The following is a 57671-nucleotide window of genomic DNA, read 5'->3' on the forward strand; positions in this document are numbered from 1 at the left end:
TATCTCGCGTTACTGCATAATATAGTATAAGATATTGACTGGAGCCCCGGCTCCAGTCTGTCTTTTTGAAGGTCAGTAGTTCAATTGGTAGAGCGTCGGTCTCCAAAACCGAATGTTGGGGGTTCGAGTCCCTCCTGACCTGCCATCATTTTTTCTTAAAAGACGCTTGATGTCGGCAAATCTGGTCATATAATAAGTCGCGAAACCTACGACGAGTACAAAAATGTCGAATGATAAATCACGTGACGCAATGAGCGGCGCGGCAATTCCCCAAAGAAATAATCCTGCTGTAGATGTAAAAACCGGTTCTCCATTGGACATTGTTCTATGGGTTATCGCCTTGATTTTATTGATGGGTGCAATGATGGTAAATCAATATTTGCCAGCGTACTGGGCACCAGCGAATGATATTTGGGTTCGTGTTGGGGTGATTTTGGCTTGTATCGTGGGCGCTTTAGGTTTATTATACGCCACCCATCAAGGCAAAGGCTTTGTTCGACTGCTGAAAGACGCACGAATTGAGCTCCGTCGAGTGACTTGGCCTACCAAACAAGAGACAGTGACCACCTCATGGCATGTTCTTGTTGTTGTTGTCATTGCAGCCGTTGTTTTATGGTGTTTTGACTACGTATTAGGCTGGTTAATGAAGTTTATTATCGGGTAAGAGAGCTATGAAACGTTGGTACATTATTCATGCCTATTCTGGTTATGAAAAACAAGTGATGCGTTCGCTTAATGATCGAATCCAGCGTAGCGCTGTTGCCGATAGCTTTGGTGAAGTCCTGGTCCCTACTGAGGAAGTAGTGGAAATGAAGGATGGCAAGAAACGTAAATCAGAGCGTAAGTTCTTTCCAGGCTATGTATTGGTCGAAATGGAAATGAACGATGAAACCTGGCACATTGTTAAAGAATGTCCAAAAGTATTAGGTTTTATTGGTGGTACGGCAGAAAAGCCGGCACCAATTACACAAAAAGAAGCTGATGCGATTCTTGCGCGTGTACGCAATACTGGTGAAGCACCTCGTCCTAAGACGATGTTTGAACCAGGCGAAGAATTACTCGTGATTGACGGTCCATTCACAGACTTTAAAGGTGTGGTGGAAGAGGTTCAGTACGAAAAGTCACGCTTAACGCTGACAATCAATGTATTTAACCGACCAACTCAGGTTGAATTGGAATTTCGCCAAGTCGAAAAAACAATCTAATCGGTATTGGTTGAAAACGCCCGATTTGTTGAAGGATCGGGCATTGTTGTTGTAACGGTTATCGTTACGTAGAATCATTGGGGAGCCTAGCGGCGTTTGCACCCAGAGGTAATTTGAAATGGCTAAGAAGATTGACGGCTATATCAAGCTGCAAGTTCCAGCTGGTAAAGCGAATCCATCTCCACCGATTGGTCCTGCACTGGGTCAACGTGGTGTTAACATCATGGCGTTCTGTAAAGAATTCAACGCTGCTACTCAAAAGCTTGAAGCTGGTCTGCCAATCCCAGTCGTGATCACTGTGTACAACGACAAGTCGTTCACTTTCATCATGAAAACTCCACCTGCTGCGATTCTTCTTAAGAAAGCTGCTGGTATCCAAAAAGGTTCGGCTGTACCTAACAAAACTAAAGTTGGTAAGTTGACTCGTGCTCAGTTAGAAGAAATTGCGACTACTAAAGAACCAGATCTTACTGGTGCTGATTTAGACGCACGTGTTCGTACCATTGCTGGTTCTGCACGTTCTATGGGCTTGGAAGTGGAGCTATAAGACATGGCAAAGTTAACTAAACGTCAAAAAGCCATTGCTGCTGCTATTGAAGCGCAAAAAGTTTACACTTTAGAAGAAGCTGTAGAAGTTCTTACTAACCTTCCAGCTGCGAAATTCAAAGAATCTTTGGATATCGCTGTTAATCTAGGTGTTGACCCTCGTAAATCTGACCAGGTTGTTCGTGGCGCGACTACTCTTCCTGCAGGTACTGGTAAAACTGTACGTGTAGCTGTATTCGCTCAAGGCGCTGCTGCAGAAGCTGCTAAAGCTGAAGGCGCAGACGTTGTTGGTTTCGACGATCTTGCTGAAAGCATCCAAGCGGGTAACCTTGATTTCGACGTAGTCATTGCTGCTCCAGATGCAATGCGCGTTGTAGGTAAACTTGGTACGATTCTTGGTCCACGTGGCTTAATGCCAAACCCTAAAGTGGGTACTGTAACTCCTGACGTTGCTACTGCAGTTAAAAATGCAAAAGCTGGTCAAGCACGTTACCGTGTAGACAAAGCGGGTATCATCCACGCTGCGATCGGTCAAGTAGGTTTCTCTGCTGAAGCTGTTCGTCAAAACGTTGAAGCTCTTGTAGCTGACCTTAAGAAAGCAAAACCTGCTACTTCTAAAGGTATTTACATCCAAAAGATCACTCTAAGCTCTACTATGGGTCCTGGTCTGATCGTTGATGTTCAAAACGTTTCTAAATAAGTTTAACTTATACAGAATTTTAAAGCCCTGAGTGAAAATCAAAGCGCCGCTTTGATTTTCACGCAAGAAACGCTCCGTCTCTTGTGAACTTAGGCAGACTTTGAATTGATAAATGAGAATTTATCAGCGTCAAAGACCTCAGGCGAGGGGAGTTTTATGCTCTTCTCTTAATAGTCTAGCCTGCGTAGACGCGGTGGTGTGATTTGTTCATCCTCCGCGTGTAGGTCCAGTGATGGACTTGCGAATTGGGAGTGTACTTCTTTGAAGTACATAAATCACCGTTAGGAGGTTTTACAATGGCTCTTCTTATTGAAGGCAAAAAACAGATCGTAGCTGAAGTTGCTGAAGTTGCTTCTACTGCATTTGCCGCTGTTGTTGCTGACTACCAAGGTTTAACAGTTGAGCAATTAACTGCTCTACGTGTTGAAGCTCGTAAACTAGGTGTTCACACACGTATCGTGCGTAACACTTTGGCTAAACGTGCTCTTCAAGATACTCAATTCAATATCTTGAACGACAACCTTGTTGGCCCAACAATCTTAGCTTTCTCGACTTCTGAAGACGACATGGGTGCAGCTGCACGCTTGTTCGAAGAATTCGCAAAAACTAACAAAGCATTTGAACTTAAAGCTGCTGCATTTGATGGCAAGGTTTATCAAGGTGCTGAAGTTAGCGTGATCGCGAATCTTCCGAACCAAGAAAAAGCGCTTACTATGCTTGCAAACGTTCTTCAAGCTCCTATTTCGAAATTGGGTCGCCTTATTACTGCGCTCAAAGAGAAAAACGAGTCAGAAGCTGCTTAAGCTTAAATTTATTTCCACACCATTCAATTTCCATTTGGAGTTATTCTCATGGCTTTAACTAACGAAGAAATCCTAAACGCAGTTGCAGAAAAAACTGTTCTTGAACTTGTTGAACTAATCTCTGCTTTCGAAGAGAAATTCAACGTATCTGCTGCTGCTGTAGCTGTTGCTGCTGCTCCAGGCGCTGCTGCTGCTGCTGAAGAACAATCAGAATTCAATGTTGAGTTGACTTCTTTCGGTGCGAACAAAGTTGCTGTAATTAAAGCGGTTCGTGAAGCTACTGGCCTTGGCTTGAAAGAAGCTAAAGACATGGTTGAAGGCGCACCTGCTGTTCTTAAAGAAGGCGTTTCTAAAGAAGAAGGCGAAGAGCTTAAGAAGAAACTTGAAGAAGCTGGTGCTACAGTTACTCTTAAGTAATTTCTTAAGGGAGTCGGTTTTTTTATAATCGACTCCAAAAATTGGCTGATGGCTCTTGGGTCATCAGCCTTTTTGCGTTACAATAATCGGCTCGATTTTTGTTTGCATGATAGAAATTCATACAAATTTAAAAAACAAACATAATTGATCAAATGCTTACCAATATTTTTGCAGTAAAAAATATTGTTAAGCGTTTTAATACCACTAAAAATTGCAGCATTTGTAAAAGTGGTGGCCATATCGGCCAGCGTAATTCCTTCTGAGCCCGTTCTGCAGGCGGGCTTAGTTTACACTTTCCGAGGACTCCAGATGGCATACTCATATACCGAAAAGAAACGGATCCGTAAGAATTTTGGTAAATTGCCTAGCGTTATGGATGCTCCGTACTTGCTCTCGATTCAAGTCGACTCGTACAGAACATTCTTACAAGATGGCAAATCACCAAAAAACCGCGAAGATATCGGTCTCCAAGCCGCATTTCGTTCAGTTTTTCCTATTGAAAGTTATTCTGGCAATGCTGCTTTAGAATTTGTTGAGTATAGTCTTGGTAAGCCTGAGTTTGATGTACGCGAATGTATTCTTCGTGGCTCAACTTATGCAGCACCAATGCGTGTGAAGATTCGTTTGATCTTAAAAGATCGTGAAACGAAATCGATCAAAGACGTACGTGAACAAGAAGTCTATATGGGCGAAATGCCATTGATGACGGATAACGGTACTTTCGTAATTAACGGTACCGAGCGTGTAATCGTATCTCAATTACACCGTTCACCAGGCGTATTCTTTGACCACGATAAAGGTAAAACTCACTCAAGTGGTAAAGTCCTTTATTCTGCGCGTATCATTCCTTACCGTGGTTCATGGTTAGACTTTGAATTCGATGCCAAAGACCTAGTCTATGTACGTATTGACCGTCGTCGTAAATTGCTTGCGACTGTAGTACTTCGTGCGTTGGGTTATAATAACGAACAAATTCTGAACATGTTCTATGAGAAAGTGCCTGTATATCTTGATATGGGTAGCTATCAGATTGACCTTGTTCCAGAACGCCTGCGTGGTGAAATGGCACAATTTGATATTGCTGACAAAGACGGCAAGATCATTGTTGAGCAAGGTAAACGTATTAACGCACGTCACGTACGTCAAATGGAAGCTTCAGGTCTTGAAAAACTTGCAGTGCCTGATGAATACCTGTACGAACGTATCACTGCTGAAGACATCCAGTTAAAAGATGGCGATGTGATCGCGGCCAATACTGTATTAAGTCATGAAATCATGGTGAAGATTGCAGAAGGCGGCGTGAAGCAGTTCAACTTGCTGTTCACAAATGACATCGACCGTGGTTCATTCATCGCGGATACATTGCGTGCCGATACGACGACAGGTCGTGAAGAAGCACTTGTAGAAATCTACAAAGTAATGCGTCCAGGCGAGCCACCAACAAAAGAAGCTGCTGAAAACCTGTTTAACAACTTGTTCTTCTCTTCTGAGCGTTATGACCTGTCTCCAGTGGGTCGTATGAAGTTCAACCGTCGTTTGGGTCGTCCTTACGAAGTGGGTACAGACCAGAAGTCACGTGAAGTTGAAGGTATTCTCTCGAATGAGGATATCACTGATGTACTGAAAACATTAGTTGAAATCCGTAACGGTAAGGGTGAAGTCGACGATATCGACCACTTGGGTAACCGTCGTGTTCGTTCTGTTGGTGAAATGACAGAAAACCAATTCCGTGTGGGTCTGGTTCGTGTAGAACGTGCTGTTAAAGAGCGTCTGTCACAAGCTGAAACTGATAACCTGTCTCCGCAAGACTTGATCAATGCGAAGCCAGTGGCTGCTGCAATCAAAGAATTCTTTGGTTCAAGCCAGTTGTCCCAGTTCATGGACCAAAACAACCCGTTGTCTGAAATTACACACAAACGTCGTGTATCAGCGCTTGGGCCTGGTGGTTTGACGCGTGAACGTGCTGGCTTCGAAGTACGTGACGTACATCAAACTCACTACGGTCGTGTTTGTCCAATTGAAACGCCTGAAGGTCCAAATATTGGTTTGATCAACTCGCTTTCTGTATATGCAAAATGTAACAACTTTGGTTTCCTGGAAACTCCATACCGTAAAGTTGTTGATGGTCGTGTAACGGATGAAGTTGAATACCTGTCTGCAATCGAAGAAGTAGGTACTGTTATCGCACAGGCCGACTCTGCAATCGATAAAGATGGCAACCTGACTGAAGAATTCGTATCTGTACGTCACCAAGGTGAATTCGTACGTATTCCACCAGAAAAAGTGACGCATATGGATGTATCTGCTCAGCAGGTCGTGTCTGTAGCTGCATCACTGATCCCGTTCCTTGAACACGATGATGCGAACCGTGCATTGATGGGTTCAAACATGCAACGTCAGGCAGTTCCTACGTTAATCGCTGACAAGCCACTGGTTGGTACCGGTATGGAAGCGAACGTAGCACATGACTCTGGTGTATGTGTGATCGCGAAACGTGGTGGCCGTATTGAATATGTAGACGCTTCTCGTGTCGTGATTCGTGTCAACGAAGACGAAATGGTTGCGGGCGAAGCAGGTGTAGATATCTACAACCTGATCAAATACACCCGTTCTAACCAGAACACTTGTATCAACCAGAAAGTTCTTGTGAACATGGGCGATAAAGTGGGTCGCGGTGACGTTCTTGCTGATGGTCCATCGACTGATGGCGGTGAACTGGCACTGGGTCAAAACATGCGCGTAGCATTCATGACCTGGAACGGTTACAACTATGAAGACTCGATCTTGTTATCTGAGCGTGTACTTCAGGAAGACCGTTTAACGTCTATCCACATCCAGGAACTTTCATGTGTTGCACGTGATACCAAACTGGGTGCTGAAGAAATTACTGCCGATATCCCGAACGTGGGTGAAGCTGCTCTGTCTAAACTGGATGAGTCTGGTATCGTTTATATCGGTGCTGAAGTGACTGCTGGTGACATCCTGGTAGGTAAAGTAACGCCTAAAGGTGAAACACAACTTACTCCGGAAGAAAAATTGCTACGTGCAATCTTCGGTGAAAAAGCAGCTGACGTAAAAGACTCTTCTTTACGTGTTCCATCGGGTACTAAAGGTACCGTGATTGACGTTCAAGTGTTTACACGTGATGGTCTTGAAAAAGATGAACGTGCGCAAGCAATTGAAAAAGCTCAGCTTGATGCTTACCGTAAAGACTTGAAAGAAGAATACAAAATCTTTGAAGAAGCAGCACGTGAACGTATTGTTCGTCTGTTGAAAGGTCAGGAATCTAACGGTGGTGGCACAACTAAACGCGGTGACAAACTGTCTGAAGACGTTCTGTCTGGTTTAGAGCTTGTTGATCTGTTAGACATCCAACCAGTAGATGAAGCAATCGCTGAGCGTTTAACGCAAATTCAAGTTTTCTTGAAAGAGAAGAGCCTTGAAATTGATGAGAAATTTGCTGAGAAGAAACGCAAATTATCTACAGGCGATGAACTTACAACTGGCGTACTGAAAGTTGTTAAGGTTTATCTAGCGGTTAAACGTCGTATCCAGCCTGGTGATAAGATGGCGGGTCGTCACGGTAACAAGGGTGTTGTATCTAACATCTTGCCGGTAGAAGACATGCCGCACGATGCAAACGGTGTACCTGTTGATATCGTATTGAACCCGCTAGGCGTACCGTCACGTATGAACGTGGGTCAGATTCTTGAAACTCACTTGGGTATGGCGGCGAAAGGTCTTGGCGACAAAATTGACAAGATGCTTCAAGAGCAACGTACGGTACTTGAGCTTCGTGAATTCTTAGACAAGATTTACAACAAAGTAGGCGGCGAGCAAGAAGATCTTGATAGCCTGACTGATGATGAAATCTTGGCATTGTCTGGTAACTTGCGTAAAGGTGTTCCTTTGGCAACTCCAGTATTCGACGGTGCTGAAGAATCGCAAATCAAAGAATTGTTAGAGCTTGGTGGCATTTCACGTACTGGTCAAACAGTATTGTATGATGGCCGTACTGGTGAACGTTTCGACCGTCCGGTAACTGTAGGTTACATGTACATGCTGAAACTGAACCACTTGGTTGACGACAAGATGCATGCGCGTTCTACTGGTTCTTACTCTCTAGTAACGCAACAGCCGCTTGGTGGTAAAGCACAATTCGGTGGTCAGCGTTTCGGTGAGATGGAAGTATGGGCACTTGAAGCATACGGTGCAGCATATACACTCCAGGAAATGCTTACTGTGAAATCGGATGACGTTGAAGGTCGTACCCGTATCTATAAGAATATTGTAGATGGTAACCATTACATGGACCCAGGTATGCCTGAATCGTTCAACGTATTGACCAAAGAGATCCGTTCTTTAGGTATCAACATTGAACTGAAAAATGGTGACTAAGAAATCTCCCCTGACCCCTCTTTGAGAAAGAGGGGAGAAGTCCCCCCTTTTTTTAAAGGGGGATTTAGGGGGATTCTTAAAATTCCCAAATTTCAGTAAAAAACAATATTTGTGACCCAGTTGTTGAGTGAAAATCTCCACAACACACGGAGAAAAAAATTGAAAGACTTGCTCGATATCATGCGCAAAAAGACGGATTCAGACGGTCATGCTCCAGTAGAGTTTGATCGCATCCGTATTGGTCTTGCGTCACCAGAAATGATTAAGTCGTGGTCTCATGGTGAAGTTAAAAAGCCTGAAACCATCAACTACCGTACATTCAAGCCAGAACGTGATGGTTTATTCTGTGCCAAAATCTTTGGTCCAGTAAAAGATTACGAATGCTTGTGTGGTAAATACAAGCGTATGAAATACAAAGGCGTCATTTGTGAAAAATGTGGCGTTGAAGTAACAACTGCAAAAGTTCGTCGTGAACGTATGGGTCACATCGAGCTGGCTTCTCCAGTTGCACACATCTGGTTCCTGAAATCACTACCTAGCCGTATCGGTCTTTTATTAGACATGACGCTACGTGATATCGAACGCGTATTGTATTTCGAATCTTACGTTGTAACCGATCCTGGTATGACTCCATTTGAGAAATACCAGCTTCTAAATGATGAAGAGTACTTCAATGCCTTAGAAGAACACGGTGACGAATTCACAGCGAAAATGGGCGCGGAAGCAGTTCAGGACTTGTTGAAAGACATCGATCTTGAAGCCGAAATTTCTCGCCTGCGTGAAGAGATTCCTGTAACAACTTCTGAAACTAAGTTGAAAAAAGCGTCTAAGCGTTTGAAACTTATGGAAGCGTTCAAAGAATCGAATAACAAGCCAGAATGGATGGTAATGAACGTACTTCCAGTACTTCCACCAGATCTTCGCCCGCTTGTGCCACTTGAAGGTGGTCGTTTCGCGACTTCTGATTTGAACGACCTTTACCGTCGTGTGATCAACCGTAACAACCGTTTGAAGCGTCTTCTTGACCTTGCAGCGCCAGACATTATCGTACGTAACGAAAAACGTATGCTTCAAGAGTCTGTGGATGCATTGTTAGACAACGGTCGTCGTGGTCGTGCAATTACCGGTTCGAACAAACGTCCTCTTAAATCTTTGGCAGACATGATCAAAGGTAAACAAGGTCGTTTCCGTCAAAACTTACTTGGTAAGCGTGTTGACTACTCGGGTCGTTCGGTAATTACTGTAGGTCCAAACTTACGTCTTCACCAATGTGGTCTTCCGAAGAAAATGGCGCTTGAACTGTTCAAGCCGTTCATCTTTGCGAAATTACAAGCATCTGGCCAAGCGACTACCATTAAAGCTGCGAAGAAAATGGTTGAGCGCGAAACTCCAGAAGTTTGGGACGTACTTGCATCTGTGATCCGTCAGCATCCAGTCATGTTGAACCGTGCGCCAACACTTCACCGTCTAGGTCTTCAAGCGTTTGAACCTATCCTGATTGAAGGTAAAGCGATCCGTCTTCACCCGTTAGTTTGTGCGGCATTTAACGCCGACTTCGACGGTGACCAAATGGCGGTACACGTACCATTAACACTTGAAGCTCAGTTAGAAGCTCGTGCGTTAATGATGTCAACCAACAACATCTTGTCTCCAGCGAACGGTGAACCAATTATCGTACCGTCTCAGGACGTTGTGTTGGGTTTGTATTACATCACACGTGATGCAATCAATGCCAAAGGTGAAGGCATGGTGTTCGCGGATACTCACGAAGTAAACCGTGCACTTGCAACTGGTCAGGTTGATCTACACGCTCGCGTGAAAGCACGTGTACACCAAACTGTGATTGATGAAGATGGCAACCGTCGTCAAGAAACCATCATTGTTGATACAACCCCTGGTCGTTGTCTGCTTTGGGAAGTTGTTCCTGAAGGTATGGACTTCCAGCAAATTAACGTTGAGATGACCAAAAAGAACATCTCGAAGTTAATCAACTCTTGCTACCGTAAATTGGGTCTGAAAGATACTGTTATCTTCGCTGACCAGTTGATGTACCTAGGCTTCCGTCAAGCGACGCGTTCAGGTGTATCGGTTGGTATGGAAGACATGCTGATTCCACCAAACAAACAGGCAATTATTGGTAAAGCTGAAGCTGAAGTTCGTGAAATCGAACAGCAGTTCGAACAAGGTTTCGTAACTGCCGGCGAACGTTATAACAAAGTCGTCGATATCTGGGCACGTACCAACGACCAGGTAGCGAAAGCGATGATGGACAACTTGTCTTACACGACTGTTAAGAACAAACAGGGTGAAGATGAGAAACAGAAATCATTCAACAGCATCTACATGATGTCTGACTCCGGTGCCCGTGGTTCCGCAGCTCAGATTCGTCAGTTGGCTGGTATGCGTGGTCTGATGGCGAAGCCGGATGGCTCGATCATTGAAACGCCAATTAAAGCGAACTTCCGTGAAGGTCTGACAGTACTTCAGTACTTCATTTCAACACACGGTGCGCGTAAAGGTTTGGCCGATACAGCACTAAAAACTGCGAACTCTGGTTACTTGACTCGTCGTCTGGTAGACGTTGCGCAAGACTTGGTCATCACTGAGCCAGATTGTGGTACTTATGATGGTCTTGTAATGACGCCGTTCATTCAAGGCGGTGACGTGATCGAGAACCTGGGTACTCGAGTACTGGGTCGTGTCGTTGCTGAAGACGTTAAGAAAGTGGGTACAGACGAAGTTCTTCTTCCTCGTAACACGTTAATTGACGAGAAACTGGCTACGTTCATTGAAAACGCGGGTATTGACGAAATCAAAGTACGTTCAGTTGTAAACTGTGCCTCTACTTTCGGTGTATGTGCGAAATGTTACGGTCGTGACTTGGCACGTGGTCATCAAGTGAACCCTGGTGAATCTGTGGGTGTAATGGCTGCTCAATCAATTGGTGAGCCAGGTACACAGTTAACCATGCGTACGTTCCACGTGGGTGGTGCTGCGAGCCGAACTTCTGCTGCAAACAGCGTACAAGTTCGTAACAAAGGTACTGTACGTTTCCACAATGTAAAAACTGTACAACACGCGAAAGGTCACTTGGTATCAACTTCACGTTCAGGTGAAATCGGTATTGCAGATGATCTAGGTCGTGAGCGCGAACGTTATAAGATCCCTTACGGTGCATCTATCTTGCTGAAAGATGGCGAATCTGTAGAGGCTGGCGGTATCGTGGCGACTTGGGATCCGCATACACATCCACTGGTAACAGAAGTAGCTGGTAAAGTGCGCTTCAGCCAGATTGCTGATGGTGTAACTGCAACATCGAAAACTGATGATGCAACTGGTATGACGACTGTTGAGATCTTGCCTGTTACAGCGCGTCCTGCTTCTGGTAAAGATTTACGTCCTGCTGTTGTGCTTGACACAGTAGATGGTGGCGAACAGTTCTACTTCTTGCCACAAAACACAATTCTTTCTGTCCGTGATGGCGAAACAATTGGTGTGGGTGATGTAATCGGTCGTGTACCACAAGAATCTTCACGTACGCGTGATATTACCGGTGGTCTGCCGCGTGTAGCTGACTTGTTCGAAGCACGTAAGCCTAAAGAGCATGCGATCCTTGCAGAAGTGTCTGGTATCGTAAGCTTCGGTAAAGAGACCAAAGGTAAGAACCGTCTGGTAATTACTCCGGATGATGGTTCAGAGATCTACGAAGAACTGATTCCGAAATGGCGTACCATTAACGTGTTCGAAGGCGAACATGTGAACCGTGGTGAAACTATTTCTGATGGTCCACAGAACCCGCATGACATCTTACGTCTGAAAGGTGAAGTGGCGTTGACCAATTACATCGTGAATGAAGTTCAGGACGTTTACCGTCTGCAAGGTGTAAAAATCAACGATAAGCACATCGAAGTGATCGTACGTCAAATGTTGCGTAAAGTTGAAATCACTGATGGTGGTGATTCTAGCTTCATCAAAGGCGAACAGGTGGATTACATCCGCGTTGCTCAAGAGAACCAAGCATTGCTTGCTCAGAACAAGTTCCCTGCGAAGTTTGAACGTCAATTGATGGGTATTACCAAAGCGTCACTTTCTACTGACTCGTTCATCTCTGCTGCATCGTTCCAGGAAACAACTCGTGTGTTAACTGAAGCGGCTGTAACAGGTAAAGAAGATGATCTACGCGGTCTGAAAGAAAACGTAGTTGTAGGTCGTCTGATCCCAGCGGGTACAGGTCTGGCTTACCACTTGGAGCGTCGTCGCCAAGAAGCAGAAGCTGCAGAATTTGAACTGCATAATGACTTCTCTGATGTAGACCAAGCGCTTAGCCAAGCATTTAATGATGAGTTTAACGGTCTGTAATCAGACACTTTAAATCAGAAAAAGCCACCTTCGGGTGGCTTTTTTTATTGCTGGATGTTGTCAAGTCAGCGACTTTAAACAATGATTTGAAATCAAACCCTAAAATATGCCAGTATTTCTGAGGAAAACATAAACTTAAAATGGGAACAATAAGATGAAAAATTTAGCAATCTCAGTTGTACTACTGCTAGCACTCGGTTTGACAGCGTGTTCTAAAGATCAAGCAGAAAATACAGCACCTGGCGACACTACAGCTGCGGATGAAACTGAAGTTGTAGATCAAACAGCTGCAAATGAAGAAGCTCAACCTTTGGATGCGGCACCATTAGAAACAGATGACGTTGCAACATCAGAAGCTGTTACTCAATAAAGTAAAACAAGCTTTACATCTATTTAGGCACTGATCATTGCTACTTATTAATCCATACCGATGATCTGTAGTACAAGTGCCGCTTGTTAAGCTCAGGTCTTATTTTTTTTATTGAGAGGGAAAAATGCGTTCTATAAGTAAAAAATTAGCGGTTACCACATTATTCGTAGTCTCAACTGTTTCATTTGCAGCGCCCATGCCCAATACTATTATGGTTGAGGATAAAGCTGTGGTTCCTGTACTAAAAACTGAAGTGCTGCGTCGGGTAGAAGGACAGCAACCTGTACGTCATGTTGAAGCCACGATTCTGGAAATCACCAATAAAGGCAAGGATATTGTTGCTAAAGAAGTGGTATTTGATGACACTCTGGTGCAGTTCTCAGATAAAAAAATGTCAATTCCAGTGATTCAAAAGGGGGGGCGTGATTGTTCCCACCTCTAAAATTGAATTCAATACGACATTGAAGCAGGACGGTGAAATCCTCCAGCAAACCAGAATTATTGATGCTGAAGGTATCGAGTTTAAAAAGATCAGGCTGAACCTGTAAAACGTACTCTACAATTGCAGCAACATACTGGTACGGATAAAACCAAGGTAACGCATACCGTGATGACTGAAGATGGTGCAACCTCTCATGATTTGCTCATGGTAGATACTGCGGAATAAACTTAAAAGATCCAATTTCATGTGCTATTTACAAAATAGCGTAGGGGGAGTTTCAAGATTTAACATCTTGTTATAAATCGCTCCTTAAATTCCGGTTACTCTTAACTCATAAGACAGAGGAATCGAACAGGGAGCTGGATCATGAAAAAGTTAATTGGCGTAGTGGCTGCGGTGACAGTTTCAACCTTTATGTTAGCAGGTTGTGAAAATATGTCTGCCCGTGATCAACGTGTAGGTGCTGCAGCACTCGGTGGCGCAGTCGGTGGTGGTGTGGGTAATAGTGTCGGCGGTGGCTGGGGTTCTGCTATTGGCGGTGGTGCCGGTGCCGCTGTCGGAAGTAAGACTCAAGGCGGCTCTAACCGCAATGCAACCTACAGTGGTGTAGGCGGTGCTGTGGGCTCAGCCGTTGGTAAGAGTATTTTTGGTGGTAACGCTGGTGCAGCAATCGGTGGTGCGATCGGCGGTGGTGCAGGCGCGGCGATTGAGCAACGCCGTTAATCACAGCCCTATCTGGTATTAATATATAAAAGCGCCTGTACAGGCGCTTTTATTTTGTTGATCCAATTTCTATTTATTTTTAAAGAGAGCCTTAGGTTTTTTACGACGGATATATATGGTCTTTTTTACCTCTGCAATACGCACACCTGAATCATCATAAATATCGACCTGATAGTTACGATAGACAGGAGCATGATCAGCCGCCAAATTCATAATAGTTTTCACTTCTTCAGCATCAATGCGTATGTCTGCATACACGGTTCCGCGGCCTGGAGAGAGGAACTGGATGGTCGCTTCTTTATCCCAGACAATATATTTTGGTCCCAAATGATGCATCAGCAGCAACATGTAAAAGGGATCGACCATGGAATACAGGCTACCCCCAAAATGTACGCCGACAATATTCTGGTTTTTACGAGTTAGTGGCATTTTCACGCGAATATGATAATTGGCATAATCCAGTTCATCAATTTCGATACCCGCTCCACGATAGGGTGCATAGCGGTTTAAGATAAATTTAGTGACCAAAGGCAGGCTTTGAATTTTACGTAATAGGCTCATACTGACATTCTTTTTTCTTGTATAGCTATGCATACTAGAACAACAAAATTGTGATGGCATTGATAAATCATGCCGAGTTATAAAATAAACGGTCAATAACAATAAAGGAAGACCAGATGGAAACACAAACTCAATGGGTGGCAACCAGTGATCAGCAGCGTCTTGCAGTAAGAACCTTTGGTGATATCAGCAAGCCTGCTTTGGTTTTGGTGCATGGCTATCCGGATCATCAGGAGGTCTGGAAAAATGTAATTGTCTATCTGCCGGATTATTTTATCGTTACTTATGATGTGCGTGGCGCAGGGGATTCATCCATTCCCAAATATATCCGTGATTATCGTCTGGAGCGTCTGAGTATGGATCTGGAGGAAGTGGTGAATGCCGTTCTTCCAAGACAATCTTTTCATTTGGTTGCCCATGACTGGGGTTCGATTCAATCCTGGGAGTCGGTGACCGACCCAAGATTCGAAGGCCGTATTCTTTCCTTTACCACGATTTCAGGTCCCTGTCTGGATCATGCCGCCTTCTGGATGCGGAATCAGTTCAAGCAAAACCGATCAAGATTTTTTAAACAATTAAGCAAGTCCTGGTATATCGCCATGTTTCAATTACCTTGGCTGGCACCAACTGCATGGAATTTTTTCAATCCCGAGCGCTGGGGCAAAATTATTCGGGAATTGGAAGGCAAAGAAGGACTGCCATTGAACCAGAATATTGTCAAAGATGGAAAATATGGCGTTGGGCTGTATCGGGCCAATTTTATTCCACGGTTGCTTAAACCTCGTGAACGCTATGCCATCTGTCCGGTACAGGCCATTGTGCTAAAGCGGGATAACTTCGTCAGTCCGCAACTAGTTGATGAAATGCTAAAATGGGTGCAAACCTTTTCCAGGGTAGAGCTAGATGCCAATCATTGGGCAATCTTAAGCCAGCCAAAACTTATTGCAGAGTCTATCCGTGAGTTTACTCAACAGCATGCTTAATCCAGTCACAAAGATGGATTTGGATTGATAAAAATGTAGGGGAATTTTTATTCGCATTTTCTGATAAAATACCTCCCTTTCTCTCATTCCCAATTCATTATGTTTGCGATTCTTGCTGCTATCGGAGTCATGTGTGGACTCTCCTTGGCACGTGTACCTGTGGTTTTTGCCCTGGTCATTGGTGCTATTCTTGGTGGTTTGCTGGCGGGTCTAGGCCTGCAGGGAACTTTAGATGCATTTAACAATGGCCTGGGTGGTGGTGCTAAAATTGCTTTGGCTTACGGTATTTTAGGTGCATTTGCTTTAGCTTTGGCACGTTCAGGCCTGCCTGATCTTTTGGCTTATAAGATGATTAGTACCTTAAAAGGTGAGGCTGATATCAAAGCACAAAATCGTGTTAAATATATGATTTTTGCAACTGTTGCAATTGCCGCGGTCTTCTCTCAAAACGTGATTCCTGTGCATATTGCGTTTATACCTGTGTTGATTCCGCCTTTATTGATTGTATTTAATCACTTGCAGTTAGACCGCCGTCTGGTGGCCTGTTTGCTGACATTTGGTCTGGTTGCGACCTATATGCTGATTCCAGTTGGTTTTGGTGCAATCTTCCTGAATGATATTTTGGGTCAGAATATCAATACTTTTGGTAAAGCTTATGGCTTCCAGATCACCTATGACCAGATTCCAGCTGCCATGGCGCTTCCTGTATTTGGCATGTTTATCGGTTTGCTGGTTGCGATCTTTATCAGCTATCGTAAGCCACGTGTGTATAAAGATATCCAGGTCGAACAGCAGCAGAGTATTTCTGCCGAACTGGGCGTAGAACAGCAGGCAGCTCGACCTCAAATTGCCAAGTTCACCATCTGGATGGCAGTGATTGCAGTTGTAGCAACGCTGGCTGTGCAGCTGTATTCAGATTCTATGATTCTTGCAGGTTTGGTGGGCGTAGCAATTCTTAGCTGTGCCGGAATCTTTAAATGGAAAGAAGCAGATGATGTGATCATTACCGGTATGCGTATGATGGCACTGGTTGGTTTCATTATGATCGCTGCCCAGGGTTTCGCCTCAGTCATTGAAGCAACCAATCAGGTGCCAGCGCTGGTTCAGGCCTCTGTAGAATGGATTGGTCAAAGTAAAGCACTTGCAGCCTTCTTAATGCTCTTGATTGGTCTGCTAGTAACTCTTGGGATCGGTTCATCATTCTCGACTGTGCCAATTCTAGCCATCATTTATGTACCGTTATGCATTCAGTTTGGCTTTAGTCCTGAAGCAACTATTGCCATTATTGGTACTGCTGCGGCATTGGGGGATGCAGGTTCGCCAGCGTCAGATTCTACCCTTGGCCCAACGTCTGGCCTGAATATGGATGGTCAACATGACCATATGAAGGACAGTGTGATTCCAACCTTTATCCACTACAACATTCCATTGCTGATTTTTGGCTGGATTGCGGCAATGGTGCTTTGATTGTGTGATGTTTCACACATTTTATTTGAATTAGTGCCTATTAATTCTGACTTGTCTGCTTGGAATAAATAATAATTAAATCAGATTAACTTGGTTGGTGCTTTAATCCAACCGGGTTGGTCAGATTAAAATAAATATATATTAATTACATATACTTAAATAATGCTTATAATTTGATTTTATAATATCTATTGCATATTAATTTTAACCATGTTTATTATTAATTAAGGTATATTTTTCTTAATAATTATTCTTCCTGTGGGGTATTAAAAATGTTAAAGCAAGTTGCTCTAATTGCATTAATGGGTCTTTCAGTATCTGCGATGGCAGGCCAGTGGCAAGTTAAGGTAGGTGGCTCGGTTATTTCTCCGACTGGTGAGTATCAGCTTGGCCCAGATGCTGAGCTAAAAGCTGCGGATGAATTAGCATTTACACCATCGGTTGAATATTTCTTTAATGACAACATCTCTGCAGAATTATTCCTTGCAGCACCTATTAATCATGATGTTGAATTAAATGGTACGGATGTAGTGCGAATTAAACATTTACCACCAACACTGACTGCAAAGTATCATTTTAAAAACTCAACTCGCTTTACTCCATACATTGGTGTAGGTGGTACAGTATTTGTTGCTTGGGATGAACGTACAAAAGGTCTAGGCGATACTGACGTAGATGTAAAAGAAGATTTTGGCTTTGCTGGACAGGTAGGCTTCGGCTATCAACCAGCTGATGCGAAAAACTGGGGTGTTTACTTTGATGCACGTTATGCACAAATTAGCCCTGAAGTTACTTTGACTGGAGATGTACCAGCTAAATTTGATCTAGATATTGATCCTATGGTTTACACCATTGGCTATAGCTACAAATTCTAATTTTTGGAATTATCCAAAAGCCTTATCTACGGATAGGGCTTTTTTTTGCAAAATAACAACGATTTATAACGTGATTTAATTGAGTAGATTCGCCCTGTTCAAATATATTGAATGCAATAAAGTCAAAGATAATCTGAATACAATAAAGAGAATAGGAAGATCAAGAATGAAGTGGTTGCTTAGAAGTGGATTGGTCTTCTTTATGGTCTGGACGACTCAAAGCTATGCGGCAAGTTTCGACTGCCAGAAGGCTCAGTCACAAACTGAAAAGGCGATTTGTCAGCATCGGACACTGAATGATGCCGATGTCAAAATGGCCACCAGTTACAATATTATCCGTCATCTTGTGCCCATGGGTACGCGCTCGGTCATTCAGCGAGATCAGGTCAAGTGGTTACAGTTTCGTGATCAGTGTCAGGAGTCTGTCGACTGTCTGACGCAGGTGTATAAAATGCGCCAGCAACAGATCGACTTGCAATTTGACCGGGTCTATCGTCAAGGACCATTTTAAGTGGTGAATTTTTTTGCATGAAAATCACTAGATACTATTGAAAATTAAATAACTCACTCCATTCATATAGGCATCAGCTTAAGTCTGTTTCCAAGAATGAAAGGAGTAAAGAATGAGCGAGTCAAACGCACAAAAGCATAGTTTCCAGGCCGAGGTGGCGCAGTTACTGCACCTCGTGACACATTCGCTATACTCAAACCCTGAAATTTTCCTGCGTGAATTGATTTCAAATGCTTCAGATGCATGTGATAAGTTACGCTTTGAAGGGATCAATCATCCTGAATATTATGAAAATGAACCTGACCTGCGTGTTCGGGTCAGTCTCGATCAAAACAATAAAACGATTACTATTTCTGATAATGGCATTGGCTTAAGCCAGCAAGAAGCCATTGATAACTTGGGGACGATTGCCAAATCAGGTACCAAAGACTTTATGTCAAAACTGACCGGGGATCAAAAAGCCGATGCCCAGTTGATCGGTCAGTTTGGTGTCGGTTTCTATTCAGGCTTTATTGTCGCCGACAAGATCACTGTAGAGTCCCGTCGTGCAGGTGCGGACAAGTCTGAAGGCGTACGCTGGATCAGTGGTGGTACAGGTGATTTCGAAGTTGAACAGATCACTAAAGACGGCCGTGGTACGGACATTATCCTGCATTTGCGTGAAGATGCTCTGGATTATCTGCAAAGCTATAAAGTGAAGCAGATTATTAATAAATATTCTGACCATATCAGCTTGCCTATCCAGATGCAGAAAGAAGTCTGGCAGGAAGAAGAAGCTGCAGAGGGTGAAACACCAAAAGGTGGTCAATATGTGAAGACGGACGAGTGGGAAGCGATCAACTCTGCCAGTGCTTTATGGACCCGTAATAAATCTGAGATTACTGAAGAACAGTATGTCGAGTTTTATAAGAACCTGACTCATGACTTTGCTGCACCGCTGGCTTGGGCGCATAACCGTGTTGAAGGTAGCACAGAATACACCCAACTGCTTTATGTACCAAGCAAGGCTCCACAGGATATTTTCACCCGTGATGCCAAAGCAGGGATCAAGCTGTATGTGAAACGTGTCTTCATTATGGATGATGCGGATAACCTGATTCCAAACTATCTGCGCTTTGTACAAGGTGTGGTGGATAGTGCAGATTTACCATTAAATGTAAGTCGCGAATTACTACAGGAAAGCCGTGATGTCAAAACGATTCGTGAAGGCAATACCCGTCGTATCCTGACCATGCTGGATAATCTGGCCAAGTCTGAAGATGAAAAAGATCAGGAAAACTTCAAAACTTTCTACCGTGAATTTGGTGCTGTGCTGAAAGAAGGTTTGGGTGAAGATTTTAGTAACCGTGAACGCATCCTGAAATTACTGCGTTATGCGACCTCAACCAATGATGAAATCAGTACTTCATTGGCAGACTATAAAGCTCGCATGAAGGAAGGTCAAAAGGCTATTTATTATGTAACGGCTGACAGTCTGAATGCAGCGAAAAATTCTCCTCAGCTGGAACTGTTCAAGAAAAAAGGCATTGAAGTTCTCCTCATGTCTGAGCGCGTAGATGAATGGGCAATGAACTTCGTGCATGAATTTGATGGTACGCCGTTGCAGAATGTATCTAAGGGTGCAGTAGATCTCGGTGATCTGCAAGATGCTGAAGAGAAGAAAGCGCTTGAAGCAGCTGCTGAGCAGTTTAAGCCTGTAGTCGATAAACTGACGGATTCCTTGAAGGATAAAACTAAGGAAGTGCGTGTAACAACTCGTCTGGTAGATTCACCAGCCTGTCTGGTGACGGGGGAAGGGGAGTTATCACCACAATTGATCCGTATGCTGAAAGATGCGGGCCAGCCTGTACCGGATATGAAACCGATTTTAGAGATCAACCCTGAACATCCATTGGTGAAAAAACTGGAAGGCTCTACCCAGTTTGATGACCTGGCCAATGTCATCTTTGATCAGGCGGTGATTGCTGAAGGTGGTTTACCAGAGAATCCGGCGGAGTATGTAAAGCGTATTAACAGTCTGTTATTAGCTTAATTTTCAGAGTTAGAAAAACCCTTCTTATAGAAGGGTTTTTTTATGACTATTCACTGGAAATATTAGACTATAAAAGGGCTTTAATCTGGAGAACCCATCATCAAAATAAAAAAATACATTAAAGTATTTCATTTGATAAACAGATAATAAAATAAAAAATAATTTATAATAACGATTGTTAAGTTAATGGAGATATAAATCATAAAATCAGTAATCGTCATTAGTCTGTTAACTGCCTTACTGATATCCATGAGCCAGCTCACGATGGCGAACTAGTACTGAAAAAGTGGTATGTACTGATCGTATAAGTTTCTATAAACCTATGAAAATGGAAGCTCAACAGGTTGAACGTGTACAGCGTAACGATCGTGTAGTGTTTAACAAAGCCACTCTGGATCAGCCATCTTTGCAACCTAAACGTGTAATGCGTACAGACCGTATTATGTTTAGCAAAATTTAATGAATGACGATTGTATCGGATTGAAAAAGCCCATCTGACATGGGCTTTTGTATATCTAACGTTACTGATTTTAGAAAATAGCTTCTAAGCGGACTGCGGCGCCTAGGTAATGATTCCGATCTTCACGATGGTCATTTAAATAATTGACATCCGTCTGTACGAAGAACCATTCTCGAAGAAAGGGCTGGCGCCAGGAAACATAAGGTCCCCAAGTATTCAGACGTAGGTCTGTATCATTCATATAACCCCCAGTATAGAGGCCGTAACTGAAGCGGTGAGCATTAAAGAACTGGTGCTGTCGAAAACTGTAATTATTCCAGCGTAAATCATCATCCTGTTCATCTGCATAGATCAGGCTGAACTGGTTGGAGAGAAAAGGTTGATTAGGGCGCGCATGGGTCAATTCCAGGTTGGTTCGCAGATAGTTTTCACTATCAATCCCGTAACGATAGATCTGTTCGGCATGGAATGAGAAGTCATTATGTAGTGCCCAATCTCGACTTGCTTTTATACGGACATAGATATCATCGCCAGAACGAACCCCCAGATCCAGATCAGTTTCAAAAGGAAGTTTTTTAGAAAGTTCCGACCAGCGCAATGCGAGAGAGCTGTTATTTTCTCGTGTCCGGCTACGGTCCAGCCGTCTGTCAGGCGCATTGCCTGGATTCTCATTGGTAATTGCGACATTGTCATTCAGTTCATTATCGAGGCTGTCATCACCAAAAACCACACTGAGTTTACGTTCTAATGTGGGAAGCTTGATTCTACCGCGAATACGGGGTTTGACTTCATATTCATCATATTTGTTCCAGCTATTATCCACAATCACTCTCAGGGTGGCACGTGCAGGTTCATTTTCATCGGGTTCACCAAACCAGTTGTCAATTTTATTTGCAGTACGGTTAGTCCAGTGACGAATCCCTTTTTGTTTTCGATCTACCCAGGTATTTTCCTCAGTCTCATGGGTACTGGGAACGATGGGTTCACTCGACTGCTCCGGTAAAAAAGTAGGTGTGCTATCTATGAATCGCGGAATATAGTCAAGGAAGCTAAAGCTTTTGGAAGGCTCTGCTTCCTGCTCATCAGGCTCGGCTGTTTGACTTGTATCAGAAGATTGATCAAGCCCGGCCCAAAGTATCGGGCTAACACTTGTTAAACTGATCAGTAAGAAAGATGCGGGCAAAATCCGGCTTTTTTTCATAGGGCTATTCTTGCTCTTTTTCTTTATATTTCAAGAATAAGTTTGCAGAATTGCATCTAATAAAAGCAACCAGAACTACAAAATTACATCAATTTTTCCAAAGCCTTATCCAGGATGCTTGCATAAAGTTCTGCTACCGCCACAGGCTCTTTAATCTCCAGCAGAATCTGGTGGATCAGCTGCCAGTTAATTTGCTGATCACGTTTCAGAATCAAGCACGGATACATCTGTTCCGTGGAAGACAGCTTAAGACGTTGTTCCCCATGAATCACACGCAATTTTTGACGTTCCTGTAGTAATAGAAGGGGAGTATGAAAGTTGGCTGGCTGCTCATCAAATAGAATAAATTTTTTGGTGGTAATCTGATGCAGAGGAATAAATGGGAAATAATCTTCTTGTTGCCAGATCAAGCGGGCCTGTTCGGAATAAGTTTGATAGAGCGAATCAAGCTGTAAGAATTTAGTACTTAATTCAACAGCGCTAATCGTTTTAATAGCAGCAATATAATAATTCTGTTGTTGTCCCCAGAACTGCATTAACTGTATGGCTTGCTGCCATTCACTTGTCCCTAATAGCATACAATAGTGGCTAAAGCGTCCCGTGCTATCTATCTGCTCAGCCAAGTAAACTGGTTGAGAGTTCCAGTCTATATGTGCCTGATAATGCCAAGCCATTTTGAGATGTTGCAGGGATGAATCAGAAGCCAGTCTTAATTCAAAAAGATGATGATTACCTATTTCGACCAAGCTAACATCAGAAACCTGAAATAATAAATCCTGAAATTCTAGAGTCGCTGGAATATCGGGTACTGCGACGCTCTCCTTATCCTCTACTTGTGGTTCGTCTGGCTCTGAATGACTTAAATCTAATTCTGCTGGAGGTACGATTGTCTGAAGCACATTTGAAGCTTTTTGTTGAACGGGCAAAACTTGAGGATTCGCCCAAATCTCATGTTTGGAGATATAAGTATTTATAGAGGGTTCAGGAAGCTTTTCTTCAACCATCTCTAAAGACAATGGGGTCGCAGTAGCTTGTAATTCATGATCACTTTTCAAACATGAAGAAAGCTGTTGCTGGTGTAACAGCCAGCTAAAGCTCTGCTCTATATCAAGGTTCCATTCACTGATCAATGCAGTACGTTGAGGTGCTGGGATCAGCCAGATTTGCCAGCCACGTTTAGGATCATGCAAGAAAGCCCAACCTGAAAGCGGGTGAGCATACAGGGCTTCCTTTAGATGATCTGCATTGAGAAAAAAACCACGGAAGCTATGGTAATAATGGGTTTCTCGAGCAAATTCCTGTGCAGCAAGTTCAGGTTGAAGACGGGTTTTGAATGCCAGTAGCTGTTTCTTGAAAACAGGCTCATTGCACTGCTGAAAAATTTCTTGCACACGTTTTTTAGAGCGGACTACTTCATATAAGCTGAGACTACGATGATCCAGATCATATCCTAATTCATACAGTTCTTTAATCAGACGTACTTTTTCAAGAGCATTCATCATCGTCATCTATTATAAATATTTAAGTGCTTTATCCAGGCTTTTGGCCAGAATGATATTGGCAGCCAGTTCAATCAGTTTATATTCAGTTGAGTTAGGATCGGTATAACGTTCGGCTAACTGCAACAGATGATCAACTGGAATCGCCTGTGGTGAAATTTGACCTTGTACTAAAGCTTGCAATTCATTCATGGCAAAACTTGTCACATATAAAAAATGATCATTTTTTGATTATATGGAGGAAAATATAAAAATGTTATTTTTTATCAATTATTTTCTAGAAATGTAGCGCGATAAAATTTTGAAGGGTGTGGAAGATCACCTGGATGAATCATGGATCAAAATATTTAGGTAATTGAAATAAGCTTGAATATAAATTTAATCGTTTTCTGTCATGTAGTACTGCAAAAATAAAAAACAGGCTGAATATTTCAGCCTGTTTTTTTAAGAAAGAAGCTAGAAAATTAAGCTTCTTTTACAGTTTCAGCAGTATCCGCCGCAACAGTTTCAACTGCAGCCGCTTTTTTTGCTGGAAAGTCAGGTGTGTAGACAATTTGCGCAGTTGCAGTTACTGAAAGTGCCATTACCGTTGCAGCCAGAACAAATTTAATTGCGTTCATAATATGACCTTTATAAGCTGATGTTCAATATATTGAACTGGGAGAAAATAGAACCTTATTTGTGTGAAAATGATACCAAAGCGGCAGTATTAAAAAATGATTGATTCGGCAATTTTATAAAAAATAATTAAATTTTATTTATAAAAAACAATAAATTAGAACTTTTACTCTAATCTCGAGAAAACTCATTCTTCATAAGGCTTATTTAAAAAATAATAATTTAAATAAGAATAAAGATTTTTATATGAAAGATTTAAAAGGTGATGCCATGCTGATTAGAGTGAGGTGAACACGGTATTGTAAAACACATGTAAGGATTTGCTGTCCGATGTTTAAGGAACGTTTGCTCAGGATTTAAATCCACTATGATGACGCTTCACTCACCATAAAAAGAGAGTTACATCATGGCGATTGCAAAAGTTGTTGAAGTTAATTCGAGTAGCAATAAGAGCTTTGAGGATGCGATTCAGACTGGCATTGCTAAGGTCACCGAAACCGTCAAGAATGTTCAGGGTGCCTGGATTAATGAACAAAAAGTTGTCATCAAAGACAATAAAATTACTGAATATCGGGTCAATCTTAAAATCAGTTTTCTGGTCGAATAAATACAGAACAAAAAAATCCCCATTTGAAATGGGGATTTTTTTATGTGTCTTATCTTATTCAGATTTAGGCAGATCACATTGATCATCAGTACATTGTTCTGCAGCAGCCTGCGGTGGCTCTAGCGCTTTTTCTAGAACCTGTACAAATACTTCCTTGGGTTGGGCACCCGCCAAGGCAATACGCTGGTCAAATACAAAGAACGGAACACCTGTAACTTTCAACTGGTCGCGTGCAATTTCCTGATCGAATTTAACGAAATCTGCATATTCTTCTGAATTCAGCACGTCATCAACTTCAACAGGATTCAGACCTATACGGGCTGCTACATCTTCTAAGGTTTCACGCTCTCCAATGGCTAGACCTTGGGTCATATAACTATAGAAGAAAGCTTCTTCAGCTTCGTTACCTAAACCTTTGCTCTGGGCAAGATGGATAATACGGTGAGCATTAAAGGTATTGCCTGAGTTGGCACCTTCCCAGTTAAACTCGATACCTTCTGCCTTGGCCATCTCGGCAATATTACGTTGCATTTCTTCGACTTCTGCCACAGTACGGCCATATTTCTGCGCAAGTCTTTCAGAATTAGAAATTTCCTGACGTACAGGTGCTTCAGGATCAAGCTGGAAGCTATGCCAGTGAACTTCAAGTTCTACACCTGCCTGTTCTGCAGCAGCTTCTAAACGTTTTTTACCGATATAACAAAAAGGGCAGACCACATCCGACCAGATATCTACGCGCATGAAATTTCCTAAATATTTCTATTAGGAGAAGTATGAGGGCATATAGCCAGAATTTAAAGGTTGAATAGGTCGAAAGAACTAGGGAGAAGATTAAAGAATTTTAAATTTTAGACATTCTTTATTACTTAACTTGTCTTTGGTTATTCGTCTGAATATTCACGTTTTTTGCGAAATAGTTCAATGAATAGCATAGATCTGTTGTAGATATTTCATAAAATAATGATAAGTGGTTGATCTTATTGTGAATTAAAATGTTATTTTGATATTGCTGAAATTTAGGAGGCAGTGCTATGAATAGGGTCTGTAGCTATACATGCGCTATGTTAATGGCAGGGATACAGCTTCCAGCAATTGCAAGTTTTTTTGATTCATCTGATTTTGAACATTTGGATGATGATTTACTTGCGCTGGTGTCAGGACAGGATCGTTCATTTCAAACAAAAACAGATTTATATTGGGCTGATACATTGCAAAGAATGACGCCGCAGGGTTTCCCAGTAGCTGCACAGAGTAATCAGGAGAGTTTGAGTTTATTTAATAGTGTATTTCAATTTAATGAAAAAGGGCAGTTAACCTTACAGATCAATCAGGATGTAGTATCGATTGGTGTGATTGAATGTTCTTTAAGTATTCACGGTCTCTCAGAAGTCGGAAAAACCCTTGGTGATCAAATCAAGTTTAATTAAGTTTTGCCGATAAAAAAACGCCCTGAAGGGCGTTTTTTTATCAACTCAATTATGCAGATTTAGCTTCTTTTACAGAGGCTAACATCGAACCAGTTTCTTCAAAGTTTGCATGCCAGCTCAACGCTTCATTTAGAAGGTGAGGTGTCTGACCACCACGTACACATGCACGATCAAAGTAGTCATTTAATGCATCTTTGTACATTGGATGTACACAGTTGTCGATGATGGCACGAGCACGCTCACGTGGCGCTAAACCACGAAGATCTGCCAGACCCTGTTCAGTTACAAGCACATCTACATCATGGCCAGTATGGTCAACATGAGATGCCATTGGAACAACAGATGAGATGTCACCGCCTTTGGCAATTGACTTGGTTACGAAGATCGCAATGTGCGCATTACGCGCGAAGTCACCTGAACCACCGATACCGTTCATCATTTTGCTACCACATACGTGAGTAGAGTTCACGTTACCGTAGATATCAAACTCAAGTGCAGTGTTAATACCGATAATACCTAAACGACGTACCAGTTCAGGATGGTTAGAAATTTCTTGCGGACGTAATACAAGTTTATCTTTGTATTGCTCAAGATTGTTAAATACTTTCTCGCCGTATTTTGCAGAAAGGGTAATTGATGAGCCTGAAGCAAATTTCATTTTACCCGCATCGATCAATTCGAAAGTACAGTCTTGCAGTACTTCTGAGTACATGATCAGGTCTTCAAAATTAGACTCTTTCAGACCAGTCAATACGGCATTTGCAATTGAACCGATACCGGCCTGAAGTGGGCCTAAGTTTTTCGGTAAACGTTCTGCTGCTACTTCTTTTTCGAAGAAAGCAATCAGGTGATTTGCGATAGATTGAGTCTCATCATCCGGAGCTGTTACTGTAGATGGAGAATCATGGTATTCACTATTAATGACGATACCAACAATTTTCGCCGGATCGATATTGATTGCATGTGTACCGATACGCTCATCTACTTTAGTCAATGGAATCGCTTGACGTGTTGGACGATAAGTCGGGATATAGATATCGTGTAAGCCTTCAAATGCTGGGCTTAAGTTTGTATTGATTTCTACAATCACTTTTTCTGCAAAAATTGCAAAGCTTGCAGAGTTACCAACTGAAGTTGTAGGAATAATGCCGCCGTCTTCAGTAATCGCAACCGCTTCAATCACTGCTACATCTGGTTTTTTCAGCTGCTGGTTACGCATCTGTTCAACAGTTTCAGACAAATGCTGATCGATGAACATCACTTCACCCTTGTTGATTGCTTTACGCAGGGTGTTGTCGACCTGGAATGGCAAACGACGTGCCAATACACCAGCTTCTGTTAATTGCTTGTCCAGGTCATTCCCTAGAGAAGCACCAGTGATGAGGGTGATCTTTAATGGGTTCGCTTTTGCCTGCTGTACCAGAGCCAGTGGAACCGCTTTTGCTTCACCTGCACGAGTGAAGCCACTCATACCTACAGTCATGCCATCTTCGATGAACTGAGCTGCCTGTTCTGCACTCATTACTTTATTGTGTAGGGATGCTAAACGGATACGGTCTAAAGACATTTGAACTCTCTTAAATTCCTGAATACTGATACGGATTGTACCGATCAAAAAAAGTATTTTGCATAGGTGTTAGGCTAAGGTCTAATTTTTTAGCCAAATAGTGGTATAAAAATAAATGATGATTTTTAACATATTGAATAATATATTATTTATATAAATAAGAAATTAAATCCTAAAAATCAAATGTATAAATATTAATCTATTCTTAAAAGTGACCAGTAATACTTTGTCGGATTTTGTCGAGCGTGGTCGGGGTCGCAGTCTGTTCTGGTTCTGCCTGATGAATTGGTAGTGAAATGATGGCTTCCAATCCACCTTCAGGTCGATTATGAATGTATAGTTCACCAGAGTGAATATCGACAATCCGTTTTACAATGGCCAGTCCCAAGCCACTACCCTGAACAGTACGAGCCGAATTACCTCGTACAAAAGGCTGCATGAGATCTTCAATTTGATCCTCTGGAATACCTTCACCATGATCGGCCACTTTGATCAACAGTCGATCCTGTTCAATCTGGGCAGAGAGTTCGACTGGTTCGGCACCATAGCGTTTTGAGTTATTAATCAAGTTACCAATCAATCGCTTAAGCGACATACTGCGGGCTTGGATCAGTGGTAATTCCTGAGGCGTAAAGTGGATATCAAGCGGCTTAAACTGGGTAACCAGTTCTTGTAGTAGGGTATTGACATTGGTTTCTTGTGGCTCTTCATCGGAACCATCGCGCATAAAGGAAATAAACTGATTTAAAATTGCATCCATGTCCTCGACATCATAAATCAGACCTTCTTTGAGGAAATCTTCGTCTGGCATCATCTCGGCACTCAGGCGGATACGGGTCAGAGGCGTGCGCAAATCATGTGAAATACCAGCGAGCATAATCCGGCGTTCACGCTCAGTCTGTTCTAGCGTGTAGATCATGTGGTTAAAGGCATTGTTCACTTGGCGGATTTCAAGCGGCCCATGATTGGTATCCAGATAGGGTGCAGAACCAGTTGCACTATAGCTATTCGCGGCTTCCTGTAAGCGACGTAGCGGACGATTCAGCTGACGGACCAAAGTCAGAATAATAATGCCAGCAATCAATGGCGTCCCCAGTAACCAGCCAAAAATCAGTTCAGGGCTATAGTTAGCATAGGTTTTTAAAGGTTCACGAACCCAATGACCATTCATTTCAGGCGTTTGAATCCAGATCTGGGGGCTAGGCTTAAACTGGAAATATACAGTTGCCCGGTCAATACGTAATTCTTTTGCCAGCTTTTCCTCAATTTTGCTGGTAAAAAATTCGGCAATCACCTTTTCACGAATATTGGGATACTGTGCAGGGTCGGTAATGTACTCAATCCCAATACGGCTTTTTAAATAATCATCGATATCTACTTCCTGATCATGGTGATACAGGCGCAGGCTAGGATTATTCAGGATTTCCAGTTCAACAGCGAGATAGCGGGCATGTTGCTGAATTTCCGGCAAATAGAGAGTTCGCCAGAAAAACCAGATCGACATCACCAGACTGAACAGGACCACAAAAACCACAAGTACCGCGGTTCGCATTGCGGCAGAACGTGGCTTGATTTTGTCGAGAAAACGTTCCATACGGGTACGTTTCTTTTCCGAGTAATGGACAAAATCAGTAAATTCTTGTGGGTCGATGGGGTCAAGTTTCACACCAGCATCCTGTGGGCGTTTTCCAGATTTTACAGAAATATTCTTGGGATAGAATCTTAACTGCCTGTGTCTTTAATAAAAGACTTTTCAATAAATAAAATACTGTTATTCCAGTAAAACTGTGCCATTCGCTGAACTTGTAAAGTTCCATGCCAGCCAGGAATGCAAGTTTGGCTCAGACAGCAGCGAATGGCATTTAGAGACAATAGACGAAGGTAATCCTTATCCCTTTATAGTTTTTCTTATTCAGCACCATCTGGAACAAAGACATAACCCACACCCCATACGGTCTGGATATAGCGCGCACGAGCCGGATTTTCCTCTACCAGACGACGCAGACGAGACACTTGCACATCAATCGAACGTTCCATTGCCCCCCATTCACGACCACGTGCCAGATTCATCAGCTTGTCACGTGTTAACGGTTCACGTGGATGCTGTACTAAGGCTTTTAATACAGCAAATTCACCTGTTGTGAGGGTTACCACCTGACCTTCACGCGTTAAGGTGCGGGTAGAAAGATCAAGTGACCATGGACCAAAGCTAACCACTTCCATTTGCTGGCTTGGCGCACCTGGTACTTCACGCACCTGGCGACGTAATATGGCACGGATACGTGCTAATAACTCATTTGGATTGAATGGCTTTGGTAGATAGTCATCTGCACCGGCTTCAAGTCCTGCGATACGATCCGAGTCGCTACCACGTGCTGTCAGCATGATGATTGGTGTATCGATATTGGACTGGCGTAAACGACGACAGATACTCAGACCATCCTCAACAGGGAGCATAAAGTCGAGCACGATCAGAGAAAACAGTTCTCGCTGTAGCAGTCGGTCCATTTGAGTAGCATCATGCGCAGTCTTGACCACAAAACCCTTATCTTCTAAAAAGCGTTGCAGCAAGGTACGTAAACGGACATCGTCATCGACAACCAGAATGCGTTCTACCCGATCGGTTTCGGTATGTACTGCATCGGTTTTTTCAGCGGGTACAACTAAACTCATAAGGTGCTCCTTTATTCTTTATTGTCGTCTTAAACAAAAACTAATAGATGTCTTGAGTATACGATTCATTTATAGCGATTGACTATGCTCTAAAGCAACAAAAATTGCAGTTAAAATCAAGGGATGGATACCAAATATATACAGGTAAATGATAAAAGTTTCGCAAATATGAGGGAGTCATTGCCTGGATCTAAACGTCATTCTTCAAATATTGAACAACACTGTCATAATTCATAAAGATAAATTAATAAAAACAATTGTGGATTTTATAGGCCTGGTCTTTATAATCATGCCATTTAGTACTTATCCTTGTGGGATCAAACACGATGACTGACTTAGTTCAGCAGTTGGCAAAAGAACTTGCCGTACGTCCAACTCAAGTAGAAGCTGCCATCAAACTTATTGATGAAGGTGCCAGTGTTCCATTTATTGCACGTTACCGTAAAGAAGTAACGCAGGGCTTAGACGATACGCAACTACGCCAGCTCGATACGCGTTTATCATACTTGCGTGATTTGTATGAGCGCCGTGAAAAGGTGATTGAATCACTCAAAGAACAAGATAAATTATCTGATGATTTATTGGCGCGGGTAAATGCGGCAGAAACCAAAAATGCATTAGAAGAAATTTACGCGCCGTACCGTCCAAAACGTACCAGTAAATCATTCAAAGCCAAAGAAGCTGGTCTTGGTCCGATTGCAGAGAAAATCTTTGCTGAAGCGGTTGATCCTGCCGAAGCACTTGCAGGCTTTAGTCATGAAGATTATCCAGATCAAGAAAGCCAGTTGGATGCGATCCAGCACATCCTGATTGATGACTGGGCACAGAACATTGCGCTGACCACTGAGCTGAAAGCCACATTTGCAAAAACTGCCATTTTAAAAAGTTTGGTTGCTTCTGATGAGAAAAAAGAAGTTGGCAAGAAATTCCGTGATTACTTCGATTTCTCTGAAAACCTGAACAAAGTTCCTTCGCATCGTTTGTTGGCAATGCTGCGTGGCCGTCAGGAAAATGTCCTGGGCCTGAAAGTGGATGGCGAAGACGATGCTCCATTGGCACGTATTGAAACAGAATATAATCTGGATGCCATTCAGCCCCAGTCTCGTCAGGATTTCCTGAAACAGACTGCGAAACTGTTCTGGCTGGGTAAAGTCCGCCCGACGATTGAGCATTCTTTATTGACTGAAAAACGTCTGGCTGCTGAATCTGAAGCAATGAACGTGTTTGCGGAAAACTTACGTCACTTACTGCTTTCTGCACCTGCTGGCGCGCGTACGACGCTGGGCGTTGACCCGGGTATCCGTACAGGTGTGAAACTGGCAGTAGTAAATGAATCTGGCGATGTTTTGGCACATAGCACCATTTATCCATTTGCTCCAAAAGATGATAAAGAAGGTTCACTGACCGAGCTAGCGCGTTTATGCCGTGAGTTTAATGTTGACCTGATTGCGATTGGTAATGGTACGGCAAGCCGTGAAACTGAAGCGCTAGTAGCTGAAATGATGGCAGCAAACAGTGACCTGAAACTGACCCGCGTTTCTGTGTCTGAAGCAGGTGCTTCTGTTTATTCTGCTTCTGAATTGGCTTCTCAAGAACTTCCAGAGCTGGATGTGTCGATTCGTGGCGCGGTTTCGATTGCACGCCGTTTACAGGATCCATTGGCTGAACTGGTGAAAATCGATCCAAAATCGATTGGTGTAGGTCAGTACCAGCATGATGTGAATCAGGCTGGTCTGGCGAAAACCCTTGAAGCAGTGGTAGAGGATTGTGTGAACTCGGTGGGTGTTGATGTCAATACTGCATCTTCTGCAATTTTGGGTTATATCGCCGGTCTGAATAAATCGATTGCACAGCAGATCGTAGATTTCCGTAAGGAAAATGGCCGTTTTGATAACCGTCAGTCATTGAAAAAAGTGCCACGTTTAGGCGAACGTACTTTTGAACAGGCTGCGGGCTTCTTGCGTATTCTAGATGGCTCTGAGCCACTGGATGCTTCTGCAGTACACCCTGAATCATATACGCTTGTGTCTAAAATTGTTGAAGCGAAAGCAACAACGGTAAAAGACATTATTGGCAATACTGAAATCATTCGTCAGGTAAATCCTGAAGAGTTTGCTGATGAGCAATTCGGTCTGCCAACGATTCAAGACGTCTTGGCAGAGCTGGAAAAACCGGGTCGTGACCCGCGTCCAGAATTCCGTACCGCCAAGTTCCGTGATGATATCACTGAAGTTGCACAATTGTCTGAAGGCATGCAACTGGAAGGTGTAGTGACCAACGTGACTAACTTCGGCGCATTTATCGATGTCGGTGTCCATCAAGATGGCTTAGTGCATATTTCTGAACTTGCCAATGAATTTGTCGCTGATCCACATAAAGTGGTGAAACCTGGTCAAATCGTGCAAGTTCGTGTTTTGAATGTGGATGCTGAACGTAACCGCGTGAATTTGTCGATGCGTCCTGAAGGTTCTGCAGCTCCGGCAAAAGCCCCACGTCAACCACGCCGTGAAAACAATGAAGCACGTGGTGAACGTAAGCCTCAAGGCAAACGTCCACAGCAAGCACGTCCGCAAGGTGAGCGTCCTCAGGGCAAGAAACCGCAAGTGGCTAAACCACAGGAGCAAAAAATTGGTGGTTTAGGTGCATTGTTATTACAGGCGGGGATTAAAGGTTCGAAATAATCTTTAGTTGTTAATAAAAAAACCTCCCAATCGGGAGGTTTTCTTTATATTTTCTTTAGTAATTCAAATCCATTACTTTTTTCTAAGCCTAGAAAAATATTAGTCACATTATCTAATGCTTTAAAATTCCGAATCATTTTTGCTAACTTTTCAGTTTCATTTATTAGGTTAGAATTGCTCTCATAAATTTCTACTAATTTTTTTCCAATAGTTGTTAAACGAATGCAATTTAATTTTATTTGATCTTCTGTTTCGATCAACAATATATATTTATGATTAGGTGATTTACGAAGCACAGTAAATTTTTTTGATTCATTTTGGAAAGATAATTCGAAATTTTTTAAAGTATTCGTATAGCGTCCTTCAAATTCAATTCCTTCTAGTATTTTTAAATCAATCAGCTCTTCTAAATCGAACTGAGTTATATTTTTAAACCAACTACTTTTAGCTTCTTGAGGGTCATTCAGATAAATAAGTCTGCCTGCTGTATATGAAATTAATTTAATTAAATTTTCTAAGTGAGTTTTACTCATCATTGATAATGTATTTAAAACTAAATAATTTACACTATTAGGAGAAGCTGTTTCTTCAGCTAATATCCTACCCCATAAATCTTGTAATTCTTCTTCAGAAACTTCTTTGCCATAATTTATCCACTTATTAAAAAATGTTTCTGAAATCTGTTCATCACTAATTTCTTCATCATTTTTTTCAGCTAAATGTTCATAGGCTTTGCTCAAACATTTACCTAAGTTTTCAGATTGATTTTGTTTGTTTTGAGCAAGAATTAAGCCTAAGGTAGAAGTAGGGTTTCCAATTTGATCTTCAATAAGCAAAAACTTGCCATCCCGATATTCTGCTAGGCCATTTTCAATTAATGCAATATCTTTTTTAGTTTGAGCTGCTGAAAGATCATCTAGTCTCTTTCCTTCTCGAAGCTTTTTAGAGAATAGTAAGTCTGTAAGTTTTCCAATTCCTTTATTCGCTGCCGTTGTTGCCACATCGGTAGCAGCTTTAATAACTTCTTGTTCCATCTTCATAATTATTAAGTTTAATTATTTTTATAATATCTAAAAACCTCCCAATCGGGAGGTTTTTTTATTGAAAATCTTTTACGAATTAATCATCGGAACAATCCAGCTAGTGATGATCAGTAAAATACCCAGATGCCCCAGTTTTCGTGTCACATAAACCAGTTTCGACGGTGGCTGTTCCAGTCGTTTTGCATATTCTTCCATGCTAATTCCAGACTTACCTTTACTGGTATATAAAAATACCCCTAAGTCGATACAGATCAGAATCGTACCAATATCGGCCACCAGTTCCATCAGCTCAAATTGCTGGGTATATAGCGACATGCCAACGCTATAGATCAGATAAAGACCAAAGGCAATACAGGCATATTGCAGGACCACTAAAAACTTCTGCATAAATCTCAACAGCTCAAAAAATTAAGGCAATTATACAAATAATCGGGCAGCTGCGGCCAATTACAAGGCTTGCATCAGGTCGGCAAAATTCTGTTTCTCGACCAGCTCCAGAAATTCATCGCCCAGACGCTGACTTTCAGCAATACATTGCTTCCATAGCTGAATCCGCTGGGTTTGATCTAAACCTTTTAAAGTAAAGTCCTTACGGTCCGGTAAGCGACCCAAAGGTAAGTTTTGCAAATATTCCTGTGATGGAGATATGAGCAAGGTTCGTGCCTGATTTTCTGGATTTGAGGTGCGTTTAAATAACTTGTCAAACCAGCCTGGGGTGATGCTATCGGTAAAATGCGGATACAGCACAATGCCTTTGCTCTGGAAGGGTAGGTCAATGTGATAGTCAATTAAACCACCATCGCGGTAATAACCTTGCGGTGCATCCGGAATATTATTTACTGCCGCCATCACCCCCGGAATAGAGGCAGATGCCATTAGCCAGGACAGGACACTCTGTTCAGTCAGGGTATGGTAATGCGTGGTAAATCGATCTTCAGCGATTTTAAACTGTTCACCCATATTCGGTTGGCTGATGACCCGTTGCATAAAATGACGGCTGTGCTTGCGTGCAACTGCAGTCGCCCCGACAATTCCGGCTACAGAAGCCAGTAAAGGTAAGGCCTTGTCACTCTGGAAAATGTGTTGGGCTTTAATCGATAACACGGTCAGATGATAATCTGGATGATTAACTAGCTCAGTCTCTTTGCCTTGGACCAGGTCGAATAACATGCCGCGGCAGACTTCGCTCACTTCCAAACGTGTCATTTTCTTATGGAAGTAAAGGTTGGTATACAGTTCAGCTAGGCGTTCGGTTCCTTGTTTAGCACCATGAGCAGCAATACTGGCAAAACGCCAGCTGCCAATGGAAGAACCCACCAGGGTTCTACGCTGAGGAGCACGTAGAAAAAAATCACCAAAAATTGCCTGATCCAACCCCTGAATACCGATACCTTTCGGGCCCCCTGCAGCCCCAGGAACAATATCCACCTGTTCGGGTTGTAAACCTTGTTGCAGAATCAGCTCACGTGCCAGGTGCCCGGCACGGATTTTCAGGGCAGGGGCATGTTTTTGTAAAATCTGCATAGAGGTTTAACCCATATTCGACCAGTGAGGGCTTATTTTAAGCGTTGTGCCTTTGGACCCAATGGCAAGATGTGCCCTAAGGTGACTTTAGAGTCATATGACATTCAGAAAATAAAAAAGCCTGAATAAATCAGGCTTTTTGCGTATCTAAATTGCTTATTTAGCAATCCGCCATATCGCTAGGATGCTGGCCAAAATAATCAGAATGACTGAGACAAACCAAGGTGAAATAATCGCAATCGCAAGCAGAATCGCCATTAAACTGCCAAATATCCAGCTACGTTTTTGTTGATGTTCCATTTGCAAACGCATGCTTTGTAATTCATTCAATTGTTTGGCATGCCAGGCCGACTGATTTTTCAAACCATTCAGACTATCGATCATCAAGGTTGGTAAATCCTGCGCCCCTAAAAGCAGATCCGGGATTTTCTGTCCCAGTTCTTTCAGATTTTTCTGCGGATTCATCTGTGCCTTGATCCAGTCGGTCAGGATCGGTTTGGCCAGACTCCAGATATCCAGTTCCGGATATAGGTCAGTGCCTAGGCCCTCCACATGGACCAAGGTTTTCAATAACAACATCAGTTGCGGTGGAATTTCCAGATGAAAGCGACGGGCAATGTCCATGACTTGAATCAGAATGCCGGCAAAGTCCAGCTCATGCATTGGTTTTGAAACCATGGGACCCACAGTACGGCGCATTTCGCGTGCCAGCGCATCCTGATCGGTGCCCGGTGGAATCCAGCCAGCCTGATGCACAATCTGGATCAGCTGCATGAAGTCGCTGTTCATGACCGCCAGCAGCATGCGCGCCACAGTCATCTGATCATGTTTGGATAGCTCGCCCATAATCGCACAGTCCAGTGCGATAAAACGTGGATTGGCCGGATTAATGGTTTCTACAAAGACATTGCCTGGATGCATGTCGGCATGGAAGAAGTTGTCCCGGAATACTTGGGTAAAGAAGATGGTGAGGCCCTTACGTGCCAGGTCAGCACGATCCATACCCAGTTCATCAAAGGTGGCAATATCCGAAATCGGTACACCGGTAATCCGTTCTGCGACCAGCACATCCTTGCTGTCCATGTAGACTTCAGGCACATACATCATGCTGGAGCCGGTGAAATAATGACGCATCCGGCGGGTATTATCCGCTTCCAGCGTCAGGTCCAGCTCATTCAGAATGATCTGACGATAATCCTGAATAATTTCAGTCAAATGTAAGGCACGCGCTGCTTCCAGACGCTTTTCCAGAAAATCGCCCAACCAGCTCAGGATCTCGAAATCCTGCAAAATCTGATTACGGATATTGGGGCGGGTCACTTTGACTACGACTTCACGGCCATCGTGCAGTGCTGCAGTATGTACCTGTGCAATTGATGCAGCAGCAAGTGGCTGAGCATCAAAACGGGCAAACAGGGTGTTTACATCGGCTTTCAGCGATTCCTGAATACGCATTTTAGCCACGTCATTGTCAAATGGCTTGACGCGATCCTGTAGTAAGACCAGTTGTTGCAGTACTTCAGGTGGAATCAGGTCACGACGCGTAGATAGCAATTGGCCTAGTTTGATTGCCAGTGGCCCCATTTCCTCTAAAGCTTCTTTCAGCTTGAGAGGATTTTTACGCTCTCGGCTGGACCATGCAGCCGGATGCATACGAATCAGGGACAGGATATGACGGCTTTTTTCTGGGAGTTCTTCCGCAGGAAACAACGTATCGAGTCGATAATGCGCGGCAATGCGCCAGAGTTCGAATAAACGTGAAACATGCGGAATCATAAAGTGGTGTACCTAGTTTTGAGTTGAATCTTGTTGGTTTTCAATCTGTATCTGAAGCTGACGAATCTTGGCTTCTACACGATCAATATTTTGATTGAGTATACGCGTATCTTGCTGTAAATCATCCATTTGCCAACGTGCAGCAAATAGACCGCTGTCTTCTTTAAGCGTATCTTCCATAAAGAACAGACCGCTTTGCAGGCTGCGTTTGAGATGTTTGGGTGCCAGTTGCAATTTGCCAATTTCATGCGCAAGGGTTGGTCCGATCCATGGGCTTAAATGAGTCGCCAGATCAGGTTCAGCCTGTTGCATAATGCGCTGGATTTCCTGCAATAACTTATAATCACCTTGCAGCGGAATATTGCCTATTTCATCTGAAAGCAGCAGTTTCAGCAGGCTAATGACATTATCGACTTGTAAAGTCGCAGTGGCTTCGGAAATCTGTGTAGTACCGGTTTCATAAGGCCGCTGTTCAAAAATCGAAGCAGCTTCAGTATGCCCAGTGGCTGTTGGTTCCAGGCGAACCTTGCCATCATCAAAGAATACATCTACAGAAAGCTGCGGTGAGGTAATTACTACACGTAGCATTTTGCCAGCCAATGCATTTAACTGGATGCGGGTAATCGCATCCAGATCAATGAAATGGTGAATCACACGTTCAACGACACCAAGTGCCAGAATTGACCACATGAATGGGAACCTTAAAGTTTAAAACCACGGTGAACGGCAACGATACCACCCGTCAGGTTATGGTAATCACAGTTCTGGAAGCCGGCATTTTCCATCATGCCTTTTAGGGTGCGCTGATCTGGGTGCATACGAATCGATTCTGCCAGATATTTATAGCTTTCAGAATCATTGGCAATGATTTTACCCATGATTGGCAATGCCGTGAACGAATACAGGTCATACAGTTTCGAGAATGGCTCAAAGACTGGTTTAGAAAATTCTAAAACAAGAAGACGGCCACCTGGCTTAAGCACACGGTACATCGAAGCAAGTGCAGCATCTTTATCAGTGACGTTACGTAGACCAAATGAAATGGTCAACAGGTCAAAACTGTTATCTGCAAATGGCTCTAAAGTTTCGGCATTGGCCAGTACGAAATCGACATTGGTACAGCCTGCATCAATCAAGCGATCACGACCGACATTTAGCATGGATTCGTTGATGTCAGATAACACCACATGACCGGTTGGACCAACTTCACGGCTGAATACTTTGGCCAAGTCACCCGTACCACCGGCGATATCCAGCACATGCTGACCACGGCGCACGCCTGACATGTTAATGGCAAAACGTTTCCATAGACGGTGAATACCAAAAGACATCAGGTCATTCATGATGTCGTATTTGCTGGCTACAGAATGGAATACTTCCGCGACTTTTTGCGCCTTTTCTTCACTGCTGACAGTCTGATAGCCGAAGTGAGTGGTTGGACCGACATTACCGGTATTCGCCCCACGTGGCAGATTATATTTCGGTATGCTACCTGTGACAGGTGTATCAGTCAGACGTTGTTCTAGAGACTGTTGCTGACCTTGTGGGGCACCTTGTGGTAACGGTGCAGTTAAGAATGGGCTCACTTTGTCTGTTTGTTGTGCCGACTCAGATGTAGGGGTAGGCGTAGTATTTTCATTGGACATTGGAGTCACTCCTAACAGATCAATGGGGTTAATCTTGCATGCATGCATGGACTGCATAATGACAGATTCTAAGATGTTATACAGCAATCATCATGCAATTGTTATGAATAATATACAGAAAAATGCGTCTTTAGCTGAAATCTCAGCCGAAAAATCGATCTTAATTGATGATAAAAAGTCATGATATACGTTCTGAATTTTTATATCTTCCTGCTGCTGCGGTGCACCATAGCTTAATTAAATGGCGAGTCAAAACCTACTCAATTCTTTGTACGTTTTTGCTTACATTGATTCAGGTTTTTAGCGACTATTTTATAGTGATAGAAATTTCATATGATAAGTTCATCAGGAACAGGATGTTCCCTCTAAGAATAAAAATAGATAAATACAAGGAAAGTAAGGTACGACAGGAGTTATACCAAACGAACCAATACGGAAAACCCCGGCAGGATGCCGGGGTTTTTCATTTTGTATCCAGAATTTTTAAGATTCGTCCAGTTTATGGATGAACTGGTTTTTACCATAGCGAATGGACAGTTGATCCAGCTCATAATAAAGACCATCTCCGAGTGCATAATCCCCACGTTCAACAGAGATAATCCGTTGTTTATCTGTAGTAATCACAATATGGAAATAGCCTATCTTTAACTTGCATTTCAGATCATGAACAAGCATCGCCTGACCGTAAATATCTAAAGACTTATGGCTTTCAATCTGTATATCTTGAGCATCAATTTTATAACTGTTTATTGAAGGTCTCAGGTTTATTTGTACAGTGCCGCGAATAGATAACTGTTTGTACCCCATTACATTTTTCCTAAAATTCATTGACATGGGTACATCTATAAAGAATCAAGATATACGGAGGCTTAGACAACACGTAAGCCGATCAAGTACGTTGACCATAAACAGATTAATTTCTGTAAATTTTGCATAATTTTTATAACTTTATTAAAGACTATAACTGATTGATACGATTAGGGCTTTGGAACCATTATTTTGTCTATTTATTAAGACCTGATTTTTTTTGTATCGATGAAATTACTACGATTTAAAAATAGCTGGTTGATTGGGTTAAGAGAATAAGGCAAGCAGATGCCAGCCTTATCCTGAGGTGATATTTTCAGATTTTTTAAGCTGTCGGAAATTAACGGAAAGGCTGTGGATCACCGGCATGCACGCGATCAATGATATTACGCTCAGTTGCCGTAAATTCACGTACAAACTTTTCTGCGGACTTAAGTGGTTTCATCGCCAGGAATCCATCCTGCATAAACTCATACATGACTTCAAAACGGTATTTTTCTGCGGCACCTTTACACATTTTAAATGCTGCCTGCACAATGAAAGACCGCATATATTTATCCAGATGAGTACCAAGCTGATCCAGCATAGCTAACTGTTTTAGGCGATCCTGGCCCTGATCCAGCTTTAAATAGGTCAGACGCATAATTTCATCAGTCAGTGATTCGGCTGGATGATAATCTTCCAATAACTGTTGTGCCACTTGCTCATCAAGCTGTACCGCAAGAATGGCCAGTTCTACTCCGTGAGTGCCGGTCTTGATCGCATTATCCGGGATCAGCTTTTCCGCCTTATGCGCATAGCGCGTCAAGCGGGCAATCTGTTCTGCCAGCGCATCGAAGTCCGGTCCACCATAAAGACGGTTCAGGAAATATTCTGACATCAGCACATTTTGCTTTTCTGCAAACTGCTTGGCATGAGTGCGTTGCATACGCTCTTTTTGCCAGAGCTGTACATCTTGCAGACGTTGTTGCAGTTCCGGTTGCTTGTGATAGTTCAGTTGATAATAACGTTCCAGAAGATCGTCTAAAACCGCAAGTTTGGACATGGGAAGTTCAAATATGGTTATGGATGCGGGAATCTTAGAACGAGTTAGGATGGCGCGCTATGACAAATTGACCGGTTGCACAGGATTTGAAGTCAATTTGTTGAAAAGTTCGACAAAAAAGATCGTTTAAAAATCGTAGCGATCGCTATTCACCAAGCAAAAAGCCTGTCTATACTGTATTCACGAACAAGAAAAAAAGAACAGGTTATGTCTACAGAACAGCAACAATTTCAACTGATTGAAGAAAATGAATTATCGTTACAGCTTATCGATGCGCAATATGCCCTGAAAGATACACATGGACAGAAGAATGCTAAAAGTTTAGTCATACTGGTCAATGGAATTGAGCTGGCCGGCAAAGGTGAAGCGGTTAAGCAATTACGGGAATGGGTTGACCCGCGTTATTTGCGGGTAAAAGCAGACCAGCCACGGCCCCTGAATGAAAGACAGACTTTCTGGCAGCCTTATGCACGCTTTATCCCGGCTGAAGGACAGATCATGGTGTTGTTTGGTAACTGGTATACAGATTTGCTAAGTACCGCCATGCATGTAGCGAATCCTATAGATGAAAGCATGTTTGATCATTATGTTGAACAGATGCGTGCCTTTGAGCAGGATCTGAAAAATAATCATGTTGATGTGATCAAGATCTGGTTTGATCTGCCCTGGAAGTCTCTGCAAAAACGTTTAGATGATATTGATCCAAGTGAGATGCATTGGCATCGTTTACACGGTCTGGATTGGCGCAGTCGTAAGCAATATGACGCGATCCAGCGTTTGCGTCAGCGTTTTACCGAGGACTGGATCATCATTGATGGTGAAGATGAAACCCGGCGTGACCAGCAGTTTGCCCAGACTATTCTTGCGGCCTTGAAACACTGTCCGGATCATCCTGCTAAAGGAAGTAAGACATGGTCCCCGGCGTCTATTCCTGAAGCATTGCTGCAGCCTTCGCGGGAGCCGGTGGATCAGAATACCTATAAGGACGAACTCAAGAAACTGACCCGCAAAGTGGCTAGCGCAATGCGTATGGATCAACGTAATGTGGTGATCGTATTCGAGGGGATGGATGCAGCCGGTAAGGGGGGAGCAATCAAGCGGCTGGTGAAAAAGCTTGATCCACGCGAATATGAAATTCATACCATTGGTGCACCAGAAAAATATGAATTGCGCCGTCCTTATCTGTGGCGTTTCTGGACAAAATTGCAGCCGGAAGACAAGATTACGATTTTTGACCGGTCCTGGTATGGACGGGTACTGGTAGAACGGATTGAAGAACTGATTAGTCCTGCGCAATGGCAGGCATCTTATGCAGAAATTAACCGGTTTGAAAATGACCTGATTGAGGCACAAACCGTGATTATCAAGTTCTGGCTAGCGATTTCCAAGGACGAACAGGCTGAACGTTTTAAGGCGCGTGAACAGACGCCGCATAAACGTTTCAAGATCACTGATGAAGACTGGCGTAACCGTGAACGCTGGGAGGATTATTTGCAGGCAGCGGCAGATATGTTTGAGCATACCAGCACCGATCAGGCGCCATGGCATGTGATTGCTACCGATGACAAGGATAGCGCGCGTTTACAAATCTTGAAGACTATACTGAAACAGCTTGGCGTAAGTTAATACGACCAAGCTACGTTTAAGTAAGATGATTCTAAATCAAAATTATACAGTTTTAGCTTGCTGTTTTTGCTGGATATTTTTGGCTAGTTTATAAGAGTCTTCCACATGTGCCTCAGCAACTTTTTTCATTACGAAGTAGCCTAAACTTGCCGCAATTAACTGACCACCGAGCGGGATAAATTTGGTCACTTGCTTGGTGATATATTTTGCGGCAACATTATTGATGGATTTTTTTACCGCCGTACGTGCCACCACAAAACCAGAAAATTGTACGCCGCGTTTACGTAATTCATCCCATTGAACCTGTTTGGTTTTTGGATCAAATACGCTGACCTGCTCTGGCGCCAAGCCGAATCGGGCATTGATTTCAGGAATTAGCTGTGACAGGATGCCGACGTCAATCAAGACATCAAGAAACGGTACCGGAATCACGGCTGCACCTGCAGACATATAGGCACGCTTCTTAATCAGCTCCAGGCATTCTTCACGGATCTGTTCTAGATTTAAACTTGGATCAATTTGATCGGGAAATTTGTCTAATTTCATGGGCGATTACCTAAAGCTTCCTGTTGTTGTTTTTCTAAAAAAGTATCCTTAAGATGCTTTTTTAAAAGAAATTTTTCTACTTAAGTGTAGATTAAAAGTGACATAGACAGAACAGGGTGTATAGTAAATAATCTTTATTGTTTTGTAGTGCTGCTTTCTTTTAATTTGGGGAATTCATGGCTATTCATGTTATTCAAAGTCAGAAAATTGATGTGCTTTTGGATAGCATGCTGCTGGTTACGAGTCAGCAGAAAAGAACTGCTTTTCAGGTGCTTGAGCCGCAGCATTTCATTGTGCCTTCGCCTGCCGTTGAAGCCTGGCTCACCCAGAAAATTGCCGAGAAAAAGGGCATCAGTGCCAATACACAATTTCACCACCGAATTCGTGCTTTTCAATGGACTTCTTATCAATGGGTGCTAAACAGCCAGAAAGAGCTGGAGCAGGTCCGTGAAGCCAATATTCCACGTATCATCATTAAGTGGCGAGCCTTTCAGGCGCTACGCAAGACTATTCTGGCGGATGAAATTCCACTCAAATCCCCGCATCCGCTGTATTCGATTGTAAAGCGGATTTATGACAGCGCTGACCGTCTGGAACAGCCGAATGAGCGCCTGCTAAAGAAACAAAGCATGCTGTACTGGGTCTGTGAACAGGTATCGCGCCTGTTTAGTCACTATATGGATTATCGCGGCTATTGCGCACGCAATTGTCCGCCGCAACAATGTAGTTGCCCGACCAACTGGCTGCACAACTGGGGACAGAATCTGCCTTTAGAAATAGAGCAGATGCTATATATCCCCAAAGATGAAAATGGTCAGGAAATTCCGGTAGCAGATTTCGTCAAAATTCAGGCACGGGAACTGGAAGCCTGGCAGCGCTGGCTGTGGCAAAACGTATTTCAGGATGACTATGCCAAAATCCTGGAAATTGAAAAGCTGTACTGGGAACGCATCGAAAATCCGGAAACCCGAACGCAGGCCTTAAAGCAGCTGCCATCCCAGGTGGTGGTCTTTAGCATGCTGGAATTGCCACCGGCTCAGCTGGATTTCTTGCGCCGTCTGGGTCAGTACATCGAGATTTATATTTTCCATTTTAACCCGTCACAGGAATACTGGGCGGATAGTGTCGATCCGAGCTGGAAGGCGCGCTATGACCTGGGTGTACAGGAACGCTTTATCCGCAAATACGAACAGTCGCGTGGAGGCAAGCCGAGTGATGAGGAAATTGCTGCATTCTGGAAAAAGTTCCAGCTGAATTTTAATGCTGAAGACCGTGAATCGCGTCATCCTTTACTGACCCGTTTTGGTAAGCAGGCACGGGACCACTTCTCGTTATTATCCAAACTGTCTTCAGGTGAGGAAGGACATTGGGCGGATGCCTTTGTCGATAATTATCAGGACCATCTGCTGGCAAAAATCCAGTCGGATATTCTGTATCTGGTAGAACCGGAGCGGCATACTTATCCCTTGAAGCCGGACGATAGCTCGGTACAGATCCATGTCTGTCATTCTTCATTACGCCAACTGGAAGTACTGCGCGAACAGATCATTCACTGGCTGGCTCAAGGCACGGAAGAAGTACCGCGTCAGCCCAGTGACATCCTGGTATTGAGTCCAAACCTGAAAGAACTGGAACCGGCGATTCGTAGTGTCTTTGCACCACCACCACGTGAACGAGAAGGCAGCCAGTCCCGTCTGCGCAAAAACAATATTTATCTGCCGATCCAGATATCCGGGGTATCCCGTCTGGATGTCAGCAATGCCTGGCGTGCCGTGCTGGGCCGCATACAGTTGATGCATCGCCGTTTTAGCATTGAAGATTTTGCCGACTGGCTGAGTTTAAGTGCGACTCAGCAGTACTATGCATTGGACTATGCACAAGTGGAACGCATCATCCAGCTGCTCAGTGATGCCGGCTTTAAGCGTGGCTTAGATCAGCAGCATTTACAGCAGCATTTATATGAAGGTGATGAAGATTACCGCTTTAGCTTCCGCTTTGCTCTGGATCGCTTGGTACTGGGCATGGCGGTGCCAGAACATCAGCTGTTTGAAGATACCCTCAGTTATGCCAAAGTGCTCAGCAGTGATTTTCCGCTGATTGTTATCCTGATTCAGATCTATGAGGATTTCAATGAACGTCGCGGCTGGCTGAATGCACATGAGCAGGGACAGCGTACACCGGTAAAAACCTGGCTGGAATATCTGAATCGGGACGTGAATGAATTCCGCAACAATGGGGCTGAGTCATTAAAAACCGTAGCAGAAATCATCGAAAAGCAGATGCGTATGCTGACGCTGGCCGATTATCATGATCAGGATGATCCAAATGCGATTCAGGAACTGGTGGCATTGAGCTTACCATTGCCTTATGTCTTGGAAGAAATCCAGAATAGCCTGGACATGCAGCTGGATCAGGCCGAACCGACCGGACAAATTACCTTTAGCCAGATTGGCCAGATTCGCCCGCTGCCTTATAAGCTGGTGGTGATGCTGAATTTGGATACGGGCAAATTCCCGAGCCGAAATCAGCAGCTACCGTTTGACTTGATGAGCATTCTTAAGCCACAGCTCGGTGACCGCTCCCGTCTGGATGATGATCAGGGTGCATTTCTGGATGCCTTGCTGTTAGCACAGGAAAATCTGTGGCTGTTCTACAACGGCTTTGATGTGAATGATGGCGAAGTGCGTGATCCATCCACGTCACTGCAGGAATTGATCCAGCATATTGCCCTGATCTGCCAGTCCGAGCATCCAGATGCAGATGTCGATGTGATGACCGAGATGAATGGCTTGCCAGTCGCAGCGCATATCCAGCAGCTCTATCATGTGCATCCTTTACAGCCTTTTGATCCAGTTGGTTTTAGTACACTACGTACCCCACGTTTTCAGGATCAGTGGCATGATGTGGCTTCTTTTCTTTGTAAGGCTGAAGGGCAGCGTCGCAGCTGGATTAATATCCATTGTCCGCCAGTACAGCAGGAGCAGATTCGGATTCTGCATGGCGATGAATGGATTCGGGACATGATCTTCCCGGCACGTCTGTTCCTGAAAAGTGTTGGCATTTCCAGCGTGAAATATAAAGACTTGCCCGCGGCACAGGAACCATTATTGCTGGATAAATTGCAGCAATATCAGGTACGGGATTTCCTGCAGCAGCAGGAACAGGAAATAGATACTCGGTTGATGCTGGATCGTCTGCCAGTCGGAAAAACCCAGGAAGCAACCTGGCTGAGTACCCAGCAGGAACAGGAATTGCTGCAGCAGCGCCTACAGCAACTGGACAAACAGATTACTCGTACCACGCAGCAAAACTATCGTTATTCATCTGATCTGATGTTGCAGATTACTGTGCCGCAGCAACCGAATGCGTCGTACTGGCTGAGCATGCAGTCCGCTTCAGCCTCAGAGCGCCGTCGCGCGCATGTCTGGCTGGAATATCTGCTTTGGCTGGCCTATTTAAATGATGACAGTTATACCGCAGAGCTGGAACGAATTGTGCTGTTCAGTAACAAGACCGTAAAATTCTGCAAGGTGACATCTTCTCAGGCTAAAGAATATTTGGTTCACTGGTTTAAGGCCTGGGAAGCAGGTCAGCAGCAACCGGTAGTGTTGCCGGCTGAGCTCATTCTGAAAAAAGACTGGCAATGGGAAACCAATGAGCAGGGTCAAATGATTATTGGTGATCTGGATAAGCTGTTGGCGGCCTGGAACAACACTTATGAAAGTACCCGCCCACTGAGTTCGGATGAGTCCTGTGTATTGCATCAGGACTGGCAGTTCATTTTGCAGGATCAGGATCCAGAGCAGGCGTTGCAGCATAGCCTGCTAAAATTTGCCTATGACTTGTATGCTCCGATTCAACAACATTTAGAGTGGGTAAAATAAATGACCATGGCCCCTCAACAGCAGCATAAAATTTCAACCAATCCAATTCAGGACATGGCCTTTACTGGTCTGCACTGGATCGAGGCTTCTGCAGGAACCGGCAAAACCTATACCCTGTCCAGCCTGATGGTACGGATTTTTCTGGATAAATACTATCCACATCAGGTCATTGCGACCACATTTACCCGTAAGGCAACAGCTGAACTGAAAAGCCGGGTACGCGCACGTGTGGAAGAAACTTTGCGTTATATCCAGCGCTATCAGCATCTTAATTCGGTAGAAATGGCCCAGCAGATCGAGCAGGAATCCGATCCGTTGTTGCAGAAAGTGCTGCAAGATTATGGCAGTCGTATGGACTACGCTCGCCGTCGTCTGGGATTGGTACTAAACCAACTGGATGAACTGTTTGTCGGCACGCTGGACAGTTTTAGCCAGAAGCTGCTGCGTGAATTTGCCTTTGAAAGTGGTCGGATTGAACGTGCTGAACTGACTGAAGATCAGGACCTGTATATTCAGCAGCTGATTCATGATGTACTACGGGAATGGATCCAGCAGCAGCCGCAGTATGTCATTAACCAGATGTATTTACAGAACCAGCTCAAATCCCCTGAGCACTATGTGGGACTGGTACGTGATGCACTCAATTTTAGCGCCAATCACTTCCAGTCAGTCCGCCAGGTAGAATGGGATTTGGGTGAACTGGATGCCTGTATTGAGCAGCTGGTCAATATCAGTCCGGCAGAGCTGCTCAAGATGCAGACTTACTGCACCGAAACCCCAAAACATTTTCATAAAAACTTTCATGCAAAACTGTCGGAAATCTGCAGCAATTTTTCTGATTGGACGGTACAGCTGAGTGAACAGAAGGGTATGTGCTTCTTTGATCCTGAGCTGTGCAAGCTGGTGCTGAAGTTATGTTATCTGCTGCGTAATAAAACTGATTTTCAGCCAGGCAAGCAGCGTTTTACCAAAAGCTGTAGCGAAGAAGAGCAGCAGTATTTCCTCAGCCATCCGCTGATCTGTACCATCGAAGCACTGTGCAATGTGAAACAGGCACTGGATGAGAAATTCAAACAGCTCACGGCTTATCTGGAATATCACCTGATTCGCAGCGTGCAGCATCGTCTGCCGCAGACTTTACAGAAGCAGGGAGAGACTACCTTCTCGCAACAGATCCGTACCCTGACTGAAGCCTTGCAAGGTGAGCAGGGGCGCCGTTTTGCCCAGTTTGTGCAGTCTCGTTATCCCTTAATTCTGGTAGATGAATTTCAGGACACTAACCAGGATCAGGACGATCTGCTGGCACGAATCTGGCGGGATGCTGCGCGGGTACAGCTCGGCTGTATGATCATGGTCGGTGATCCAAAACAGGCAATTTATGGTTTCCGTGGCGGCGACATGCTGACCTATAACAAGGCACATGCTGATGTCCGTTTAAAGCAGGGCTATGAATATACTCTGACCCAGAACCACCGCTCGGTCAAAGCTTTGGTGGAAGTGGTTGATGCCCTGTTTCAGCGGCAGATGGATTTTGGTGAAAGCGTTAATTATAGTTTGATTCAAGCCGGTAGTCGTCCCCATCCGGACCTGATTGATTCCGCACAAGCTAATCCTTATCCATTACGCTGGATGCAGCTGGGTGAGCAGGAGCATGAAGCCGATCAGGTGGCCTGGAAAATCCGCGAATTACTGAACCAAGCTGCACAGCAACAACTATATTTCCAGCAGCAGGACAGTTCTGTTCCTCTAACTGAGGATGATATTGCTGTACTGTCCTTTGGACATTATGCGCTGGAACAGGTCAAGCAGCGTCTGCAACGCATGGGGATTGCCTGTTATAAGGAATCAAAACAGAGTGTCTTTGCCAGCAACGTGGCACAGGATGTCGCCGCGGTGCTGACCGCGATCATGGACCCGTTTAATGAGGCCAAGGTTCGTCGTGCTTTAATGACCCGTCTGCTCGGCTTTGACCTGAAAAAGCTGCTGGAGCTGCAACAGCAGCCAGTTGGCCTAAGTACTTTTATTGCCGATTTTGAGGTGATCCGGGAAATGTGGTTCGACAAGGGCTTCCTGAGTGCTTGGAACTATACCCTGAACCTGTTTGACGTCTGGACTAATCTGGTATCGAGCAAGAGCATTGATAATGAGCGGGTTGTGGTTAATCTGCGTCATCTGACCGAAATCCTGTCGCAGCAAAGCGAATATTATCAGGGTGCACAGAAGCTATATCACTGGTATCTGCGCCAGTTACAGTCTCCTTCTGGCAAAGACAGTGAAAAAGAGCGCAAGCTCTCCGGTGACCGTGGCGTACAGTTGCTGACAATTCATGCCTCCAAAGGTCTTGAATTCAAAATCGTATTCCTGATGGGCGCTGATGCGCCGTTTGACGTCAACAAAGGTAACCTTAACTTCTCGCTGGCCGGTCATGAGCAGGACGATATTCTGAATCAGTCACGAGTGATTGCGGTAAATCGTGAGGATCTGCATGAGCAGGCACAGCTGCAGAATGCCGCACGGAATGCCGCAGAGAATCACCGTCTCTGGTATGTGGCGCTAACGCGTGCCAGCCATCGGGTTTACGCCATGCTACAGGATCAGAGTGGTCAATCAGATTCGTGTCTGGCCTACTGGCGTGGGCAGGGCGAGCAGGTCTTCCAGCACCCGCTCAGCTGTATGGAAAATACCTTAACAGCAGCACCACCGCGTATTGCGGTAGAACAGATGCAAACAGCACTGGAATTAGTTGCTCATCCTTTACCGGAACAGCAGTTCTATCCACGGACCAAAACCAGCTTCACCGCTTTATCGAGACATCAGCTGCATGTAACCGTACTGCAAGATGATCTGGTCAGTCTATATGAACACCCAGAAAGTGCTGCCGATGAAATCCATCTGCAGACAGAAGCAGAAGTGCTGCAACAGCCATTGGACTGGATCAAGCTGAATTTTCCTAAAGGTACTGTGGCCGGAACTTTCTTGCACAGTATTTTCGAGCATCTGGATTTTCAGGATAGCAGTTACTGGAATCTGGAAATCCGCCGTCGTTTCAAGAATACCGCGCCACATATCTGGATGGAATTGAAAGACCGGTTCCAGCAGGATTTTCAGATTCTAGAGCTACTGCAGCAGGCCTTCCAGCAGTATTATCTGCAGGCCACGATTAACCTGAATACTCTGTTTAAACGGGTAGCCAGTAATGCCAGCTTAAAAGCAGGAGCGCTAGCTGAGGCTATTTTGCATGTTATGGCCAGCGTCAACTACAAACTGTTGACCGGTATCCGCTTGCATGACCAAAGTGTTGCCTATCGCCATACATGGCACAGCTTTTTCCAGCAGCCATCTTTAGATGTCACTCATTTTCTACAGTTTATGACGCAGTTTGAGCGTTATTTTCTGGAACTGGATGATGATGCCTTTATTCAGCAGTTTGAGCAGGAAATGGGGCAGCTGCCTAAAGCAAGCACGCATGAAAATTTTGATGTGACTGGACTAATGCAGCAGTCAGCGGATCTATTCTTTGAAGAATTATCCGAAGATATTCTGCTGAATCTAATGCATGATTGGGTCGGGGAAATCCTGAACACACCGATTCAGAGCGAGTTTCGTTTAAGCCAGCTGGATCAGCACAGCTTTTTGTCGGAATTCCCGTTTTATCTGGCTTTGAATGATGCCCCGTTACAGATTCGCCAGATTCAGCAGCTGTTTGCGGATTATGGCCTGATCATGCCGGACTTTAATGAGGCCAAATCGGCACGTTACCTGACCGGGGCAATTGACCTGGTATATTTTGATGGTCAGCGCTATCACATCGCTGATTATAAGAGTAACTATCTCAGTGCCAATCAGCAGGATTATCTGCCGGAAGCAATTCATGACAGCATGACGCATTCCAGTTACTGGTTGCAGGCTGCCCTGTATCTGGTCGCCATGCACCGCTATTTAAGCGCTAATTTGCAGGGTTATGACATCCGGCAGCATCTGGGTGGAGCGACCTATTTGTATCTGCGTGGCATGAATGGGCAGGCCGGACAGGGGCTATATCACTGGCAGCCTGAAGTTGAATTTATCCAAAAATTGGATCATATTCTGGGCTATTATGCGGTGAATAAGTCAGCATAAAATGGCGAAACTAAGAAATATATACAATAGAAACAGAAAATTATCCTGTGGATAAGTTTGAGGATAACTGTGTGGAAAATGAGCAAAATCACATATCACAGCTGGCTTCGCCATTGATGTCCTGGATCGAGCATATATGTCAGCCGCCATTCAGTTCAGCTAACTTTGGCGATGAGGCCAAGCTGCTCATGCATGCCGTACTGGAAGCCATGCAAAATGGTAACAGCTGTATTGACGCTGCAGAGGATCAAGTCGCCTTGCTGCACAATCTAGTGCGCCGTGGTGAGTCTGATCAGCATGCGATTGCACCCTTTATTTTTCAAGACCAGCAGTTGTACCTGTACCGTTACTGGAAAATGGAACAAGCAATCGCTGCGCATGTGGTTCGCATCAAATCCCAGCAGTTAAAAGCTGTTCAGTTGAATGGCTATCATCGCAGCCTGCTTGCTGATCCGCAACAGCAGAAAGCGCTGGAAATGGTGGCCAGTCAAGGTTTAAGTATCATTACGGGTGGCCCGGGAACCGGGAAAACCTATACGCTGGCACATATTATTGCGGTGCTGAATGAAAGTTTGCCGGATATCCGGATTGCCATGGCAGCACCAACCGGCAAAGCGGCACAGCGTATGAAGGAAGCGTTGCAGAATGCCTTGAGCAGTCCGGCACTGGCCCAGTTTGACTTGGAAACCTTAAAACAGTTACAACCTGTGACCTTACACCGACTCTTGGGTCTGGGAATAACTGCACAGCCAAGATTCCACGCCCGACAGCCACTACCTTATGAGGTGATTGTGGTCGATGAAGCCTCTATGCTTGATTTGAGCCTGGCACAGATGCTGCTGGCAGCGGTGCCAGATGGGGCGCGTTTGATTCTACTGGGCGATGCGAATCAGCTGGCTTCTGTCGATGTTGGCACCGTATTGGCTGATTTGCAGCAGGTTCCGGCCCTGGCCAATAACCGGATCAATCTGATGAAAACTCGACGGTTTAGTGAAGGTGCACGGATTGGTGCATTGGCACATTTTATTCAGAAAGCACATCCTGATCAGGATCTGTTAACCGAATTTGAACAGCAAGTGGTAACTGCATCCGAGCTGCAGACCATTGATCTGGAGCAGATTGAAATTGACCATCTACAGCTGCAATACCTGCCGGAAAATGTATTGCTCAATGATGCTCAACCTTATTATGACCAGCTGATGTATGGTTATCAGGGCTATGTACAGGCTCTCAAAACAGGGGGAGGCAGTCAAGATTTTAATAGGTTTGTAGAGCAGATTATCCGTCATTTTGATGATTACCGTATCCTGACGGCAATCCGCCATGGGGTTTTGGGTCTGACCCGACTTAATCAGCAGATTGAACAGCGCCTGCTCACTGCAACCGGGCAGATCAAGCAGGGCGACTGGTATATCGGTCGTCCGGTGATGATGACCTATAACGATTACCAGCTGGGACTATCGAATGGGGATATTGGGATCTGTTTCCTGCGGGAGCATCTTGGACAGCGCCAGTTTGAAGTCTATTTTCCGAGTCTGGAAAAATGGGTTTTAGCAACGCGCTTGCCCAAAAGTATTGAAACTGCCTTTGCTCTAACCATTCACAAATCCCAAGGTTCAGAGTTTAGGCACACTGCAGTCGTACTGGACCATAAAGCCAGTAACCTGTTAAGTAAGGAATTGATTTACACAGCGATTACACGTGCAAAAAAAGCCGTCACATTATTGGTAGACCGCGAAGCATTTATACAATCGTTAAGCCTGAAAACTACCCGTCGTAGTGGCTTAAGCAGAAAAATCATTGAACAGTGTCATAACTTTTCAGGTGATAGTGAAACTGATTAATGTAAGCATATGCTTACAGCGATTCGGGAGATTTGCGGATAGAGCTTCACTGCCCTTTTTGAGAAGATGGGCCCTACAAAGAACTCAACAAGGAAAGTTGAGTATAATCGCATAATTATTATAAGAAAGTCGTGAGACAGCGAACTTACATTGATGTAGGTGAAAAAAGAGGAAACTTACAGCCGCTAAGCCTTGTAGTTTTGGGAGAGACTACAAGGCTTTTTTATATCTTGAGTTTATGGAAAGGTAGCATAATTTTATAAATTATTTAATTTATCTAAATCATCCATGTAAGATAAACAAGATGGGTTAAAAATGAGATTTGTGTAATATTAATCACAATTTAGGTTAATTAATGTAAGAAAATACTTACATATAGATACGAGAAATGCGTCTATTAGTAGCCCGGCTTTGTGGCAGAATCTACTACACAGGGATGTTGCAGTAAGAGCATGGAAAGTTTTTATTAACAATAATAACTATAAAGCGCGATGCAGCGTAATAAAAACAATAAATAATAAAAAAATAATGAAAAAGAAGAAACTACAGCGCACAAGAAGCCCGAGTCCTCTCGGGCTTTTTTTTATAGCTAAATAAAATTACCCATGTATCTAGCTAATGAGGCGAAAGATCAGCTGTTCTATATTTGTCTGAAATAATTAAGGCGTTTTTCATAATTTTTCGTTCAATCTCTAACCCAGTTCAACAAGCTTTATTTTGCAGATAAATGATATGCTTCCAGTGAATTGAGTGGATTTCTTTAAATCTATCTATCGTCGCATGATCTATTTTTGCAATCTAACGTAATTTCCCTTAAAATATGCAACTTGCTGTAGTGATGCACGGCAGTCAATGTTCTGAATTCTCATTACTTTGATTTTTATCAAAATATATAAGCATCTCGGAGAAATCGAATGGCTTTAACAAACGCAGATCGCGCAGAGATCATCGCTAAATTCGCTCGCGCTGAAAACGACACTGGTTCACCAGAAGTTCAAGTAGCTCTTTTAACTGCTCAAATCAATGACTTACAAGGTCACTTCAAAGAGCATAAACACGACCACCATAGCCGTCGCGGTCTAATCCGTATGGTTAACCAACGTCGTAAGCTTCTTGACTACCTAAATGGTAAAGACCACGGTCGTTATGTTGCTTTGATCGGTGCTTTAGGTTTACGTCGTTAATTCGATTTAAGCTTTATTTTCGGGTTTATTGCATGCATTGTGCTTTACAGCTGAAAACTAAAGTCAGCTTGGCTTTTTAGTCAGGCCTAGGAAGGGGCGAATGTTTCGCTCCTTCTTTGTGTTTAAAATTAGTGTTTCTTTCTGGTGAGGTCGGCTTCTAAGCTTTGTCATTTACTCGTTCAAAAGGACGTGAATGCCAAACCTTAGGGGTCTCCACTAGAATAATTGTTCACAAGAACTAGGAAAAAATAAAACATGTCGATGTTTAATATTGTTCGTAAAGAATTCCAGTTTGGTCAGCACCAGGTGGTTCTTGAAACTGGTCGTGTTGCACGCCAGGCCAATACTGTTGTGATTACTATGGGCGGCGTAACCGTACTGGTCGCTGTTGTTGCTCAACCGACTGCTAAAGCGGGTCAAGACTTCTTCCCGTTAACCGTAAACTACCAAGAAAAGCAATATGCTGCGGGCCGTATCCCAGGTGGTTATGGTAAGCGTGAAGGCCGTGCATCTGAAGCTGAAACTTTAATTTCACGTCTGATTGACCGTCCAATCCGTCCATTGTTCCCAGAAGGTTATTACAACGAAATCCAGGTGACTGCGACTGTAATCTCTTCTGACAAGACCATGGAAGCTGACATCGCTGCGATGTTAGGTACTTCTGCTGCACTTGCGATTGCGGGTACACCATTCCGTGGTCCAATCGGTGGCGCACGTGTTGGTTTGATCAACGGTGAATATGTTCTTAACCCGAACTATGAGCAAATGGCTCAGTCTGACCTTGACCTGGTGGTTGCAGGTACAGAATCTGCGGTATTGATGGTTGAATCTGAAGCGAAAGAACTTTCAGAAGACCAGATGCTGGGCGCTGTATTGTTCGGTCATGACGAAATGCAAATCGCGATTCAAGCAATTAAAGAATTTGCTGCTGCAGCTGGCGCGAAAGAATCAACTTGGGTTGCTCCAACTAAAAACGAAGATCTTCAGGCAAAACTGAAAGAAGCGTTTGAAGCGAAAATCTCTGAAGCATATACCATTGCAGTTAAGCAAGACCGTTATGCGGCACTTGATGCAATTCAAGCAGAAGCAGTTGCTCAATTCGTTCCTGAAAATGACGAAACCGGTATTGCAGATGACTTGAACGAATTGTTTGAAGATCTGAAATACCGCACAGTACGTGACAACATCCTATCTGGTAAGCCACGTATCGACGGTCGTGACACGAAAACAGTTCGTGCACTTGACGTACAAGTTGGCGTGTTAGACCGTGCACATGGTTCAGCATTGTTTACACGTGGTGAAACTCAGGCGTTGGTAACAACAACTTTAGGTAACACACGTGATGCCTTGATGGTTGATACATTGTCAGGTACTAAAACTGACAACTTCATGCTTCACTACAACTTCCCTGCATACTCTGTAGGTGAAACTGGTCGTGAATCCGGTCCTAAACGTCGTGAAATTGGTCATGGTCGTTTGGCACGTCGTGGTGTGCAAGCTGTTCTTCCAGCAGCTGACCGCTTCCCGTATGTAATCCGCATCGTATCTGATATCACTGAATCGAACGGTTCATCTTCAATGGCTTCTGTATGTGGTGCTTCTCTGTCACTTATGGATGCAGGTGTACCAATTAAAGCACCAGTGGCTGGTATCGCGATGGGTCTTGTGAAAGAAGGCGAACGTTTCGCAGTTCTTTCTGACATCCTGGGTGACGAAGATCACCTTGGTGATATGGACTTTAAAGTAGCTGGTTCTGCAAACGGTATTACTGCACTTCAGATGGATATCAAAATCGAAGGTATCACTGAAGAAATCATGGAAGTTGCTTTGAACCAGGCGTATGCAGGTCGTATGCACATCCTGAATGCAATGAACCAGGTGATTTCACGTGCTCGTCCAGAAATTTCTATGCACGCACCGACTTTCCAGGTAATTACCATTAATCCTGACAAAATCCGTGATGTCATTGGTAAAGGTGGTGCGACTATTCGTCAAATCACTGAAGAAACCAAAGCTGCGATTGATATTGAAGACAATGGTACAGTACGCGTATTTGGTGAAACTAAAGCTGCTGCACAAGCTGCGATTGCAAAAATCCAGGCGCTGACTGCTGAAGTTGAACCAGGTACGATCTATACAGGTAAAGTGATTCGTATCGTTGAATTCGGTGCGTTCGTTAATATCCTGCCAGGTACTGATGGTCTGCTACACATTTCTCAAATCTCTAACGAACGTATTGCCAACGTTGCAGACGTATTGAAAGAAGGTCAGGAAGTGAAAGTACAGGTTGCTGATGTTGACAACCGTGGCCGTATCAAATTGACAATGAAAGACATTGAACAAGCTTAATTGTGAGATGACTTTTAAAGTCTGAAAAAAGCCTGCTTTATGCAGGCTTTTTTACATTTGAAGTTTATGAGATTAAAAAATACCGGCTGATTTAAGTGAGAAAAATCCGTTAGATCCAGTCAATATTTGAATTACATCGCTTACGATGATGTTGCTGGAGGATTATGTCTTGATCATATTTTTAGATTTTATTTTGACCAGAGCGCTGGCAGCAAATTAAAGTTAATTGAATTTGCTGCCAGCAGAGATGTGATCTAAACAATACTGAATTGATTCTTTCGCTTATGAACAAAATATCATCCACTAAATTATTTAGACCACCTTAGGTTTTTGGCATTTTTATAGAGGCAGGAAGTAGGATGCCAATCATTCTCCTGCTTATGCTTAAAATCACTTTTGGATTCTTATAACATGAGCTGCCTGCTTTTAGTCTTAACTATTCTGAATCAGGTCAAAGGATCTGCCTCTGAATTCTTGAGTAATCTGTAAATCTCATCTTTTAGCTTTAATTTTTTTCGCTTGATTGCTTCGATATCTGTATTAACAAGATTTACCGGGTCTAATGCCAGCTGTGCAATCTGTCGATCCAATTCATCATGTTCCTCAAAAATACGGGCGAAATACGGATTTTCATCCCGAAGCTGGGTAATAAGGTCGCGATATTCGGGGAACATGTACTTTAATTTTTTATTGCAATCTCTGGTTTTCATAATCAGTTATAAACTCAAAAAAATAATGTAAGAATCCCCGAACCATCTCAGTTTCAGCCGAGATAGACCAGGGAGGGGGAGGTTATTTGAAGTGCAGATGCTTCACTTCACGACGTAGCTGTTGAACTTCATCAATCAGATCCAGCATCATGGCGACAGCACTAAAAGATGCATCAAAATCACGTTGTAAGCGGTATGCCCGTTGTGCTCGGGTAACATCTTCACCAATGAAATGATAGGAAGTGTTACGACTACGGTTAGGTAAAATGCCATGTTCCATCAGCTGTATTACCCATTCCGGGCTTTGCCCGCATGCTTCTGCAAAATGGCTGAGATCAAATTGATGGTCATCCATGATTTCTGAGGGGATAAAACCCTGAGAAAAATTTTCTTTATATTGAATGGTGGTCATGGCCTGCTCCTTAAATATCCAGACTAAAGTC

Annotated in this window: 45 protein-coding genes, 1 tRNA gene and 1 pseudogene; 27 read left to right on the top strand and 20 right to left on the bottom strand. The window is 43.7% G+C overall.

Annotation, left to right across the window (positions count from 1 at the left end; genetic code table 11):
- The first annotated feature begins 69 nt into the window (after positions 1-69).
- From BK820_RS08820 to BK820_RS08875, 12 genes are all read left to right on the top strand, one after another.
- A tRNA-Trp gene (locus BK820_RS08820) sits at positions 70-145 on the top strand.
- A gap of 78 nt (positions 146-223) precedes the next feature.
- Entirely contained in the window at positions 224-664 is a 441-nt protein-coding gene (gene secE, locus BK820_RS08825; protein ID WP_071320683.1) for a preprotein translocase subunit SecE, read from the top strand.
- Positions 665-671: 7 nt separating this feature from the next.
- On the top strand, positions 672-1205 hold the full coding sequence (gene nusG, locus BK820_RS08830) for a transcription termination/antitermination protein NusG (RefSeq protein WP_004813568.1): 534 nt from the start codon (positions 672-674) through the stop codon (positions 1203-1205).
- A gap of 118 nt (positions 1206-1323) precedes the next feature.
- Positions 1324-1752: a 50S ribosomal protein L11 gene (rplK, locus tag BK820_RS08835; protein ID WP_004813566.1), complete on the top strand. Its 429-nt coding sequence runs from the start codon at positions 1324-1326 to the stop codon at positions 1750-1752.
- A 3-nt stretch (positions 1753-1755) separates the two neighbouring features.
- A complete protein-coding gene (gene rplA, locus BK820_RS08840) occupies positions 1756-2451 on the top strand; it encodes a 50S ribosomal protein L1 (RefSeq protein ID WP_004813564.1) in 696 nt (231 codons plus the stop codon).
- A gap of 296 nt (positions 2452-2747) precedes the next feature.
- The gene (gene rplJ, locus BK820_RS08845; RefSeq protein WP_004813562.1) at positions 2748-3254 is read left to right on the top strand and encodes a 50S ribosomal protein L10; all 507 of its coding nucleotides are present in this window, start codon (positions 2748-2750) and stop codon (positions 3252-3254) included.
- Between the two features lie 48 nt (positions 3255-3302).
- On the top strand, positions 3303-3671 hold the full coding sequence (gene rplL, locus BK820_RS08850) for a 50S ribosomal protein L7/L12 (RefSeq protein WP_004813560.1): 369 nt from the start codon (positions 3303-3305) through the stop codon (positions 3669-3671).
- 309 nt (positions 3672-3980) lie between these two features.
- Positions 3981-8069, top strand: a complete 4089-nt coding sequence (gene rpoB / locus BK820_RS08855) for a DNA-directed RNA polymerase subunit beta (RefSeq protein ID WP_071320684.1) — start codon at positions 3981-3983, stop codon at positions 8067-8069.
- Between the two features lie 159 nt (positions 8070-8228).
- Positions 8229-12428, top strand: a complete 4200-nt coding sequence (gene rpoC, locus BK820_RS08860) for a DNA-directed RNA polymerase subunit beta' (protein ID WP_004890573.1) — start codon at positions 8229-8231, stop codon at positions 12426-12428.
- Positions 12429-12582: 154 nt separating this feature from the next.
- Positions 12583-12798 carry a hypothetical protein gene (locus BK820_RS08865; protein WP_004813556.1) on the top strand — a complete coding sequence of 72 codons (216 nt, stop codon included), beginning with the start codon at positions 12583-12585 and terminating at the stop codon, positions 12796-12798.
- A 196-nt stretch (positions 12799-12994) separates the two neighbouring features.
- The gene (locus BK820_RS15670; RefSeq protein WP_228715836.1) at positions 12995-13240 is read left to right on the top strand and encodes a hypothetical protein; all 246 of its coding nucleotides are present in this window, start codon (positions 12995-12997) and stop codon (positions 13238-13240) included.
- Positions 13241-13606: 366 nt separating this feature from the next.
- Positions 13607-13963 carry a hypothetical protein gene (locus BK820_RS08875; protein WP_004813553.1) on the top strand — a complete coding sequence of 119 codons (357 nt, stop codon included), beginning with the start codon at positions 13607-13609 and terminating at the stop codon, positions 13961-13963.
- Positions 13964-14032: 69 nt separating this feature from the next.
- Here BK820_RS08875 and BK820_RS08880 read toward each other — a convergent pair whose 3' ends face one another.
- The gene (locus BK820_RS08880) at positions 14033-14524 is read right to left on the bottom strand and encodes a DUF4442 domain-containing protein (RefSeq protein WP_205681844.1); all 492 of its coding nucleotides are present in this window, start codon (positions 14522-14524) and stop codon (positions 14033-14035) included.
- A gap of 116 nt (positions 14525-14640) precedes the next feature.
- Between BK820_RS08880 and BK820_RS08885 the strand changes: the two genes are divergently transcribed.
- From BK820_RS08885 to BK820_RS15675, 6 genes are all read left to right on the top strand, one after another.
- The gene (locus tag BK820_RS08885) at positions 14641-15507 is read left to right on the top strand and encodes an alpha/beta fold hydrolase (RefSeq protein WP_071320685.1); all 867 of its coding nucleotides are present in this window, start codon (positions 14641-14643) and stop codon (positions 15505-15507) included.
- A gap of 99 nt (positions 15508-15606) precedes the next feature.
- On the top strand, positions 15607-16974 hold the full coding sequence (locus tag BK820_RS08890; protein WP_004813546.1) for a Na+/H+ antiporter family protein: 1368 nt from the start codon (positions 15607-15609) through the stop codon (positions 16972-16974).
- 272 nt (positions 16975-17246) lie between these two features.
- Positions 17247-17849, top strand: coding sequence for an OmpW/AlkL family protein (locus BK820_RS08895; RefSeq protein WP_071320686.1), 603 nt, complete (start codon positions 17247-17249; stop codon positions 17847-17849).
- Between the two features lie 166 nt (positions 17850-18015).
- Complete coding sequence (locus tag BK820_RS08900) at positions 18016-18360, top strand: lysozyme inhibitor LprI family protein (protein WP_071320687.1); 345 nt, start codon at positions 18016-18018, stop codon at positions 18358-18360.
- Positions 18361-18472: 112 nt separating this feature from the next.
- The gene (gene htpG, locus BK820_RS08905) at positions 18473-20392 is read left to right on the top strand and encodes a molecular chaperone HtpG (RefSeq protein WP_071320688.1); all 1920 of its coding nucleotides are present in this window, start codon (positions 18473-18475) and stop codon (positions 20390-20392) included.
- Between the two features lie 322 nt (positions 20393-20714).
- The gene (locus BK820_RS15675) at positions 20715-20852 is read left to right on the top strand and encodes a hypothetical protein (RefSeq protein WP_228715835.1); all 138 of its coding nucleotides are present in this window, start codon (positions 20715-20717) and stop codon (positions 20850-20852) included.
- A gap of 70 nt (positions 20853-20922) precedes the next feature.
- Here the strand turns inward: BK820_RS15675 and BK820_RS08915 are convergent.
- The 4 genes and pseudogenes from BK820_RS08915 to BK820_RS15495 form a co-directional block, all read right to left on the bottom strand.
- Positions 20923-21897: pseudogene (locus BK820_RS08915) on the bottom strand (hypothetical protein); the annotation flags it as partial.
- A gap of 239 nt (positions 21898-22136) precedes the next feature.
- Complete coding sequence (locus BK820_RS08920; RefSeq protein WP_228715834.1) at positions 22137-23555, bottom strand: hypothetical protein; 1419 nt, start codon at positions 23553-23555, stop codon at positions 22137-22139.
- A gap of 9 nt (positions 23556-23564) precedes the next feature.
- Positions 23565-23744, bottom strand: a complete 180-nt coding sequence (locus tag BK820_RS08925) for a hypothetical protein (RefSeq protein ID WP_005220731.1) — start codon at positions 23742-23744, stop codon at positions 23565-23567.
- A 272-nt stretch (positions 23745-24016) separates the two neighbouring features.
- Positions 24017-24172, bottom strand: coding sequence for a hypothetical protein (locus BK820_RS15495; protein ID WP_004890542.1), 156 nt, complete (start codon positions 24170-24172; stop codon positions 24017-24019).
- 404 nt (positions 24173-24576) lie between these two features.
- Between BK820_RS15495 and BK820_RS08930 the strand changes: the two genes are divergently transcribed.
- Complete coding sequence (locus BK820_RS08930; protein ID WP_004813529.1) at positions 24577-24777, top strand: dodecin family protein; 201 nt, start codon at positions 24577-24579, stop codon at positions 24775-24777.
- 54 nt (positions 24778-24831) lie between these two features.
- On the opposite strand, the gene BK820_RS08935 is transcribed toward BK820_RS08930, so the two are convergent.
- Positions 24832-25518 carry a DsbA family oxidoreductase gene (locus tag BK820_RS08935; RefSeq protein ID WP_004813526.1) on the bottom strand — a complete coding sequence of 229 codons (687 nt, stop codon included), beginning with the start codon at positions 25516-25518 and terminating at the stop codon, positions 24832-24834.
- 326 nt (positions 25519-25844) lie between these two features.
- On the opposite strand from BK820_RS08935, the gene BK820_RS08940 reads away from it, so the two are divergent.
- Positions 25845-26204: a hypothetical protein gene (locus tag BK820_RS08940; RefSeq protein WP_228127786.1), complete on the top strand. Its 360-nt coding sequence runs from the start codon at positions 25845-25847 to the stop codon at positions 26202-26204.
- Between the two features lie 49 nt (positions 26205-26253).
- Here BK820_RS08940 and scpC read toward each other — a convergent pair whose 3' ends face one another.
- From scpC to ompR, 3 genes are all read right to left on the bottom strand, one after another.
- The gene (gene scpC / locus BK820_RS08945; protein ID WP_071320690.1) at positions 26254-27771 is read right to left on the bottom strand and encodes a succinyl-CoA:acetate CoA-transferase ScpC; all 1518 of its coding nucleotides are present in this window, start codon (positions 27769-27771) and stop codon (positions 26254-26256) included.
- Positions 27772-27976: 205 nt separating this feature from the next.
- On the bottom strand, positions 27977-29437 hold the full coding sequence (locus tag BK820_RS08950; protein WP_071320691.1) for an ATP-binding protein: 1461 nt from the start codon (positions 29435-29437) through the stop codon (positions 27977-27979).
- Between the two features lie 242 nt (positions 29438-29679).
- On the bottom strand, positions 29680-30444 hold the full coding sequence (gene ompR, locus BK820_RS08955) for an osmolarity response regulator transcription factor OmpR (RefSeq protein WP_004890528.1): 765 nt from the start codon (positions 30442-30444) through the stop codon (positions 29680-29682).
- Between the two features lie 326 nt (positions 30445-30770).
- Here ompR and BK820_RS08960 point away from each other — a divergent pair, with 326 nt between their 5' ends.
- Complete coding sequence (locus BK820_RS08960; protein ID WP_071320692.1) at positions 30771-33125, top strand: Tex family protein; 2355 nt, start codon at positions 30771-30773, stop codon at positions 33123-33125.
- Between the two features lie 44 nt (positions 33126-33169).
- On the opposite strand, the gene BK820_RS08965 is transcribed toward BK820_RS08960, so the two are convergent.
- From BK820_RS08965 to BK820_RS09005, 8 genes are all read right to left on the bottom strand, one after another.
- Entirely contained in the window at positions 33170-34159 is a 990-nt protein-coding gene (locus tag BK820_RS08965) for a DUF2806 domain-containing protein (RefSeq protein WP_071320693.1), read from the bottom strand.
- Positions 34160-34237: 78 nt separating this feature from the next.
- Entirely contained in the window at positions 34238-34555 is a 318-nt protein-coding gene (locus BK820_RS08970; RefSeq protein ID WP_004890522.1) for a hypothetical protein, read from the bottom strand.
- Positions 34556-34615: 60 nt separating this feature from the next.
- A complete protein-coding gene (locus BK820_RS08975; RefSeq protein ID WP_071320694.1) occupies positions 34616-35692 on the bottom strand; it encodes a patatin-like phospholipase family protein in 1077 nt (358 codons plus the stop codon).
- A 156-nt stretch (positions 35693-35848) separates the two neighbouring features.
- Positions 35849-37468 (bottom strand): ABC1 kinase family protein, encoded by a 1620-nt coding sequence (locus BK820_RS08980; RefSeq protein ID WP_071320695.1) that lies wholly within the window; start codon positions 37466-37468, stop codon positions 35849-35851.
- A 12-nt stretch (positions 37469-37480) separates the two neighbouring features.
- Complete coding sequence (locus tag BK820_RS08985) at positions 37481-38158, bottom strand: ubiquinone biosynthesis accessory factor UbiJ (protein WP_071320696.1); 678 nt, start codon at positions 38156-38158, stop codon at positions 37481-37483.
- An 11-nt stretch (positions 38159-38169) separates the two neighbouring features.
- Positions 38170-39114: a bifunctional demethylmenaquinone methyltransferase/2-methoxy-6-polyprenyl-1,4-benzoquinol methylase UbiE gene (gene ubiE / locus BK820_RS08990; protein WP_071320697.1), complete on the bottom strand. Its 945-nt coding sequence runs from the start codon at positions 39112-39114 to the stop codon at positions 38170-38172.
- 483 nt (positions 39115-39597) lie between these two features.
- Complete coding sequence (locus tag BK820_RS09000) at positions 39598-39921, bottom strand: hypothetical protein (RefSeq protein WP_004813497.1); 324 nt, start codon at positions 39919-39921, stop codon at positions 39598-39600.
- A gap of 340 nt (positions 39922-40261) precedes the next feature.
- Positions 40262-40966, bottom strand: coding sequence for a DUF8198 family protein (locus BK820_RS09005; protein ID WP_008303882.1), 705 nt, complete (start codon positions 40964-40966; stop codon positions 40262-40264).
- Between the two features lie 207 nt (positions 40967-41173).
- Here BK820_RS09005 and pap point away from each other — a divergent pair, with 207 nt between their 5' ends.
- Positions 41174-42592 carry a polyphosphate:AMP phosphotransferase gene (gene pap, locus BK820_RS09010; RefSeq protein ID WP_071320699.1) on the top strand — a complete coding sequence of 473 codons (1419 nt, stop codon included), beginning with the start codon at positions 41174-41176 and terminating at the stop codon, positions 42590-42592.
- A gap of 42 nt (positions 42593-42634) precedes the next feature.
- Here the strand turns inward: pap and BK820_RS09015 are convergent, their stop codons facing one another.
- On the bottom strand, positions 42635-43138 hold the full coding sequence (locus BK820_RS09015) for a hypothetical protein (protein ID WP_004890494.1): 504 nt from the start codon (positions 43136-43138) through the stop codon (positions 42635-42637).
- A gap of 176 nt (positions 43139-43314) precedes the next feature.
- Here BK820_RS09015 and BK820_RS09020 point away from each other — a divergent pair, with 176 nt between their 5' ends.
- From BK820_RS09020 to pnp, 5 genes are all read left to right on the top strand, one after another.
- Positions 43315-47022: an exodeoxyribonuclease V subunit gamma gene (locus BK820_RS09020; protein WP_071320700.1), complete on the top strand. Its 3708-nt coding sequence runs from the start codon at positions 43315-43317 to the stop codon at positions 47020-47022.
- Positions 47023-51141 carry a UvrD-helicase domain-containing protein gene (locus tag BK820_RS09025; RefSeq protein WP_004813488.1) on the top strand — a complete coding sequence of 1373 codons (4119 nt, stop codon included), beginning with the start codon at positions 47023-47025 and terminating at the stop codon, positions 51139-51141.
- Positions 51142-51212: 71 nt separating this feature from the next.
- Positions 51213-52985, top strand: a complete 1773-nt coding sequence (gene recD, locus BK820_RS09030) for an exodeoxyribonuclease V subunit alpha (RefSeq protein ID WP_004813486.1) — start codon at positions 51213-51215, stop codon at positions 52983-52985.
- 914 nt (positions 52986-53899) lie between these two features.
- Positions 53900-54169 (top strand): 30S ribosomal protein S15, encoded by a 270-nt coding sequence (rpsO, locus tag BK820_RS09035; protein ID WP_004637724.1) that lies wholly within the window; start codon positions 53900-53902, stop codon positions 54167-54169.
- A gap of 261 nt (positions 54170-54430) precedes the next feature.
- Entirely contained in the window at positions 54431-56518 is a 2088-nt protein-coding gene (pnp, locus tag BK820_RS09040; RefSeq protein ID WP_171063225.1) for a polyribonucleotide nucleotidyltransferase, read from the top strand.
- A 446-nt stretch (positions 56519-56964) separates the two neighbouring features.
- On the opposite strand, the gene BK820_RS09045 is transcribed toward pnp, so the two are convergent.
- Entirely contained in the window at positions 56965-57228 is a 264-nt protein-coding gene (locus BK820_RS09045) for an HP1242/YdcH family protein (protein ID WP_008303905.1), read from the bottom strand.
- A gap of 82 nt (positions 57229-57310) precedes the next feature.
- A complete protein-coding gene (locus tag BK820_RS09050) occupies positions 57311-57640 on the bottom strand; it encodes a chaperone modulator CbpM (RefSeq protein ID WP_004813480.1) in 330 nt (109 codons plus the stop codon).
- Positions 57641-57671 lie beyond the last annotated feature (31 nt).

Source organism: Acinetobacter sp. LCT-H3 (assembly GCF_001866125.1).
Classification (GTDB): domain Bacteria; phylum Pseudomonadota; class Gammaproteobacteria; order Pseudomonadales; family Moraxellaceae; genus Acinetobacter; species Acinetobacter schindleri.

Excerpts from the sequence above, each read along its gene's own strand:
- secE (WP_071320683.1), top strand. The coding sequence starts at position 224 with ATGTCGAATGATAAATCACGTGACGCAATGAGCGGCGCGGCAATTCCC.
- nusG (WP_004813568.1), top strand. The coding sequence starts at position 672 with ATGAAACGTTGGTACATTATTCATGCCTATTCTGGTTATGAAAAACAA.
- rplK (WP_004813566.1), top strand. The coding sequence starts at position 1,324 with ATGGCTAAGAAGATTGACGGCTATATCAAGCTGCAAGTTCCAGCTGGT.
- rplA (WP_004813564.1), top strand. The coding sequence starts at position 1,756 with ATGGCAAAGTTAACTAAACGTCAAAAAGCCATTGCTGCTGCTATTGAA.
- rplJ (WP_004813562.1), top strand. The coding sequence starts at position 2,748 with ATGGCTCTTCTTATTGAAGGCAAAAAACAGATCGTAGCTGAAGTTGCT.
- rplL (WP_004813560.1), top strand. The coding sequence starts at position 3,303 with ATGGCTTTAACTAACGAAGAAATCCTAAACGCAGTTGCAGAAAAAACT.
- rpoB (WP_071320684.1), top strand. The coding sequence starts at position 3,981 with ATGGCATACTCATATACCGAAAAGAAACGGATCCGTAAGAATTTTGGT.
- BK820_RS08865 (WP_004813556.1), top strand. The coding sequence starts at position 12,583 with ATGAAAAATTTAGCAATCTCAGTTGTACTACTGCTAGCACTCGGTTTG.
- BK820_RS15670 (WP_228715836.1), top strand. The coding sequence starts at position 12,995 with ATGCCCAATACTATTATGGTTGAGGATAAAGCTGTGGTTCCTGTACTA.
- BK820_RS08875 (WP_004813553.1), top strand. The coding sequence starts at position 13,607 with ATGAAAAAGTTAATTGGCGTAGTGGCTGCGGTGACAGTTTCAACCTTT.
- BK820_RS08880 (WP_205681844.1), bottom strand. The coding sequence starts at position 14,524 with ATGAGCCTATTACGTAAAATTCAAAGCCTGCCTTTGGTCACTAAATTT.
- BK820_RS08885 (WP_071320685.1), top strand. The coding sequence starts at position 14,641 with ATGGAAACACAAACTCAATGGGTGGCAACCAGTGATCAGCAGCGTCTT.
- BK820_RS08890 (WP_004813546.1), top strand. The coding sequence starts at position 15,607 with ATGTTTGCGATTCTTGCTGCTATCGGAGTCATGTGTGGACTCTCCTTG.
- BK820_RS08895 (WP_071320686.1), top strand. The coding sequence starts at position 17,247 with ATGTTAAAGCAAGTTGCTCTAATTGCATTAATGGGTCTTTCAGTATCT.
- BK820_RS08900 (WP_071320687.1), top strand. The coding sequence starts at position 18,016 with ATGAAGTGGTTGCTTAGAAGTGGATTGGTCTTCTTTATGGTCTGGACG.
- htpG (WP_071320688.1), top strand. The coding sequence starts at position 18,473 with ATGAGCGAGTCAAACGCACAAAAGCATAGTTTCCAGGCCGAGGTGGCG.
- BK820_RS15675 (WP_228715835.1), top strand. The coding sequence starts at position 20,715 with ATGAAAATGGAAGCTCAACAGGTTGAACGTGTACAGCGTAACGATCGT.
- BK820_RS08920 (WP_228715834.1), bottom strand. The coding sequence starts at position 23,555 with ATGATGAATGCTCTTGAAAAAGTACGTCTGATTAAAGAACTGTATGAA.
- BK820_RS08925 (WP_005220731.1), bottom strand. The coding sequence starts at position 23,744 with ATGAATGAATTGCAAGCTTTAGTACAAGGTCAAATTTCACCACAGGCG.
- BK820_RS15495 (WP_004890542.1), bottom strand. The coding sequence starts at position 24,172 with ATGAACGCAATTAAATTTGTTCTGGCTGCAACGGTAATGGCACTTTCA.
- BK820_RS08930 (WP_004813529.1), top strand. The coding sequence starts at position 24,577 with ATGGCGATTGCAAAAGTTGTTGAAGTTAATTCGAGTAGCAATAAGAGC.
- BK820_RS08935 (WP_004813526.1), bottom strand. The coding sequence starts at position 25,518 with ATGCGCGTAGATATCTGGTCGGATGTGGTCTGCCCTTTTTGTTATATC.
- BK820_RS08940 (WP_228127786.1), top strand. The coding sequence starts at position 25,845 with ATGGCAGGGATACAGCTTCCAGCAATTGCAAGTTTTTTTGATTCATCT.
- scpC (WP_071320690.1), bottom strand. The coding sequence starts at position 27,771 with ATGTCTTTAGACCGTATCCGTTTAGCATCCCTACACAATAAAGTAATG.
- ompR (WP_004890528.1), bottom strand. The coding sequence starts at position 30,444 with ATGAGTTTAGTTGTACCCGCTGAAAAAACCGATGCAGTACATACCGAA.
- BK820_RS08960 (WP_071320692.1), top strand. The coding sequence starts at position 30,771 with ATGACTGACTTAGTTCAGCAGTTGGCAAAAGAACTTGCCGTACGTCCA.
- BK820_RS08965 (WP_071320693.1), bottom strand. The coding sequence starts at position 34,159 with ATGGAACAAGAAGTTATTAAAGCTGCTACCGATGTGGCAACAACGGCA.
- BK820_RS08970 (WP_004890522.1), bottom strand. The coding sequence starts at position 34,555 with ATGCAGAAGTTTTTAGTGGTCCTGCAATATGCCTGTATTGCCTTTGGT.
- BK820_RS08975 (WP_071320694.1), bottom strand. The coding sequence starts at position 35,692 with ATGCAGATTTTACAAAAACATGCCCCTGCCCTGAAAATCCGTGCCGGG.
- BK820_RS08980 (WP_071320695.1), bottom strand. The coding sequence starts at position 37,468 with ATGATTCCGCATGTTTCACGTTTATTCGAACTCTGGCGCATTGCCGCG.
- BK820_RS08985 (WP_071320696.1), bottom strand. The coding sequence starts at position 38,158 with ATGTGGTCAATTCTGGCACTTGGTGTCGTTGAACGTGTGATTCACCAT.
- ubiE (WP_071320697.1), bottom strand. The coding sequence starts at position 39,114 with ATGTCCAATGAAAATACTACGCCTACCCCTACATCTGAGTCGGCACAA.
- BK820_RS09000 (WP_004813497.1), bottom strand. The coding sequence starts at position 39,921 with ATGGGGTACAAACAGTTATCTATTCGCGGCACTGTACAAATAAACCTG.
- BK820_RS09005 (WP_008303882.1), bottom strand. The coding sequence starts at position 40,966 with ATGTCCAAACTTGCGGTTTTAGACGATCTTCTGGAACGTTATTATCAA.
- pap (WP_071320699.1), top strand. The coding sequence starts at position 41,174 with ATGTCTACAGAACAGCAACAATTTCAACTGATTGAAGAAAATGAATTA.
- BK820_RS09015 (WP_004890494.1), bottom strand. The coding sequence starts at position 43,138 with ATGAAATTAGACAAATTTCCCGATCAAATTGATCCAAGTTTAAATCTA.
- BK820_RS09020 (WP_071320700.1), top strand. The coding sequence starts at position 43,315 with ATGGCTATTCATGTTATTCAAAGTCAGAAAATTGATGTGCTTTTGGAT.
- BK820_RS09025 (WP_004813488.1), top strand. The coding sequence starts at position 47,023 with ATGACCATGGCCCCTCAACAGCAGCATAAAATTTCAACCAATCCAATT.
- rpsO (WP_004637724.1), top strand. The coding sequence starts at position 53,900 with ATGGCTTTAACAAACGCAGATCGCGCAGAGATCATCGCTAAATTCGCT.
- pnp (WP_171063225.1), top strand. The coding sequence starts at position 54,431 with ATGTTTAATATTGTTCGTAAAGAATTCCAGTTTGGTCAGCACCAGGTG.
- BK820_RS09045 (WP_008303905.1), bottom strand. The coding sequence starts at position 57,228 with ATGAAAACCAGAGATTGCAATAAAAAATTAAAGTACATGTTCCCCGAA.
- BK820_RS09050 (WP_004813480.1), bottom strand. The coding sequence starts at position 57,640 with ATGACCACCATTCAATATAAAGAAAATTTTTCTCAGGGTTTTATCCCC.